General features: G+C 63.1%; 46 protein-coding genes (1 of these 46 cut by a window edge). 25 read left to right on the top strand and 21 right to left on the bottom strand.

The genetic code is table 11. The features are described from left to right. A partial coding sequence (locus G3N59_RS12640; RefSeq protein ID WP_205982943.1) for a sulfatase-like hydrolase/transferase occupies positions 1 to 1707 on the top strand: 1707 nt, incomplete at its 5' end. Between the two features lie 3 nt (positions 1708 to 1710). Here G3N59_RS12640 and G3N59_RS12635 read toward each other — a convergent pair. Then, positions 1711 to 2274: a GNAT family N-acetyltransferase gene (locus G3N59_RS12635; protein WP_205982942.1), complete on the bottom strand. Its 564-nt coding sequence runs from the start codon at positions 2272 to 2274 to the stop codon at positions 1711 to 1713. A gap of 191 nt (positions 2275 to 2465) precedes the next feature. On the opposite strand from G3N59_RS12635, the gene G3N59_RS12630 reads away from it, so the two are divergent. Continuing rightward, positions 2466 to 3116, top strand: coding sequence for a LysE family transporter (locus G3N59_RS12630; protein WP_205982941.1), 651 nt, complete (start codon positions 2466 to 2468; stop codon positions 3114 to 3116). Here the strand turns inward: G3N59_RS12630 and G3N59_RS12625 are convergent. The 5 genes from G3N59_RS12625 to G3N59_RS12605 all read right to left on the bottom strand — a co-directional run bounded on the left by G3N59_RS12625 (position 3106) and on the right by G3N59_RS12605 (position 5933). Next, positions 3106 to 3939 carry an AraC family transcriptional regulator gene (locus G3N59_RS12625; RefSeq protein WP_205982940.1) on the bottom strand — a complete coding sequence of 278 codons (834 nt, stop codon included), beginning with the start codon at positions 3937 to 3939 and terminating at the stop codon, positions 3106 to 3108. The two genes, G3N59_RS12630 and G3N59_RS12625, sit on opposite strands and share 11 nt — an antisense overlap. Before the next feature lie 54 nt (positions 3940 to 3993). Next, the gene (locus tag G3N59_RS12620; RefSeq protein WP_205982939.1) at positions 3994 to 4326 is read right to left on the bottom strand and encodes a DUF2322 family protein; all 333 of its coding nucleotides are present in this window, start codon (positions 4324 to 4326) and stop codon (positions 3994 to 3996) included. Between the two features lie 219 nt (positions 4327 to 4545). Further along, positions 4546 to 4746: a DUF1289 domain-containing protein gene (locus tag G3N59_RS12615; RefSeq protein WP_205982938.1), complete on the bottom strand. Its 201-nt coding sequence runs from the start codon at positions 4744 to 4746 to the stop codon at positions 4546 to 4548. Between the two features lie 9 nt (positions 4747 to 4755). Then, the gene (locus G3N59_RS12610; protein WP_205982937.1) at positions 4756 to 5028 is read right to left on the bottom strand and encodes a metal/formaldehyde-sensitive transcriptional repressor; all 273 of its coding nucleotides are present in this window, start codon (positions 5026 to 5028) and stop codon (positions 4756 to 4758) included. A 65-nt stretch (positions 5029 to 5093) separates the two neighbouring features. Beyond that, positions 5094 to 5933 (bottom strand): nickel/cobalt efflux transporter, encoded by an 840-nt coding sequence (locus G3N59_RS12605; RefSeq protein ID WP_205982936.1) that lies wholly within the window; start codon positions 5931 to 5933, stop codon positions 5094 to 5096. Positions 5934 to 6257: 324 nt separating this feature from the next. Here G3N59_RS12605 and G3N59_RS12600 point away from each other — a divergent pair, with 324 nt between their 5' ends. Then, positions 6258 to 6611, top strand: a complete 354-nt coding sequence (locus G3N59_RS12600; RefSeq protein ID WP_205982935.1) for a hypothetical protein — start codon at positions 6258 to 6260, stop codon at positions 6609 to 6611. A gap of 8 nt (positions 6612 to 6619) precedes the next feature. On the opposite strand, the gene G3N59_RS12595 is transcribed toward G3N59_RS12600, so the two are convergent. Together G3N59_RS12595 and G3N59_RS12590 are read right to left on the bottom strand one after the other, a co-directional pair. Next, a complete protein-coding gene (locus G3N59_RS12595) occupies positions 6620 to 7147 on the bottom strand; it encodes a hypothetical protein (protein ID WP_205982934.1) in 528 nt (175 codons plus the stop codon). A gap of 172 nt (positions 7148 to 7319) precedes the next feature. Further along, positions 7320 to 8552: an NADH:flavin oxidoreductase/NADH oxidase family protein gene (locus G3N59_RS12590; RefSeq protein WP_205982933.1), complete on the bottom strand. Its 1233-nt coding sequence runs from the start codon at positions 8550 to 8552 to the stop codon at positions 7320 to 7322. Positions 8553 to 8700: 148 nt separating this feature from the next. Here G3N59_RS12590 and G3N59_RS12585 point away from each other — a divergent pair, with 148 nt between their 5' ends. Together G3N59_RS12585 and G3N59_RS12580 are read left to right on the top strand one after the other, a co-directional pair. After that, complete coding sequence (locus G3N59_RS12585) at positions 8701 to 9603, top strand: acetoacetate decarboxylase (RefSeq protein WP_205982970.1); 903 nt, start codon at positions 8701 to 8703, stop codon at positions 9601 to 9603. Between the two features lie 18 nt (positions 9604 to 9621). Beyond that, positions 9622 to 10095: a MerR family transcriptional regulator gene (locus G3N59_RS12580; RefSeq protein ID WP_205982932.1), complete on the top strand. Its 474-nt coding sequence runs from the start codon at positions 9622 to 9624 to the stop codon at positions 10093 to 10095. Here G3N59_RS12580 and G3N59_RS12575 read toward each other — a convergent pair. Continuing rightward, positions 10092 to 10778, bottom strand: a complete 687-nt coding sequence (locus G3N59_RS12575; protein WP_205982931.1) for a type 1 glutamine amidotransferase domain-containing protein — start codon at positions 10776 to 10778, stop codon at positions 10092 to 10094. The genes G3N59_RS12580 and G3N59_RS12575 overlap by 4 nt on opposite strands. A gap of 361 nt (positions 10779 to 11139) precedes the next feature. Between G3N59_RS12575 and G3N59_RS12570 the strand changes: the two genes are divergently transcribed. Beyond that, positions 11140 to 11439, top strand: a complete 300-nt coding sequence (locus G3N59_RS12570; RefSeq protein ID WP_205982930.1) for a hypothetical protein — start codon at positions 11140 to 11142, stop codon at positions 11437 to 11439. 19 nt (positions 11440 to 11458) lie between these two features. On the opposite strand, the gene ampC is transcribed toward G3N59_RS12570, so the two are convergent. Then, positions 11459 to 12592, bottom strand: coding sequence for a class C beta-lactamase (ampC, locus tag G3N59_RS12565; protein ID WP_241023395.1), 1134 nt, complete (start codon positions 12590 to 12592; stop codon positions 11459 to 11461). A 155-nt stretch (positions 12593 to 12747) separates the two neighbouring features. Between ampC and G3N59_RS12560 the strand changes: the two genes are divergently transcribed. Beyond that, positions 12748 to 13614: a LysR family transcriptional regulator gene (locus tag G3N59_RS12560; RefSeq protein ID WP_205982928.1), complete on the top strand. Its 867-nt coding sequence runs from the start codon at positions 12748 to 12750 to the stop codon at positions 13612 to 13614. 21 nt (positions 13615 to 13635) lie between these two features. On the opposite strand, the gene G3N59_RS12555 is transcribed toward G3N59_RS12560, so the two are convergent. Together G3N59_RS12555 and shiA are read right to left on the bottom strand one after the other, a co-directional pair. Continuing rightward, entirely contained in the window at positions 13636 to 14406 is a 771-nt protein-coding gene (locus G3N59_RS12555) for an IclR family transcriptional regulator C-terminal domain-containing protein (RefSeq protein ID WP_205982927.1), read from the bottom strand. Between the two features lie 88 nt (positions 14407 to 14494). After that, the gene (gene shiA, locus G3N59_RS12550; RefSeq protein ID WP_205982926.1) at positions 14495 to 15814 is read right to left on the bottom strand and encodes a shikimate transporter; all 1320 of its coding nucleotides are present in this window, start codon (positions 15812 to 15814) and stop codon (positions 14495 to 14497) included. Between the two features lie 435 nt (positions 15815 to 16249). On the opposite strand from shiA, the gene G3N59_RS12545 reads away from it, so the two are divergent. Further along, positions 16250 to 17380 carry a VOC family protein gene (locus G3N59_RS12545; protein ID WP_205982925.1) on the top strand — a complete coding sequence of 377 codons (1131 nt, stop codon included), beginning with the start codon at positions 16250 to 16252 and terminating at the stop codon, positions 17378 to 17380. A gap of 20 nt (positions 17381 to 17400) precedes the next feature. Here G3N59_RS12545 and G3N59_RS12540 read toward each other — a convergent pair whose 3' ends face one another. Next, positions 17401 to 18390 (bottom strand): zinc-dependent alcohol dehydrogenase family protein, encoded by a 990-nt coding sequence (locus tag G3N59_RS12540; protein WP_205982924.1) that lies wholly within the window; start codon positions 18388 to 18390, stop codon positions 17401 to 17403. A gap of 154 nt (positions 18391 to 18544) precedes the next feature. Continuing rightward, a complete protein-coding gene (locus G3N59_RS12535) occupies positions 18545 to 19468 on the bottom strand; it encodes a LysR family transcriptional regulator (protein ID WP_205982923.1) in 924 nt (307 codons plus the stop codon). A 127-nt stretch (positions 19469 to 19595) separates the two neighbouring features. Here G3N59_RS12535 and G3N59_RS12530 point away from each other — a divergent pair, with 127 nt between their 5' ends. Next, positions 19596 to 20639, top strand: coding sequence for a TraB/GumN family protein (locus G3N59_RS12530; protein ID WP_205982922.1), 1044 nt, complete (start codon positions 19596 to 19598; stop codon positions 20637 to 20639). 86 nt (positions 20640 to 20725) lie between these two features. Then, positions 20726 to 20944, top strand: a complete 219-nt coding sequence (locus G3N59_RS12525; protein WP_205982921.1) for a hypothetical protein — start codon at positions 20726 to 20728, stop codon at positions 20942 to 20944. 114 nt (positions 20945 to 21058) lie between these two features. Here the strand turns inward: G3N59_RS12525 and G3N59_RS12520 are convergent, their stop codons facing one another. The 4 genes from G3N59_RS12520 to G3N59_RS12505 all read right to left on the bottom strand — a co-directional run bounded on the left by G3N59_RS12520 (position 21059) and on the right by G3N59_RS12505 (position 26386). Continuing rightward, positions 21059 to 22252, bottom strand: a complete 1194-nt coding sequence (locus tag G3N59_RS12520) for a porin (RefSeq protein ID WP_205982969.1) — start codon at positions 22250 to 22252, stop codon at positions 21059 to 21061. A gap of 233 nt (positions 22253 to 22485) precedes the next feature. Beyond that, positions 22486 to 23865 (bottom strand): cytochrome c, encoded by a 1380-nt coding sequence (locus tag G3N59_RS12515; protein ID WP_205982920.1) that lies wholly within the window; start codon positions 23863 to 23865, stop codon positions 22486 to 22488. 8 nt (positions 23866 to 23873) lie between these two features. Then, positions 23874 to 25649, bottom strand: coding sequence for a GMC family oxidoreductase (locus G3N59_RS12510; protein WP_205982919.1), 1776 nt, complete (start codon positions 25647 to 25649; stop codon positions 23874 to 23876). Continuing rightward, the gene (locus G3N59_RS12505) at positions 25649 to 26386 is read right to left on the bottom strand and encodes a gluconate 2-dehydrogenase subunit 3 family protein (protein ID WP_205982918.1); all 738 of its coding nucleotides are present in this window, start codon (positions 26384 to 26386) and stop codon (positions 25649 to 25651) included. Before G3N59_RS12505 ends, G3N59_RS12510 begins: the two co-directional genes overlap by 1 nt. A gap of 567 nt (positions 26387 to 26953) precedes the next feature. Between G3N59_RS12505 and G3N59_RS12500 the strand changes: the two genes are divergently transcribed. From G3N59_RS12500 to G3N59_RS12455, 10 genes are all read left to right on the top strand, one after another. Further along, positions 26954 to 27889: a dihydrodipicolinate synthase family protein gene (locus tag G3N59_RS12500; protein WP_205982917.1), complete on the top strand. Its 936-nt coding sequence runs from the start codon at positions 26954 to 26956 to the stop codon at positions 27887 to 27889. A gap of 35 nt (positions 27890 to 27924) precedes the next feature. Then, on the top strand, positions 27925 to 29508 hold the full coding sequence (locus G3N59_RS12495; protein WP_205982916.1) for an aldehyde dehydrogenase (NADP(+)): 1584 nt from the start codon (positions 27925 to 27927) through the stop codon (positions 29506 to 29508). A 319-nt stretch (positions 29509 to 29827) separates the two neighbouring features. Beyond that, positions 29828 to 30928, top strand: coding sequence for an extracellular solute-binding protein (locus G3N59_RS12490; protein WP_241023412.1), 1101 nt, complete (start codon positions 29828 to 29830; stop codon positions 30926 to 30928). An 85-nt stretch (positions 30929 to 31013) separates the two neighbouring features. Further along, complete coding sequence (locus G3N59_RS12485; protein WP_205982914.1) at positions 31014 to 32093, top strand: ABC transporter ATP-binding protein; 1080 nt, start codon at positions 31014 to 31016, stop codon at positions 32091 to 32093. Continuing rightward, a complete protein-coding gene (locus G3N59_RS12480) occupies positions 32090 to 32971 on the top strand; it encodes a sugar ABC transporter permease (protein WP_205982913.1) in 882 nt (293 codons plus the stop codon). Before G3N59_RS12485 ends, G3N59_RS12480 begins: the two co-directional genes overlap by 4 nt. Before the next feature lie 41 nt (positions 32972 to 33012). After that, positions 33013 to 33900, top strand: a complete 888-nt coding sequence (locus tag G3N59_RS12475) for an ABC transporter permease (RefSeq protein ID WP_205982968.1) — start codon at positions 33013 to 33015, stop codon at positions 33898 to 33900. Positions 33901 to 33964: 64 nt separating this feature from the next. After that, entirely contained in the window at positions 33965 to 35722 is a 1758-nt protein-coding gene (gene araD / locus G3N59_RS12470; protein WP_205982912.1) for an L-arabinonate dehydratase, read from the top strand. Positions 35723 to 35860: 138 nt separating this feature from the next. Then, positions 35861 to 37060: a porin gene (locus G3N59_RS12465; RefSeq protein WP_205982911.1), complete on the top strand. Its 1200-nt coding sequence runs from the start codon at positions 35861 to 35863 to the stop codon at positions 37058 to 37060. 237 nt (positions 37061 to 37297) lie between these two features. After that, positions 37298 to 37639 (top strand): zinc ribbon domain-containing protein YjdM, encoded by a 342-nt coding sequence (locus tag G3N59_RS12460; protein WP_205982910.1) that lies wholly within the window; start codon positions 37298 to 37300, stop codon positions 37637 to 37639. A gap of 129 nt (positions 37640 to 37768) precedes the next feature. After that, positions 37769 to 38563: a TSUP family transporter gene (locus G3N59_RS12455; RefSeq protein ID WP_205982909.1), complete on the top strand. Its 795-nt coding sequence runs from the start codon at positions 37769 to 37771 to the stop codon at positions 38561 to 38563. A gap of 71 nt (positions 38564 to 38634) precedes the next feature. Here G3N59_RS12455 and G3N59_RS12450 read toward each other — a convergent pair whose 3' ends face one another. Both G3N59_RS12450 and G3N59_RS12445 read right to left on the bottom strand, forming a co-directional pair. Continuing rightward, positions 38635 to 39459: an NAD(P)-dependent oxidoreductase gene (locus tag G3N59_RS12450; protein ID WP_205982908.1), complete on the bottom strand. Its 825-nt coding sequence runs from the start codon at positions 39457 to 39459 to the stop codon at positions 38635 to 38637. A 69-nt stretch (positions 39460 to 39528) separates the two neighbouring features. Continuing rightward, a complete protein-coding gene (locus G3N59_RS12445; RefSeq protein ID WP_321813494.1) occupies positions 39529 to 40833 on the bottom strand; it encodes an MFS transporter in 1305 nt (434 codons plus the stop codon). A 566-nt stretch (positions 40834 to 41399) separates the two neighbouring features. Between G3N59_RS12445 and G3N59_RS12440 the strand changes: the two genes are divergently transcribed. The 4 genes from G3N59_RS12440 to G3N59_RS12425 all read left to right on the top strand — a co-directional run bounded on the left by G3N59_RS12440 (position 41400) and on the right by G3N59_RS12425 (position 45239). Continuing rightward, positions 41400 to 42134, top strand: coding sequence for a ribonuclease activity regulator RraA (locus G3N59_RS12440; RefSeq protein WP_205982907.1), 735 nt, complete (start codon positions 41400 to 41402; stop codon positions 42132 to 42134). Positions 42135 to 42314: 180 nt separating this feature from the next. Next, on the top strand, positions 42315 to 43250 hold the full coding sequence (locus G3N59_RS12435; RefSeq protein WP_205982906.1) for an aldose epimerase: 936 nt from the start codon (positions 42315 to 42317) through the stop codon (positions 43248 to 43250). Positions 43251 to 43373: 123 nt separating this feature from the next. Continuing rightward, a complete protein-coding gene (locus G3N59_RS12430; RefSeq protein ID WP_205982905.1) occupies positions 43374 to 44063 on the top strand; it encodes a FadR/GntR family transcriptional regulator in 690 nt (229 codons plus the stop codon). Positions 44064 to 44186: 123 nt separating this feature from the next. Beyond that, entirely contained in the window at positions 44187 to 45239 is a 1053-nt protein-coding gene (locus G3N59_RS12425) for an alpha/beta hydrolase (protein ID WP_241023393.1), read from the top strand. Between the two features lie 128 nt (positions 45240 to 45367). On the opposite strand, the gene phaP is transcribed toward G3N59_RS12425, so the two are convergent. After that, positions 45368 to 45928 (bottom strand): TIGR01841 family phasin, encoded by a 561-nt coding sequence (phaP, locus tag G3N59_RS12420; RefSeq protein ID WP_205982904.1) that lies wholly within the window; start codon positions 45926 to 45928, stop codon positions 45368 to 45370. 531 nt (positions 45929 to 46459) lie between these two features. Between phaP and G3N59_RS12415 the strand changes: the two genes are divergently transcribed. Further along, positions 46460 to 47874, top strand: partial view of a catalase gene (locus tag G3N59_RS12415; protein ID WP_205982903.1) — the 5' portion only. The gene runs 49 nt beyond the window's last position; only the first 1415 of its 1464 coding nucleotides appear in the window; it begins with the start codon at positions 46460 to 46462; its stop codon lies off the right edge, out of view.

Genomic DNA, 47874 nt, shown 5'->3' with positions numbered 1-47874 from the left:
GGCACGCCCTCGGACGGCGTGCCGGCGTTCCGCCAGGCCGCCGCCGCGCCGGGCGAGGCGCCCGCGGGCTACAACATCCTCTTCATCCTCACCGATCAGGAGCGCCACTTCGACGCCTGGCCGTTCCCGGTGCCGGGCCGCTCGGCGCTGCGCCGCGACGGCATCACCTTCGGCAATCACCAGATCGCCTCGTGCGTGTGCTCGCCTTCGCGCTCGACCATTTACACGGGGCAGCACACGCAGCACACCGGCGTGCTCGATAACGCGGGCGTGCCCTGGCAGCCCGATATGTCGCCGGACATTCGCACGGTCGGCGACATGATGCGCGACGCCGGTTACTACGCGGCCTATCTGGGCAAATGGCATCTGAGTTCGAAACTGCACGAAACGGCCAGCCCTTACACCGCGCCCGTGGCTGACTACAACCACACGATCAAGGAATACGGCTTCGACGATTATTTCGGCGTGGGCGATCTGATCGGCATGGTGCGCGGCGGCTATAACTACGACGGCATCACGACCGAATCGGCCGTGAGCTGGATGCGCAATCACGCGCCGCGCCTCGCGAAAGAAAACAAGCCGTGGTTTCTCGCGGTCAACCTCGTGAACCCGCATGACGTGATGTTCGTGAATACCGATCCTGCGGGCTCGAACCTGCAGGACGCGAACAAGCCGATGCTCGGCAACGCGCATCCGCCCGAAGATGCGCTCTATCAGCAGAAGTGGGATCGCGTGCCGCTCGCGGCGTCGCGTCATCAGCCTTACGACGAGCCGGGCCGCCCGCCTGCGCACGGCATGTTCAATGCGGCGCACGCGAATCTGGTCGGCCGTTATCCGTTCACCGACGAACGGATTCGTGTCTATCAGGACAACTACTTTAACTGCCTGCGCGACTGCGATACGCATGTCGTGCGTCTGCTGCAATCGCTGCAGTCGCTCGGGTTGGACGAGCGCACGATCGTCGTGATGACCGCCGATCACGGCGATCACGTGGGCGCGCATCAACTCGTGGGCAAGGGCGCGACGGCGTATCAGCCGCAGAATCATGTGCCGTTCGTGATTCGCCATCCCGCTTATCCGGGCGGCAAGCAATGCAATGCGCTGACTTCGCATATCGACGTCGCGCCGACCTTGCTTGGCCTCACGGGTCTCGACGACGCGCGCCGCGCGAGCATCGGCGGGCCTGCGCTCAAGGGTAAAAACCTCGTGCCCTGGCTGGCCGCGCCCGAGAAAGCGCAGACCAATAGCGTGCGCGATACGGCGCTCTTCAACTACGCGATGCTGCTCTATTACGACAGCGAATGGATGCTCAAGGAACTGGGCACGCTGCGCGAAAAAGGCGTACCCGAAGACGAATTGCGCCGCCGCGCGCTGGCGCAGCAGCCGGATTTCCGTTTGCGCGGCACCATACGCAGCGTATTCGACGGGCGTTATCGATTCACGCGTTACTTCTCGCCGCTGCAATTCAATACGCCGACGTCGATGGAAACGCTGTTCGCGCAGAACGACGTCGAGCTATACGACGTGGCGAGCGATCCTGGCGAGATGCGCAATCTGGCCGTGGACCGCAAGCGCAACGGCGAATTGTTGCTGGCGATGAACGACAAGCTGAACAACGCCATCGCCAATGAAGTCGGCGACGATAACCCCGACGTCATGCCGATTCGCGACGGCAAAGTGCAGGTGCAGGTGCGCGGCTTCCACTAAGGTTCACACTGTCAAAGCTTGAGGCGGGCGGCGCGCGGGATCGAGTTGCTTGTAATAGAACGTGGTTGCGCAGAACTGGCCGTCGGGCATGAGTGCGTAGTCCGGCACCGTGCCCGCGCGCTGCCATCCCGCGCGCGCGTAAAGCCGCTCGGCGTCGCCGCCCGTGACCGTGTCGAGCACCAGCACGGTTTTGCCCGCCTGTTGCGCGTGGGTATCGACGGCATGCATCAGACGCGCGCCGATGCCTTTTTTACGGACTTCCTGCAGGACCAGCATCTTCGCGACATCGGCGCGATGCGGCTGATTTTCGGGCTGCGCCGTGACGATCTGCACCGTGCCGACGATGCGGCGTTGCGCGTCTTCTGCGACGAGCAGGATGCGTTCGTTCGCGGCCACGCCATCGGCGACGTGCTGCCAGAACGCGAGCGCGGTCTCGCGCGCGAGCGGCGCCATGAAGCTCACCGAAGCGCCGCCTTCGACGCAATCGATCAGCACATCGGCGAGCGCGGGGATGCTGGCGGCCGCTTCGTTTGCATCGAGCCGGCGCACTTCGATATCGCTAGGCATGCTGTACTCCGTTATGGGTGTTGGGGCGCGCAGCGTTTCGCGTCGCGCAGGCGTTGAGCGGGTGCGGCGTGGATATCCACGGCCAAGTGTAGCCCTGGTTGATTGCAGACAAATTTCCCCAGCAATTTCTTCCAATACTTCGCAGACGGCCTGCTGCATGATCGGGACTTTGCTCGCGCCTTTCTTACGCAATGAACCCCGCAACCAACGGCTTTCTGCTTTCGCTTTCGCTGTGCCTCGATATCGGCATCGCCAACATCGCCATGATGAATCTCGCCATGCAGCGCGGTTACTGGAATGGCTTCTGGCTGGGGCTGGGATCGTGTATCGGCGATCTGATCTACGCGGTGCTCGCGCTCGCCGGCATGACCGCCTTGCTGCAATTTCCCGGCGTGCGATGGTGCATGTGGCTGGGCGGAACGGTCGTGCTGGCGGTGCTGGCGTTCAAGATGATCCGCTCGGCATTGGCTTCGGTGCGTTCGAATAGCGTAGAACAACCATCCGAATCGCATGGCACGCCGCTTCAGCAGTTCGCCAAAGGCGTGCTGCTCGCGCTTTCATCGCCTTCCGCGATCGTCTGGTTCGCGGCGGTGGGCGGTTCGCTGATCGCGCAATCGGGCGTGCACGGCTGGCAGGCGACCAGCAGCTTTCTGGGCGGCTTTTTCGCGGCGGGCGTGGCGTGGACTGTCGCGGTGTGCTTCGCGGCACGTCAGGGCGGCAAGCGCTTTGGCGCGCGCGGGTTGTCGTTCTGCTATTTCGCGTCGGCGGCGCTGTTTGCGTTCTTCGCGTTTCAGGTGGTGACGTCGGGTTACCGCACGCTGATTCTGGGCGTCATGCCTTAGCAAATCGCAACGGGCTCACGCCCAGGGCCTTGCGGAACGCGTTGATAAAGTGGCTTTGATCGTAGAAGCCCAGCGCGAATGCCACATCGGCAATCGTTGCGCCCGCACGCAATCGATGTCGCGCTTCGATCAGGCGCAACTGCATATGATATTTGCCCGGCGACATGCCGAAGGCATCCTTGAACGCGCGTATGAGATGAAACTTGCTGACGTCGGCGACGCTGGCGAGTTCGTCGAGTTTGACCGGCGCGTCGAGCCGTTCGCGCATGAACGCCTGCACATTGTCGAGGCGCGTTGCGCTTAGCCGCGCGTCGCCCGCATGCGGCGTATGCGTGTGGCCGTTGGCGAGCAAAGCCGCAACCAGTTCGGTCAGCGCGGTGTCGTATTCGAGCGTATCGGGCCTGGTGTTGCCGTCGTCGTGCAGCGAACGCGCGGCGAGATAGACATCGACGATATGCCGATGCAGCGCTTCATCGTCGAAAACGCCCTGAGTGACTTCCTGCGCAGACTCACGCGATACCCAGCCATTCGCATGGGCGATATCGGCCAGAAGCCGCGGTTCCAGGTACAACGAAATAAATTCGGTCGTGCCCGCGGTGCGATCGTATTCCGATGCCTGAATCGCAAACGGGTTGTAAACGGTTGACGTGCCTGCAGGCGAGCAGAACGTTTTGCCGTCGAGCCAGACATCCTCGCTGCCGGACAGCGTGGCGCTGATCACATATTCGGCGTGCGTGTGACGCGGGAAGGCCGCCGCGCCCGAGGCGCGGATACGCGCGACTTCCAGCGCGCCGCTACGGTAGAACTCCGTCGTGTCCAGCATGATGGCGATGTAAAAACGGCCGCAGAATGTGCGGCCGCTTTGCAGCGCGAATCGTCAGGCGGCGGCGATCACGTCGATACGCAGCGCCTCGCCGCCGGCTGCGATTTCCAGCAGGCGATCGACGTTCGGGTGTGCGCCCGGACGGTTGCGCGCGTCGGCGGTGTGCTCCGCGAACACGGCCAGACCGTGTTCGGCGGCCTTCGCGTCGAGCGAGCCGAAAGCCTGCTTCAGGTAGTGATAAACAGCCAGCGAGCCTTGCTTGCCCGGCTTGTTTTCGATCGTCGACACCACGGTGCCCTGGCCGTCGACCAGATCGATACGCTCGATGCCGTCGATTGCGGGGAGTTGCGCGAGGTTGTCCTTGAATACGGTGCCCGGTTGAATCATTGCAGTGAATAAGTCGAAGAGAGAACGAATGCAAAAGTATAGTCGATTGCTTCGAACCCACTCATACTTGGGGTTTTCTTTCGCGCGGGATGTCGAATCTGGGGTGGGGCACGCAAGTGCGCGGGTGTGCTCGCGAGCATCTTCTTCGACAAGATGCTGGGGCTGACCGATCACTGAGCGGCGCAAACGCTACCGCTGCACGGCGTCGTTCAGATAGCGCTATTCATCCGACGACGCCTGTTGTATTTCGCGTCCCAGTTTGGCCTGGCGGCGGCTTCTTTCGTTGATGATCTGATGGCGGCGGTGGTCCGTCATTTTCTTCCAGCTACGCGCTTCTTCACGCGTGCGCAGGCAGCCGGTGCAAAAGCCGGTCTTGCCGTCGAAGGCACAGAGTTCGATACAGGGCGATTTAACAGCCATAGTGCAGGTTCACTTGAAGTAGCTGTGAACCACTTCGATCAATTGTTCCTTGCCGCTGCCGTGCTCGTCCTCGGGTTCCGCATCGACCAGATGTGTGCGGATGTGATCTTCGAGCACCACGGCCAGCAGCCCGTTCATCGCGCCGCGGCTGCTGGTGATCAGCTGAAGCACGTCCATGCAGCCGCGTTCGTCTTCGAGTGCGCGCTCGATAGCCTCGACCTGCCCCTTGATGCGGCGCACCCGGTTGAGCAGCTTCTGTTTATCGCGAATCGTGTGGCTCATGCGTTACCTCGACAGAATGGATGCGCGAGTATAGCGTGGGGGCCGCCCGCGATTGCGGGCCAGCATCACACTACGGCCAGCGCGCTCAGCCCTTGATAGCCGACGAATAGACCCACGAGCATGATCAACGCGCCGGAAAAATACGGTGCCTTGCGCGCGACACTGCCGAAGCCGCTCCATCGGCGCGAGACGTGTTTGACGCTCAGCGCGGCGAGGGTGCCGGACGCGACCATCGTGAGCGCGAGGCCGATGCTGAAGCACAGCACCAGCGATGCGCCCAGCGCAAAACGCTTCAATTGCAGGCACAACAGCAGCACGGTGATGGACGCGGGGCAGGGCACGAGGCCGCCAGTCAGCCCGAACATGACGATCTGGCCAGTCGTGACATCGCGATTGGCGAAGCGGCGGCGAATATCGTCCGCGTGCGCGCGTTCGTGGGCGTCCTGATACTCCTGCGAACCGATATCGAGGCCATCGTGATCGTGATGATGCTCGTGATGATGGTGATGGTCGTGGTCATGATCGTGACCATGATGGTGGTGATGCGCGTGGGCATGCCGATGTTCGCGCCAGGCGCGCCAGATCATCCACGCGGCGACGCCCACGATCAGCACCGCCGAGGCGATCTGGAAGTACGGCTCGCTCGTCTGCGCGTTCCAGTTGCGCCCGAAATACATGCCTGCAAGTGCGATCGCCCAGACCACGACGGTGTGGGACAAGGTCGCGGAAAGACCCAGCAGCACAGCCTGGCCGACCGTGCCCCGAATCGCCACGATGAAGGCGGCCATCATGGTTTTCGAATGCCCGGGCTCCAGGCCGTGGAGCGCGCCCAGCAGAATCGCGCTGGGAATGAACAGCCATGCGCTCGACGCGCCTTGCGAAAGAAGAGTGGAGAAGTCCGTCACGCCGCCTTTTTCCTTACCTGAAATGCCCGCGCACGCTTGTCGAAAGTGGCTGCGCGATGGTCTATATACCGTAGGGGGGTATATTACACAGATAGGGTACAGGGGTATACTAAATTCGCGATGTGGCGTACGGCCCTGTTTGTGCTCGCGGGCGCCGCGTTTTCGCAAGGCGCTTATAATCGCGCCACGATTCGGGGGATCGCCGTTGCGAATGTCGTGTTCGCAGGCGCATGTCAACCGGCTTGTTCGCACTTGCGCGACAAGTTCCAACCGCTCTCTGTTCTGGCTGCGCGTACTTGCGCGCGCCACAAAGATTTGAATTCGATGAAGAAAAAACGCTGGATTGCGCTGCTGCTCCTGATTCTTTCGGCCGCAGCGGTGGCTCACTTTTTACGCCCGGGCATTAGCGCGGCTGATCGCGATTACTATTCGGCGCTGCTTTGCCACGTGACGACCAACGACGTCATCAACGACGGCGGCCGCGATCCGCGCAAGAGCATGCGATATGTGATCGAGAACGGGAATTCGGACTACGGCCTGCACAAGCTCGAATACAACGCAGCAGCGGCGGACGACGCGCTGGCCCGCTTCGCGAAGCTCGACGCCGATCAACAGCGCGCCGCGCGCGCGAGCGGCACGGATTGCCAGCGTCTTATGGGTTTGAGCGCCGCGCAGTAAGCGGCGCGTTACGAGACCTCGTGAGCGGCCGGCAAACGCGGCATTGGCCCGAAGAAGAACGCGAACAGCCTGCGCCTGCCGATAACGCGGGCGAGTTCGGCCATGACGCAATAGTTGATGATCAGCACGACCAGCAGCAGTTGAATGGCGAAGAAGTGCGCCCAGTCGAGTTCGACGAGTAACTGATGGTTCGCGGCGGCCAGATTGTGCGCGCTCTTCCAGTAATCGAAGAGACGTTCGAGGTAATGGAGTAGCGAGGCGACAGCGGTATAAATCACCGTTTTCCAGCCTACATTCCAGATCAGCGGTTTCTCGGGAAAGCGGTTCACGAACGGCAGCATGTTGGCCAGCAGAACCGATTTGCCGAGCACCAGCGCGGCGATCGTCACGGCACCGGAAGTCGGTAACGATATGCCTGTGTCGTGTGTCATCAGCGAACGGATCAGCGCGACAATATGCAGGATAACGAAGAAAAAGATAGTGGGCGGCAACATCTCCTTGAATTCGTGCCAGACCTTGGTAGTCACGCTATTCATGATGGCTTTTCCTCGCTCATGCGCGCTGGCGTCCGGGTTCGATCATCTTGCGATCATGTCCGAAAACGTCCCGGTCCGGCCGAAACCTGATATGTCGATATTAGGCTACCGGGAAAAAAATCGCGGTTAAAAAGCGCGCCAGCTTTTACGGAAAAAGCGCTTATCCCGCCGATTATTTCGCTTGCTGCATCATCCAGCGTTTGTATTTTCGCGTGCGCGAAACATCGGCCAGTTGCTGCAGAATCAATGCGCGTAATGGCGATACGGTGGGATCGGTTTGCTTTCCTGTGCTCAGCCGGTGCAACTGGAATTTGACGGTTGCCATATTCGCCAGCGACGCCATCGGCTTGTTCTTCCAGGTGATAGGCGCAAGCGCCGGAGCGTTATCTTTACCGGCGCGCCATGCGCGCGGCAGATCCGGATCGATGGCCAGCGCCGTGCCGATACCCACCATATCCACGCCGCTCGTCACGACTTGTTCCGCAATCGCGCGTCGGCGGATACCGCCCGTGACCATCACCGGCATACGCGCAATCGTGCGGATATCGCGGGCGAATTCCACGAAATAGGCTTCGCGCGCCAGGGTGCGGCCGTCACGCGCATCGCCTTGCATGGCCGGCGCTTCATAACTGCCACCCGACAGTTCGACCAGATCGACGGCCTGTTCGTTGAGAAGCTTGACGACCTGACGCGCGTCGTCGGCGCTAAAGCCGCCGCGCTGAAAATCGGCGGAATTGAGTTTGACGGCCACGGCAAAGCGCGGCGATACGACGGCGCGCACGGCTTTAACGATCTCTAGCAGCAGGCGCGCGCGATTCTCCAGCGAGCCGCCCCATTGATCGCTGCGCTGATTGCTCAAAGGCGAAAGAAACTGACTCAGCAGATAGCCGTGCGCCGCGTGAATCTCGACGCCCGTAAATCCGGCGAGTTCGCCCAGCCGCGCCGTGCGCGCAAAACGCTGAATCACGTCTTCGATCACTTCATGGGTCATGGCCTGAGGAACGGCGAAATGCTTCGACATCTTGCCGAGCGCGAGCGGCACAGCGGAAGGCGCCCAGGTGGGCTGGCCGAGATTGGCGCGCATCTGGCGGCCCGGATGATTGATCTGCAGCCAGAATTGCGCTCCCTTCGAACGCCCGACGCTCGCCCATTGCCTGAACGCATCCAGTTGCCGGTCGTCTTCGAGCACCACGCCGCCCGGGCCGGTCATCGCGCGGCTGTCGACCATGACGTTGCCGGTAATTAGCAGGCCCGCGCCGCCGTCCGCCCACACCTGATAAAGACGCGTCAATTGCGCCGATGGCGCATGACGGGCATCGGCCATGTTCTCTTCCATCGCGGCTTTGGCGATGCGGTTCGGGATCGTCGAACCGTTGGGTAAAGCTAGTTTGTCGAACACGTTCATGGTTGACCTCGTTTCATCGTGGTCCGACTTTAAGATTAAAGTCAACTTGAAGGTCAAGCACTATCTGTGCGGTCACGCACAGCTTGACCTTCAGGCTGACTTGAACCTTAAAGTGCCGAAAGATCAACTATCGGAAAGGTCGGCGAATATGGACAGGCTGCGAACGGAAGTCGAATTTGGACCGCATAGGGTGGAAGTGCCGGCGGGTGGCTATTACGACCGCTTCAGGATGAATCCCGATCTGGATGAAGTGGCGCGTGATCCCGCTGCAGGGAATATCGATTTTTTCAGAAGGATTCCCAAGCAACTGGTCGAGTCGCGAGTCGGCCCGACGTGGGCGCCTAACTTTTACTATCGCACCAGCCATATTCAGGCTTTATTGCTTGCTCCGTTAGCGCAATTGCGGACGATGTTGCCGACGCCGCTCGAACCGCTGCGCGCGTTTCCCGGCTATGGGCTGGTTGCGCTGACGTTCTTCTCGTATTCGGTTTGCGATAACGATCCTTATGACGAGGTCTCCATCGCGATCGTGATTCGCCGTCCTGGCGCGCGCGGTTCGCACGCGCTGGAACTGCTGGATTCCATGCGTCGGCGCAGTTTTCATGCGCATGTACTGGCGCTGCCCGTGACGACGGAAATCGCACGCGTGCGCGGCGTCTATGGTTATCAGTTGCCGAAATGGCGCGCCGATATTGCTCTGAATATAGGCGCCAATGTAAGCGCGCAGATTGCCGGACCCGATGGCACGCAGGACCTGGTATTGAATGCGCCGCTGCCGGCGTTGCGAAATGTGGCGCCGCAATCGCATATGGCGACCAACACCTTGATCAATAAAGTCGATGGAGTCTGGCATCAGGCGACGGTGCAGACCAATACGCTATCCTTTGCGCAAAGGCTGTTGCCGCGCGACGTAAAACTGTTGCGTGGCGGCGGCCCCTTGAGCCAGTTGCTGGACGGACTGGGCGCATCGAAGATCGTTCGACTCGATGTCGTCAAGGATGCGCAAATCGTGCTGAATTTGCCCACGCCGCTCGCGCCGGGTTGGGTCTGATCGGAGAGTACGGACATCATGAAGATTGGGGAACTGGCCGAACGCACGGGCCTGGCGGCTTCGCGTATTCGTTTCTACGAAGATATCGGCTTGCTGAAAGTCGAGCGCGAACCGAACGGCTATCGCACCTATGCGCCGCAAGCCGTGCTGGTGCTCGATCTGATTTCGGCAGCGCAGCAAGCCGGTTTCAGTCTCGACGAAATCCGCATGTTGCTGCCGCCCGATATGGAGCAGTGGCAACATGGCACGCTGATCGAAACGCTGCGCGCGAAGGTGCTGGATATCGAGGCGCTGGAAAAGCGTCTCGCGCAGAGCAAGGCGCATATCGTTGCGCTGCTCAAGGAGATCGAGGCGAAGCCCGACGATATGGACTGCAGCGCCAATGCAAAGCGCGTGCTGTCGCGTATTCGCGCGGGCGAAGTGAAAGTGCCCGCGCCCGCGCTGGCCGCCGCGGACGTCAAGACCTTGCGCAAGACCCGGCGGCGCAGTTAACCGAGCAGCGCAGCAACCTGTTTCGCCGTGGCTTTCGCGGACTGCGGGTTTTGCCCGGTCACCAGGCGGCCGTCGGTGATCACGTGGGAAACGAAGGGCAGCAGGGCTTTTTCATAGCGCGCGCCGCGCTGCTTCATCGCTTCTTCCGCGTTGTACGGCACTTTCTTTGCCACGCCCGCGAGCACTTCTTCGACCCACGAATAGCCGGTGACGCGGCGTTTCTCCACCAGACGGGTGCCGTCGGAAAGCGTGGTGTTCAACAATCCGCAGTAGCCGTGGCAAACCGACGAAACGATGCCGCCGCGCTCGTAGATGTCACGCGTGATGCTTTGCAGGCCCGCATCGTCGGGGAAATCCCACATCACCGCGTGGCCGCCCGTGAAATAGACGGCATTGAAATCGGCTGGGTCGATCTGATCGGGGCGCGCGGTCCTCGCCAGCAGTGCCTGGCAATCCTTATCGTCTAGCCAGGCTTTCACGGAGGCATCGGCGAGCGGCCATTTGAGTGCGCGCGGTTCCAGCGGCGACTCGCCGCCTTTCGGGCTGACGATCTGCTGGTCGTAGCCGTGTGCGGCGAACACATGCCAGGCGTGCGTCAGTTCGGAGAGCCACAGGCCGGTTGGGTCGGCCACGTCCGCATAGTGGGCGACATTGGTGACGACGTGCAGTACGCGCTGGGTCATGGCCTCGGTTCTCCGTTGATCGGTTTGCGGCACGCGCAGTGCGCTCTGGCAGCCGTTAGCCGTAACCATAACGTTCAAGTCAACCTGAAGGTCAAGCGTTGTCGATTGCACCGCATCACACGCTGCAACAGTCAGGATGCGCGCAAGATGTCAAAATACGTGTTCGTGCCCCGCATCGAGGCGGCTCCCAGGCCGTCTGTGACGCGGTTATGCTTGAGATCAGGTCGCTGAATCCCATTTATCCTCCGTGAACCAGCGTATTCGTCCCCCCTTGCCGCCAGAATGGCCTTTCCCGCCGAGCCGCGATGTCGCTGGCCGCGCGTTTGGCGATCTTGTCGCGCTTCAATATCGCGGTGCCGGTGTGTGGCTCTGGAAATGCCGCTGCGGCAACCACGTCACGGCCAGCCTCGGCGAGGTGGAGAGCGGCCAGACGCGCGATTGCGGCTGCGGCGAGCAGCGCCGCGTCTGGCGCTCGCGGCCGGGTTCGCCGTCGCTCAAGGGCGGCGAAGTGTTCGGCCAGTTGACCACGGACCGCTATGCCGGCAATGGCATGTGGGTCTGCCGGTGCGAGTGCGGCAACGAGGTGACGATCAGCGCCGGGCGCTTGCGGCTGGGGCAGGCGCGGTCGTGCGGGCGTTGTGCGGGGCCTGCGGGTGGTTGAGTGGCGCGCAACGCGTCCATCACTTCCGCGTCTTTGATTCCGCCTGATCCAGCGCTTCCAGAATCGCATAAGCCGCGCTCACCCGTGCCTCGGCCGGATACGCCTTGTTCGCCAGAATCACCACGCCGATACGCCGCGCGGGCACGTAGGCCACATAGGTTGCAAAACCGTTGGTCGAGCCGGTTTTGTTGATGAGCGCATCCGCTTGCGGCGCGAGTGGCGGCGTGAGTGCGTGCGCGGCCATCGGCTTGAGGATGGCGTCCGGGTTGTTGCCGCGTTGCAGCGTGTCGAGCGCCACCGGCCACGGGTACTGCTCCCAGACGACATCCTGCGTGAACGGGCCGCTCGTGTAATAGCCCGTGTGCGTGCAGTCGATCGCGCGCTGCCACGTCGCGTCGAGCTTGCCGATACCCATATTGGCGTCCAGATAACGCGCAAGATCGCCGCTGGTCGTGCGTACGCCATAGGCTTCATCGGCGAACACACCGGGGTTCAGGCGCCTGGGCACATCGTTCTTGTCATAACCCTGCGCGTAACGCGCCTGGCTCGCCCTCGGCACGTCGATAAACGTATGCGTCATGCCGAACGCGGGAAAAAGCTGCTGCTCGAACGCCTCGCGGATCGGCATCCCCAAACTCTTCGCCGCCGCCCGTCCCAGCAGACCGATACCCAGATTCGAATACACGCGCTGCGTGCCCGGCGCGCTCGCCGGTTGCCAGTTGCGCAGCCAGGCGTTCATTTGCGCATCGGTGTCGATGCCGTCGGGCACGAAGAGCGGCAGGCCGGACGTGTGCGTGCCCAGATTCAGCACGCTCACGTGATCGAAGACGCTGCCGCGCAGCGCCGGCACGTACTCGCTCGCGGGCGCGGAAAACGAGAGCTTGCCGTTCGTCTGCGCATAGCAGGCCAGCGTGGCCGTGACGGTTTTGGTCACCGAGCCGATTTCGAACAGCGTCTCCTGATCGACACGCGCACCGGTGGTCTTCGACGCCACGCCGTAGTTGTAGAACGCATGCCGCCCGTTCACGGTGACGGCGACCGCCACACCCGGAATGCCGTACTTAGCCTGCAACGGTTGAATGGCCGCATCGACGACGGCTTTTTCGGCGGGCTCGGCAGCCTGTGCGGTCATGGCGACAGACATCGCAGCCATCAGCATAACTTTCATCTTAAAAAGAAAGGGGTTCGGCATCGTTTGGCTTCCGTTGTGGTGAAACGCGAATGTGAAGGCGAATTCTGTGGCGTTGCCGCCCCATTCACAAGCGACGATAATTTGCCTCACCCAAAAGCAAAACTTATGGATAGCCCATGCGTCCCAACGTCCCGCTCCACGCGCTGCGCGCTTTCGAAGCCTCGGCGCGCCATCTGAGCTTCACGCGCGCCGGGCTCGAACTCAAGGTCACGCAGGCCGCCGTCAGCCAGCAGGTGCGCATGCTCGAAGACTGGCTTGGCGTGCCCTTGTTCCGGCGACTGCCGCGCGGCCTCGGCATGACCGATGAAGCGCGCGCCTTGCTGCCGGTGTTGAGCGACGCGTTCGGCCGCATCGAGACCGTGCTCAAGCAGTTCGAAGGCGGGCGCCTGCGCGAGGTGCTGACGGTGGGCGTGGTGGGGACGTTCGCGATCGGCTGGCTGATGCCGCGCCTCAAGGCGTTTCGCGAGGCGCATCCGTTCGTGGAACTGCGCCTGTTGACCAACAATAATCTCGTCGATCTGGCGGGCGAGGGGCTGGATTTCGCGATCCGTTTCGGCGACGGCAAATGGCCCGCGACGCAGAACACGCATCTGCTGGACGCGCCGCTGGCGGTGCTGTGCGCGCCGGAGATCGCGCGGCGTCTGCGCACTGCCGGGGATCTCGCGAGGGAAACGCTGCTGCGCTCCTATCGCACCGACGAATGGTTGCGCTGGTTCGATGCGGCAGGCGTCGAGCCGTGGACCGTGAGCGGGCCGATTTTCGATTCGTCGCGCCTGATGGCCGAAGCGGCGATGCAGGCCGCGGGCGTAGCGCTCGCGCCCGCGCGCATGTTCGAGCGCGAGTTGCAGATGGGGCTGCTGGTGCGGCCCTTCGATGTCGAGGTGCCGACCGGCAGTTATTGGCTCACGAGCCTGGCGTCGCGGGCAATGGCACCGGCGATGCGCCTGTTCGAAGCGTGGATCGTCGCCGAAGCCGCGCGCTAATTTGCGCTGCGCGGGTGTGCGTTACAGCACGTTCAGCATCGACAGCGCGGTTTCCTGCAGATGCGGCAGCACGCGCGTCACGGCTGCTTCCGCGCTTTCGTTGCCGATCGACATATTCGTGCTCAAGGCGGCGATCACGTCGCCGGCGCGGTTGCGCAGCGGCACGGCCACGCCGCGCACGCCCACCTGCAACTGCTGTTCGATGAGCGCGTAACCGTCGGCGCGGGCACGGACGATTTTCTCGCGCAGACGCGTTGCGCTGGTCAGCGTGTGCGGCGTGAAGGGCGCGAGTTCCACGGCGTCGAGCCACGCCGACACCGCCTGCTGATCCTCCTTGTACGCGAGCAGCACGACGCCCGGCGAGATCAGCGGCGCGGGCACGCGCGCGCCCAGCACGAAGCCCGTGGTCATCACGCGCGAGACGCCGTTGCGCGCGATCACGACCAGATCCCAGCCGTCGAGCACGCTCACATACGCCGATTCGTTGAGCGTCGCGCTCAGTTGCTGAAGATAGGGCTGCACGGTGCGCGGCAGGCGCGCCGAATCGAAATACGACCAGCCCACGCGCAGCACGCGCGGCGTGAGGCCGAACAGGCGCCCATCGGTATAGACATAGCCGAGCGATTCGAGCGTGAGCAGATAGCGCCGCGCAGCGGTGCGCGACAGACCCGTGCGCTCGGCGGCCTGGGTTGCGGTCATGCGGGCGTGCTCGCTGTCGAAGGCTTCGAGAATCGCCAGGCCTTTTTCCAGACCGGCGATCCAGTCGCGCTTGTCGAGATTCGTCGTTTTCATGTGGGGTTCATCGGCGCGCAGGCTTTGAAGCACAAAAGGCCGGGCATGCGCCCGGCCTCGTGATGGCTTGCTGGATGGTGCGTTGCGTTCAGGCTTGCGCGGGTTTCATGCGCGCGGCGACAATCAGCGAAATCAGGCAGCCCACGGCCAGGTAGGCCGCCACCAGATGCCACGAGCCGTTGCCCGCGCCCACCAGCGCCACGGCGATGAAAGGCGTGAAACCGCCGCCCACCACGCTGGCGAACTGATAGCCCACGCCTGCGCCGCTGTAGCGGTATTCGGCGCCGAACAGTTCGGTGAAGAGCGGCTGCTGCACGCTGACCACCATGTCGTGCGCGAGGTTGGCGAGCGCCACCGAGCAGAGCACGATCCACAGCGTCGAGCGGGCTTCCAGTGCGAGGAAGAACGGCACTGCGCTGACCAGACCGATCACCGCGCCAACCAGATAGATGCGGCGCATGCCCAGACGGTCGGCCAGCCAGGCGAAGCAGGGAATCGTCACGCACGAAATCGCGCCGACAAACAGACCGATGCCCAGGAACAGATCGCGCGAGAGGCCGAGATTCGCCGTCGAATAGCTCAGGGCGAAGGCGGTCACGATATACATCGTGAAGAGTTCGGCCAGACGCAGCGCGACGATGTAGAGGAAAGCCTTCGGGTGACGCGTGAGCGCTTCGAGCACCGGCATCTTGAGCTTGCGATCGGCGTGTTCGACCTTTTCGACGAATTCCTTCGACTCGTCCATGCTCGAACGCACCCACAGGCCGATCAGCACCAGCACGACGCTGAACAGGAACGGCAGACGCCAGCCCCACGAGCGGAACGCCGTCTCGCCCAGCAGATGGCTCAGCAGCGCGACAATGCCGGTCGCGAGCACGAGGCCCACGCCGTAACCCACCTGCACGCCGCTGCTGTAGAACGCCTTCTTGCCCTTGGGCGCGCTTTCGACGGCCATGAGCGCTGCGCCGCCCCATTCGCCGCCCACGGCGAAGCCCTGGATCGCGCGCATCAGCACGAGCAGCACGGGCGCCCACCAGCCGATCGTGGCGAAGGTGGGCAGCAGGCCGATGGCGACCGTGGACAGGCCCATCAGCATGACGGTCAGCACGAGCATGCGCTTGCGGCCGAGGCGGTCGCCGTAGTGGCCGAACACCACGCCGCCGAGCGGACGGAACAGGAAGCCGACGCCAAAGGTCGCGAAGGCCGCGAGCGTGCCCATGTTCTTGCCGATGGCCGGGAAGAATTCGGCGTTGAAGACCAGCGCCGCGACGATGCCGTAGAGCAGGAAGTCGTACCAGTCGACAACCGCGCCGACAAAGCTGCCAAGGGCCGCTTTCTTCGCCTGGCTGCGCGAATGGCTTTGCTTGGCCGGCTCGGCGGCGCCCGTGGATTCGAGGGTGGGGGTCATGAGATGTCTCCAGTCCCGGCAGCGTTTTTGTCTGCCTGCGTAGTTACTCGCGGTGTGGCTTGCGGTGTTGCGTCTTTCGCTGCGCGCATGTGGTTGGCAGCGGTGAAACGGAGCATAGGGCGGCGCGTGCCCCGGATCAATGCGTACAACGCGCGAAATGCGCGATTATCGCCCATAAGTGTGCGATTATCGAACGCTTTCAGGGTTAGCACGGAGACTGACGCCCTCCCGGCATCAGGGCCGTCTTTGGCGCAGTGTACGAATTGGTTAAAATTGCCGCGCGGCGGCATGGGGCCTGGCGAGCAGTCCAGCGCACCCTGAGATTGTGCCGGGGCTTGCGCCGCGCGCGTTCTGCCCGCACTCTCTAGCTGTGCCGCCGCCTGGTTTCATCGTTTTCTTTTGACGCTTCAACGTCTGGTATCAGGAGCTTCCCGCATGTCGTCCAACCCCATTTCCGGTACGCCGGAGCAGGCCAATCCGCTCGGCATGGCCGGGCTCGAGTTCGTCGAATTCGCGGCGCCCGAGCCCGTGGCGCTGGCGGCGCAGCTCACGCAGCTGGGGTTCAAGGCCATCGCGCGTCATATCAGCAAGGACGTGACGCTGTGGCGCCAGGGCCAGATGAATTTCCTCGTCAACGCCGAACCCGATTCCTTCGCCGCGCGCTATGCCGAGGAATACGGCATGGGCATCTGCGCGATCGGCGTGCGCGTGGAGAACGCCCGGCGCGCCTTCGAGCATGCGCTGCGCGTGGGCGCGTGGGCCTATGAAGGCGAGCGCGTCGGCGCGGGCGAATTGCGCATTCCGGCCATTCAGGGCATTGGCGACTCGCATATCTATTTCGTCGATCGCTGGCGCGGCCGTGGCGGTCAGCGCGGCGGCGTGGGCGATATTTCGATCTTCGACATCGACTTTCGTCCGATCGATATGGCCACGGCGCAGGCCGATCTCGAACACAGCGGCACCGGCCTGCAACGCGTCGATCACCTCACGCAGACGGTGGGCGCGGGGCGTATCGGCGAATGGCTCGATTTTTATCGCGATCTGCTGCATTTCCGCGAGATCCACGAAATCAACGCGAACTGGCACGTGGCGCAGGAGTCGCGCGTGATGGTGTCGCCGGACGGCGAGATCCGCATTCCGGTCTACGAGGAAGGCACGCACCGCACCGAACTCATGCACGACTATCTGCCCGATCATCCGGGCGAGGGCGTGCAGCATATCGCCCTGGCAACCGACGATATCGTGCCCTGCATCGACGCGCTGATGGCCAACGGCGTGGAGTTCGTCGAGCCGCCGGCCGCCTATTACGATTCCGTCGATGCGCGCCTGCCGGGCCATGGCGTCGATCTGGAAGCGCTGCGCAAGCGCCACATCCTGATCGACGGAGAAATGGGCGCGGACGGCGTGCCGCGCCTCTTTTTCCAGACCTTCGTGAAGCGCCGCGCGGGCGAGATCTTTTTCGAAGTGGTGCAGCGCAGCGGCCATCAAGGCTTCGGCGAGGGCAATCTCGACGTGCTGGCGAAAGCGCGCGCGGCGCAGGGCGACCAGGCCGCCGATCGTCCCTGATCGCCGCGGATAAGCGCCGCTTAAACCGTCACGACGATCTTGCCGACCTGCTCGCCGGCTTCCATGTAGCGGTGGGCGTCGGCGATCTGCTCGAACGGGAACGTGCGGTCGATCGCCGGTTTGAGCGCGCCCGAGGCCAGCCCTTCGGTGATAAAGCGTTTGGCGCGCGCGAGCCGCGCGGCGTCGGTCGTGACTTCGAACAGCTCGTAGCCGCGCACGCTCAGATGACGGCCGAGCAGGTCCATCACGGGCACGCTCAGATCGCGCGTGTCGAGCGCGCCATACTGGAAGAACATGCCCTCGCGCGCGAGCGCACGCAGTTGATGCGCCGCTTCCGGGCCGCCCACGGGATCGAACGCGATCTGCGCGCCGCGCCCTTGCGTGATGTCGAGCACCTGCTGCGTGAGCGCCGCGCCGCCGCCCGCGATCACGTGTTTCGCGCCGGCTTGCAGCAGCGCTGCGCGTTTCTTCTCGCTGCGCGTGAGCGCGATGGGCGTGGCGCCCACCATGTTCGCGATCTGGATCGCAGCCAGTCCCACGCTGCTCGACGCCGCGCCCACCAGCACCGCTTCACCCTGCTTGAGGCCGCCGAACTCGATCAGCGCGCCCCAGGCGGTGGCGTACATCATCCACGTTGCGGCGGCTTCCTCGAACGACAGCCCGGCCGGGTTCTTCACCACCGCATGCACGGGCGCGTTGACGAGTTCGCCATACATGCCGTATTCGATAAACGAAAACGCGGGCACCACGCTCACCGCGTCGCCTACCGCGAAGTCCTGCACGCCGCTGCCCACGGCTTCGATCACGCCCGAGCCTTCGTAACCGAGCTGCGCGGGGAATGGCGGCGCGTAGGTGTACTGGCCGCTGCGATACATCACTTCGGCGCGATTCAGGCCGATGGCCTTGACGCGGATCTGCACTTCGCCAGCCTTGGGCGCGGCCACATCGACATCGTCGATCTGCAGCACTTCGGCACCACCGACGCGGTTGAAACGGACGACTCGTGACATCTCAGACTCCTTCGATCAAACGGTTTCGAACGGATACTGTAGGCCGCGTCGCGGCGCGGATAAACGCGCAGTCCGATGACTCATTGTTATTCGATCAATAACAATCGAAGCGTTTTTGTTTCGACCGTTTCGACCGTCCAGGTACGAGGCGCTTTCAGCCCGGCAGCCGCCGCGCCGCGAGTTCCGAAATCCAGTCGATAAACACGCGTACCTTGCCCGGCAGATGATCGCGATTCGGATAGAGCACGGAAACCGGTTTGGGCACCGGCGCGATATTGGGCAGCACTTCCACCAGATGGCCGGTATCGATAGACGGTTGCAGCGCGGGCCGCAGCGCCTGCACGATGCCGCAGCCCGCGAGGCCGCAGGCGAGCAGGGCGTCGAAGTTGTCGGTGAGCATGCCGCTCGCGAGCTTGAGCGTGACGGTCTTGCCGCCTTGCCGGAAAGTCCAGTCCATGACCCGGCGGTTGCGGCCGCTGAAGAAGTTCACAGCCTTGTGCGGCTGGCTTGCTGACTGTAGATCGTCGAGCGTGCGCGGCACGCCGTAGCGCGCCAGATACGCAGGCGACGCGCAGGTCGCCAGTTGCACCATGCCGATCTGCCGGCCAATCAGACCCGAATCCTTGAGTGCGCCCACGCGCAGCACGCAGTCGATCCCTTCACTGATCAGATCGGCGGGTTGATCGCTCACGCCCAGCACGATCTCCACTTGCGGATAACGCTGCTGGAAGTCGGGCAGCGCGGGCACGACCACGGCCTTCGCGAGCGCCACCGGCAGATCGAGCCGCAAACGCCCTTTAGGCTGCGGGCGATTCTGCGCGAATTGCGCGAACGAGGCGAAGGTGTCGTTGACGTTGGCGAGCAGTTGCACGCAGCGCTGATAGAACGCTTCGCCTTCGGCCGTTGTGCTCACGCGCCGCGTGCTGCGATTGAGCAGGCGGATGCCCAGTTCCGCTTCCAGTTGCTGCACCGCCTTCGTGACGGCCGGGCGATGCTGCTGCAGCGCCTCGGCGGCCTGCGTGAAGCTGCCGCGTTCGACGATATTCACGTAGATCTGCATCGCTTGCAGACGGTCCATGGGCGCTCCTCGGGCCAGTGATTCAGACCCGCATCTTCGCACGCGCGACGTGTGGGCTGACGCACGCAGAGGCCGTTTTGCAAAGCGTATGCTGTGAGCGGGCCTTCCCCTCAGGCGGGGTCGAACAATGATCAGCGTTGCGCGTATCTCCGGGACATGCCGCCGCGTGGCGCTCGCCTGCGCGGCGCTATGGCTGGCCGCCGCGTATCCGGCGCTGTCGCAGGCGCAGGCCGTCAGGTCCGCGGAAGACCATCCGCCCGTCTGGGTCGCGCGCTCGCCCGACCATCCCACGCTGATCCTGTTACCGACGATCCACGCGCTGGCCATCGACGATCCGCGCGTGAACGCCGCGCTCGCTTCGCTCGCCAGCGGCGTGCAGGCAATCGTGCTGGAAACGCACACGCAGCCCACGCCCGAGGACACGCAGACGATCAAACGCATCGGCCTCTATCCGGCGAGCGACAGCCTGGCGAATCACGTGAGTTCGATGACGGCCGAATCGCTGGCGCGTTGCGCGCGCGAAAGCGGCGCCGATATCCGCACCTTTTTCCAGACCAAGCCGTGGCTGGCGGGCTTTGCCGTGGAGGCCGTGCGCCTGCATCAATGGCAGTGGGTATCGAACGGCGGCAAGCGCGCGCATTTTGTGAAAGCGGCTGCGCCGCTGGTATTTCCCGGCATCGACGAGCGGCTGGAAACGCTGGCGCGCCATCGGCAGATTCCGTTGATCTACCTGGAAACGATGGAGCAGGGCATGCAGCTTTTCGACGATATGCCCGCCGCCGACCAGGAAGCCTTTTTGCAGGGCGTCTGCACGGGCCTGCACGGTGGCCGATCGCCCGGCGAAGTGTCATACGAATCGTTCCAGAGCGCGTGGGCCGTGGGCGATGCAGCGGCGCTCGAGCGTCTGGCGAATGCGCGTTATCCCGGCGAAAGCGACGCGCATTACGATTTCAGCCAGTATCTGTTCGCGCGCGGCACCGATATCTTCGCGGCAACGCTCGCGCAGGACGGTTACTTCTACGGTAAAGGGCCAATACTGGTGGCCGTGGGCGCGGGCCACTTCTTTGGCGAGCGATCGCTGCTTCAGCATCTGCGCGACGCGGGCTATACGATCACGCCGCCCGCCATGGCGCCACAACCCGCGCCGCCGCACGAAGTCGCAGCGCGTTGAATCTTTCGTTTTGCTTGCGCCGATAGCGGCAAAGACTTACCGCGCCTTACCCTAAAGGTTCCATCCGCGCCGCCGTTAGCCAGGATATGAAGACGCCATTTTCCAAATCGGAAGCGCAACTGATTCTCTCGATCGCCCACGAGCGCGCGGAATATCGCGCCGCTGCGGCGGGTGTCGAACTCGAATCGGCCGCGGGTTCCGCGATCTACGATACCGTGATCTACTCGACGCTTTCCGAGCTTGCGCCGGCGCTGTCGATCGATGAATTCATCGGTCTGCTCGCGCGCCCGGAAGTGCTGCACTGAGCCGGCATATTAGTCGGGATTCCTGATCGATAGAGGCAAAGGTTCGCCCACTGGACGAACCGCACGCAGGGCACGCCGCGCAGTTGCGCCGCGTGCCCTTTTGCATGGTGATGCTTAGAACTTCTGGCGGAAGCCCACGCTCACGATCGCCTGCGACTGGGCCGCCGACGAGTGGCTGTTGCCCTTGTCCGACACCGATGCCGTGGCTGCCACCGGTTCGCCGAGCGCGTTGAGCGTCATGCCCGAAGCGTGCTGATAGCCCGCGAGCAGGTACACGGTCGAGCGCTTCGACAGATCGTAAAGCGCGCCGAGCGAGACGTTGTGGTACTGCGCTTCATCGTCCTGACCGTCGACGTGGCTGCCACGCGTGTAGCTGTAGCCCGCGAACAGGCGCGTGCGCGGTTGCACGTTCCACATGCCGAACACACCGGCGATGTTGAAGGTCGCCGTGCCCGAGTAGAGCGAGTTCGTGCCGGCCTTGTACTGCACGTTGCTGTAGTTCACGCCGACCAGCGCGGTGCCGAAGTCCCACGTCGCGCCCGTCGCGATCACCTGCTGCGATTGCGCGCTCGCGTAGCCTTCGTTGATCGACGAGTTGAAGGTGCCGTCGTAGGTGCCTTGCCATTTGCCGTAGGTGCTGTCCGCGGTGCTGGTCTTGCTGTTGTCCGAGCGCTCGTAGCCCACGCCCACGCGCAGCGGGCCGTTCGCGTACGCGCCGCCCACGCTCCACGTGTTCTTGCGCTTGAGGCTGCCGGCCTGGCCGCCGAAGCCGTACAACGCGCCGAACGTGAAGCCCGAGTAGTTCGCGCTGGTGTACTTGATCGAGTTGTCGACGCGGGTGGTCTGATCCAGATCGTCGATATCGCCCGGATGCGCGCCGAAGCCGCCCACCACGCTGACCGGTGCGACCGGCGCGACGAAGTCGTTGAGCGAGGTGTACTGGCGGCCCATCGTGAGCGAACCGTATTGCTTGTCGGTGAGGCCCATGAATGCCTGACGGCCGAACAGGCGGCCACCTTGACCCGAGGTGCCGTTGCTGATGTCGAAGCCGTCTTCCAGCAGGAAGATCGCCGCCAGACCGTTGCCCAGATCTTCCTTGCCCTTCAGGCCCCAGCGGCTGCCCGAAAGATTGCCGCTCGTCACGCCCACGTTCGAGTGGCCTTGATAGGCGCCTGCGCTGCCGGTGCGCTCATTGCTGCGGTACGTGATACCCGCATCGACAATCCCGTAGAGCGTAACGGAGCCCTGCGCCGCCGCGACGCCCGCGAGCGACATCAGAATCGGTGCAGAGATCAGGTGTTTTTTCATCATGTGTTGTCTCGATGAGAGGCGGACCGCCATGCTGCGGTCTCTTGTTATGCGCGCAGGAACAGACCGTCTCGCGTGCGGATGCGAGACGGCCCGCGGCCTGCGCGCGGAAAAAAGGCGTGGATTTTACGGAGTCGCGCAGAAAGCGCTAGTGATTTTTCCGCGCGCGGCGCGATGCCGCGCGCGAAAACCTCCGCGCTTTAAGGCCTGAATTCAAGGCCTGGATTGCATCCCTAGCGCTTGAACGACGCGCCCGCAGGCGTGTCGGTCGTGACGATGCTGACCGTCTTGCGCACCTTGGCAACGTCACCGGCGCTGACCGGCGCGCCGGTATTGCCCCAGCTCGTGCGCACGAAGGTGGCGACATCGGCGACTTCCTGATCCGAGAGTCGCCAGCCGAACGGCGGCATCGTGAAGGTCGAAGGCGCGGCTTTCGTGCCTTCCAGCGCGGCGCCCGTGAGCAGCACGTGGATCAGCGAAGTGGCGTCCGTGCCCTGCACGACGGGGTTGCCGCCGAGTTCCGGGAATACGCGGGTATAGCCGCGTCCGTTGCTGCGGTGGCAGGCCATGCAGTTGTCGCGATAGACCGCGGCGCCGCGCGCGCTGGCGTCGCCGCTTTGCAGCGCCTGACCGGCGGCGGCATCGTAGGCGTAGGGCGTTTCCTTCGCGTCGCTCGACGGCAGCGTCTTCAGATAGCGGGCCATCGCAAGCAGATCCGCATCGGTCATGTACTGCATGCTGTGCTGGACCACATCGGTCATGCCGCCGAACGCAGCGGTATGCAGATTCCGGCCGGTTTTCAGAAACTGGACGATATCGTCTTCGCTCCAGGTGCCGATGCCGGTACGCGGATTACCACGCAGATTCGACGGCACCCAGCCGTCGATCGGGCCGCCGCCCGCGAGGAAATCGTCGCCTTCGAGATCGGTGAGCGCGCGTTCCTGCATGGTCGCCGCGCGCGGCGTGTGGCACGCGCCGCAGTGGCCAAGACCCTGCACGAGATAGGCGCCGCGCGACACGATTGCATCGTTGTAATGCGAACCGTCGAAGGCCTGCACCTTCGGCGCGAACATCGTGCGCCAGATGCCTAGCGGCCAGCGCATCGACATCGGCCAGGGAATGTCCACCGCGCGGTTTTGCGCCGCGACCGGCGCGACACCCTGCGTGAAGTACGCGTAGAGCGCCTTCATGTCGTCATCGGACAGGCGCGCGTACGACGGGTAGGGCATCGCCGGATACAGCGTGTCGCCGGTCGGGCGCACGCCTTCGCGCACCGCCTTGGCGAAATCCGCGTAACTCCACTTGCCGATGCCGGTATTGGCGTCGGGCGTGATGTTGGTCGAATAGATCGCGCCGATCGGCGTGTCGAATTTCAGGCCGCCCGCGAAGGGCTTGCCGCCTTTCGCGGTGTGGCAGGCGATACAGTCGCCGGCGCGTGCGAGATATTCGCCGTGCGCGACGAGCGCGGCGTCGGCTTGGGTGCTGGCGGCGGGGGCATTGGCGGCGCTGGCCGAAAGCGGCGCAGCCAGCACAGCCGCCGAGATCGTTGCGGCCGCAACCGTCAGGCGTGCGGCACGACGCACGATGCGCGTGGGGGAAAAGATCGTCTTCATACGGCTCGTCACACGCTCACCAGAGGGCCGGGGTTCTTCAGATACTGATTGCGGATGGCCTTCGCCGACCAGTACGCGAGTGCGGCAACCAGACCCGTCGGGTTGTAGCCGATGCCCTGCGGAAAGGCCGATGCGCCCAGCACGAACACGTTATGCACGTCCCAGCTCTGCAGATAGCGATTGAGCACGCTGGTCTTCGGGTCCGTGCCCATCACCGCGCCGCCCACGAGGTGGGTGGTCTGGTAACGGCGCGAATCGAAGTGCGCGCCGAATTCGCGCGTATAGACGTTGATGGACTGCGGGCCCATCGCCTCGGCGATCTTCTTCATCTGGCCGGTCACGTACTGCGCCATCTTGATGTCGTTGTCCTTCCAGTCGAAGGTCATGCGCAAGAGCGGCTGGCCATACGAATCGCGATAGGTCGGATCGAGGTCGAGGAACACGTCGCGATACGACATGTTCGAACCGTGCGCGTCCATCGACACGGTATGCGCGTAGTGGTCCTTGACGGCCTTCTTCCACTGCGAGCCCCAGTTGGGCGTGCCCGCGGGCGTAGCGATGCCGCTGATCGGCTTCACGCCCGCCTGGTTCACCCACAGCGGCGAGCCGCCGACGAAACCGAGCGGACCGTGATCGAAGTTATCGGCGTTGAAGTCGTCCACGGCCACGCCGTTGCCGCCCGCGCCGATGAACGGATTCGTGTACGTGTCCTTGTCGAAGAACGCGGTGATGGTCGAGAGATTCTGGTACGCGAAATTGCGGCCCACGACGCCTTCGCCCGAGACCGGGTCATACGGCTTGCCGATGCCCGAAAGCAGCAGCAGGTGAACGTTGTGATACTGGAACGCCGAGACGATCACGAGATCGGCGGGCTGGAACACTTCCTGGCCCGACGGATCGACATAGGTGACGCCGGTGGCGCGCTTCTTCGTATCGTCGAGTTCGACGCGCAGCACGTGGCATTTCGCGCGCAATTCGAAGTGCTTTTCCTGCTTGAGCGCGGGCAGGATGTTCAGGTTCGGCGAGGCCTTCGAATACATGTAGCACGCGTAACCGCTGCAATAGCCGCAGAAGTTGCACGGGCCCATCTGCACGCCATACGGGTTCGTGTACGGACCCGAGGTATTGGCCGACGGCAGACGATACGGATGCAGGCCGAGCGACTTCGCCGCATCGGAGAAGCGCTGCGCCGAATACGTATTCAGTTGCGCGGGCAACGGAAAATTGTCGCTGCGGCGCGCTTCGAACACATTGCCGTCGCCCACGACCTTGTCGCCCACCTTGTACGCCTGACCCGAGGTGCCGAAGACCTTTTCCGCGAAGTCGAAATGCGGCTCCAGTTCGTCGTAGCTGACGCCGTAATCCTGGATCGTCATGCCTTCGGGAATGAACTTCTTGCCGTAGCGCTCTTCGTAATGACTCTTCAGGCGCAGCTCTTCCGGCGTGATGCGAAAGTGCACGCCCGACCAGTGCAGACCCGCGCCGCCCACGCCTTCGCCGGGCAGAAACGCGGCGAGCTGACGATAGGGCAGCGCCGTATCGGCCGCGCTGTGGCGGATCGAAACGGTGGTCTTCGAGAGGTCGAGGAAGAGCTTCTTGCGGATGTTGTAGGTGAGCTCGTCGATGGTGTTCGGGTACGCGCCATCCGGGTAGGTGTCGCGATACTCGCCGCGTTCGAGCGCGACCACGGACAGACCCGCTTCCGTGAGTTCCTTCGACATGATCGCGCCAGTCCAGCCGAAGCCGACGACGACCGCGTCCACATGAGGTTTCTTGATCGCCATTACGTGCGCTCCCCGTTGATCGAAACTGGACCGTACGGGTAAGCCTTACCGTTCTGGTTCACAAAATCCATGAAGTCGGCGCGCGCGCCGGGAAAACCGATCATCTGCCACGCGGCCATGTTCTTGTTGCCGCCGTGGATCGGATCGCTGAAATAGCCTTCGCGCGTGTTCTGCAGCAACTGGCCGAAGAACACCTTGGCCGGCACGCCGTCCAGTTCGACCTTGCCCGCTTCGAGCGCGCCGAGCACGGCGTCGCGCGTGCTGGCGTCGAGCGCGTCGAAGTCCTTGCCGTACGCCTTGCCGCAATACGCGTTCACCGCCGCGATGCCGAGGCGATACAGATCGCGCGGCACCAGCTTCATCTGATAGCCGAGTTCCGGCACGCCTTGCTGGAATGGCCCCTGCATGTACCAGAGCGCGCCGTGCGCGTAGGGCGTATCCATCTGACGGTCGATGAATTCGGGCACGCCGGCTTCGAGGGCGCCCGGGCCTTCGGCATCGGCGGGAATCAGACGGTCGACGGCCGCGCGCAGGAAGGTCCATTCGCGGGCATCGAAGAAGCGGGGTTTGTAGTCGGCTTGAGCGGACTGGCTCGCGCTCGCCTGGCTGCCGCCTTGCGCGGCGCCCGCAGACGGCTGCGAGCCGCCCTCGCAGGCCGCGAGCGCGCCGGTTGCCGGAACGAGCACCACCGCCGTGCGCAGGAAGCCCCGGCGTGACGAGAGAGGAGATTCGGACATGGTTGGATTCTGTATCAATTCGACGCGGCCTGATCTGGCCGTGCCGTTTGCGGGGGAGCGGCTTTTAGCCTGGGCCGCATTGCGGGGCAATGGTAATTGGAACCGGTTCCATTATTATCGAAGAATTTTACAACAATCAATTTCAGTCGCTGTAGGGGTGGGGGTGGACCGGGGGATGTGGTAGGGCTGCGGGGCGGTGGGATAGTGCTGCTTGCGCCACAGATTCTTTATGCGAATCAGATGCTTACTGGCGATGAGCTCGCTTCGGCTTGAGCGAACGGCGAAGCTCGAAGGACGTTTTCTGACAAGTGACGCGTTGCCGCTTTTGTTGCTTTTAGGGGAAGAATCGGCGCGGCCGGTTGTCAGAAGCCGGGAGGATTTGCTAAGGCATTGCGCTGCCGGTATTTGTCTGATGAGAAAGGGGAATCGCTCAGATCCCTTGTGGCGCAGGCCACCGAACCCGCCCTCCAAACAAACCCTAACAAATCGCCAAGTTGTTTGACAACTAAGCGAGGCCGGTGCTACTGTTCAGTTCATCGACAACCCTCCCATCCAGCACGAGGCCTCATGAACGTGTCCCCGATCGTCGAGAGCGAATTCGCTTCGACCGTGATGGCGGTGCCCCCCCTGGCACGCCGCCCCGATTTCTCGCTCGACGTTGAAGCTAACGGCAAGCTCATCCGTCACATGGAAGCGGGCGGTATCCGCACGCTGCTCTACGGCGGCAACGCAAACCTCTACCACGTCGCCGTCAGCGAATTCCGCGAACTGCTGGACATGCTCGCCGAGCAGACCGCACCGGAAACGCGCGTGATCCCGGCCATCGGCCCGGACTACGGCAAGATGCTCGACCAGGCGCACATCCTCGCGCAGACGAAATACCAGACCGCCATGGTGCTGCCGCTCGCCGGTTTCACCACGCCCGCAGGCGTCGAAGCCGGTCTCACGCGCATCGCCGACGCCGCCGGCATTCCGCTCACGCTCTATATCAAGAGCGAAGATTACGTCGATGTGGACACGCTCGTGCGCCTGATCGACCGCGGCACCCTGATCGCCGTGAAATACGCCATCGTGCGCGCCGATCCGGCCAACGATCCGTATCTGCGCCGCCTGCTGCAAAGCGTGCCGGCTTCGAAGGTGGTGTCGGGCATGGGCGAGCGTCCCGCACTGGTCCACGTGCGCGACTTCGGTCTGGCTGCATGGACCACGGGTTCGGGCTGTATCGCTTCGCACGCCGTCATGGCGCTGCTCAAGGCCGCGAAGGAAGGCCGCGCCGACGAAGCGCAACGCATTTATGACGCCTTCATGCCGCTCGAAACGCTGCGCGACGATATCTCGCTGATCCGCGTGCTGCACGACGCCGTCACGCTCTCCGGTATCGCCGACATGGGCCCGATCCTGCCGCTGCTGTCGCAGTCGCCGGCCGAAGCGCTGCCCGCCATCGGCGCGGCCGCGAAGGAACTGCTGGCGTTCGAGCAGTCGCTGGCGGCGGCGCACGCTTGAGCGCCTCGCAACCGATTGAACTGAACGGAGCAACCATGTCGTCTATCACCGGAAACATGCTGCTGGGCGCGCAGGCCGTGCGCGGCCAGGCGGGCGAGATGCGCGCTTTCGCGCCCGCGCTCGGCAAGGACATCGAGCCGTCGTTCGGGCTCGGCGGCAAGGCCGAAGTCACGCGCGCCTGCGAACTCGCGGCGCAGGCGTTCGACGCCTTCCGCGCCGCGCCGCATGAAACCCGCGCAAAGCTGCTCGAAACGATCGCCGAACGCATTCTCGGCATCGGCGACGAACTGATCGAGCGCGCGATGCTGGAATCGGCGCTGCCCAAGGCGCGCCTCGAAGGCGAGCGCGGCCGCACGGTCGGCCAGTTGCGCCTGTTCGCGTCGCTGGTGCGCGATGGCCGCTGGTGCGGCGCGGTGCTCGATTCGGCGCTGCCGGATCGCAAGCCGCTGCCGCGCTCGGACCTGCGTGCGCAACGCATCGGCCTCGGCCCCGTGGCCGTGTTCGGCGCGAGCAACTTCCCGCTGGCGTTCTCGGTGGCGGGCGGCGATACGGCTTCGGCGCTGGCTGCCGGTTGTCCGGTCGTCGTGAAGGCGCACCTTGCGCATCCGGGCACGTCGGAACTCGTCGGCCGCGCCATCCAGCAGGCCGTCGCCGATGTCGGTCTGCCCGAAGGCGTGTTCTCGCTGATCTTCGGCGGCGGCAACGAAACCGGCGAAGCGCTGGTCGCGCATCCGGCCATCAAGGCGGTGGGCTTCACGGGCTCGCGTCGCGGCGGTCTGGCGCTGGCGCAGATCGCGTCGCAACGCGCCGAACCGATCCCCGTCTACGCCGAAATGAGCAGCATCAACCCGATGTTCGTGCTGCCGGCCGCACTGGCTGCACGCGGCGAGGCGCTGGCGCAGGGTTTCGTCGATTCGCTCACGATGGGCGTCGGCCAGTTCTGTACCAATCCGGGCCTGGTGCTGGCGATCGATTCGCCGGAACTCGACCGCTTCGTGCAGACCGCGAGCGCGGCGCTCACGGGCAAGCCTTCGCAAACCATGCTGACGGCGGGCATCGCCTCGGCATATGGCGAAGCGGTGGCGGCGCGCAAGACCGCGCAAGGCGTCGAGCAACTGGCCGAAGGCACGCAGACGGACGCGCAGTGCGCCGCGCTGCCGCTGCTGTTCAAGACCAGCGCGGAATCGTTCCTCGCGCAGCACGCGTTGTCGGACGAGATTTTCGGGCCGACGTCGATCGTCGTGGCGTGCCGCGACGAAGCCGAACTCGTGCGCGTGGCCGAGCATCTCGAAGGCCAGCTCACGGCCACGCTGCAGATCGATCGCGACGACTACGCCATGGCCGCGCGTCTGCTGCCGGTGCTGGAGCGCAAGGCCGGCCGCATTCTGGCGAACGGTTTCCCGACCGGCGTCGAAGTGTCGTACGCGATGGTGCACGGCGGTCCGTTCCCGGCCACCTCCGATGCGCGCACGACCTCGGTGGGCGCGATGGCGATCGAGCGTTTCCTGCGTCCGGTCTGCTATCAGGATCTGCCGGCGGAACTGCTGCCGGTGGCATTGCAGGACGAGAACCCGCTCGCGCTGTGGCGTCTGCGCGACGGCGAGCTGGTGCGTAAATAAGCGCTAAAACCTCGCGCGAAGGCGCTTGCAGAACCGCTGCAAGCGCCTTCCTCGCAAGGCTGCCGATGAAGCTTTCAGATCAGGCTTAAAAAGTTCTTACATCGGCAGATACGTTGCTTGACAACTTGATGTGTGGTTCGGCATCCTTTGACCGCGGCGCTCAGACACGACCTCGGCTAAAAACGGCGAGGCAAGAACAAAGAAATAGCCCAGCCGCAAAGAAAAAATTCCATAAACAGAGTGAGGAGATGCGATGTTCGATGGACGCTTGAAGGCCAGGGTGCTGGCCGTTTGTGTGGCGGCCGTAGCGGCGTTCGGCATGAACGCGGCAAAGGCTGATCCTGTTTCGCTGAACATTGTCGACGTGGCCGGCAATCTGCAACTCACGCAGAAAGCTTTCGAGGCGTTCAAGGCGAAGTACCCGAATCTCGTTTCCAATATCACCTATACCAACGCGCCCGCGCCACAACTGCCTGGCAAGATCAAGGCGATGCAGGCCGCCGGCCGCGCCGATATCGATCTCGTCCTCACGGGCACCGACGCGCTTGCCGCGGGCATCGAACAAAACCTGTGGATGAAGCTGCTGCCGGATCAAACGGCGGCGCTGCCGGGCGTGCTCGACAAGTACGCGCCGGGTCCGCGCAAGATGCAGGAACTCGCGCAGGGCTACGGCCTGGAAGTGTCGTATATGCCTGCGGGTCCGCTGGTCGAATACAACCCTGCGAAAGTCGCGAAGCCGCCGCATACGCCCGCTGAACTGCTCGCGTACTGCAAGGCCAATCCGGGCAAGCTGATCTATGCGCGTCCGGCCAATTCGGGTCCGGGCCGCACCTTCCTGATGGGCCTGCCGTATCTGCTCGGCGACAAGAATCCGCAAGACCCGATCAACGGCTGGGACAAGACCTGGGCCTTCCTCAAAGAGCTGAATTCGTGCGTGCCGTATTACCCGGGCGGCACCTCGGCGGTGATGAAGGAACTGGGCGAGGGCACGCGCGACATGACGGTGACCGTGACGGGCTGGGACATCAACCCGCGCGCGCTCGGCATCGTGCCGGCCGAGTTCAAGGTGCAGGCCTTCGACAACATGACGTGGGTGAACGATGCGCACTTCATGGTGGTGCCCAAGGGCGTGTCGAAGGAAAAACTCGCCGTGCTGCTCAAGCTGATGAACTTCATGCTCGAACCGCAGCAACAGGCGATGACCTACGACGATGGCTACTTCTATCCGGGCCCGGCCGTGAACGGCGTGACGCTCGCGATGGCGCCGAAGCAAAGCCAGGACGTGATCGCCAAATATGGCCGTCCTGAATACGCGAAGTGGCTCACGCAGTATCCGCACGTCCAGCCGCTTTCGGCGCAGGCGATGGTCGCGGCATTCCAGAAATGGGATCGCGAAGTCGGCTCGCAGAAGTCGCAATAATCGGTGTAAAGGGCGCGAAGCCAGGTTTCGGGCAATGCCTGAAACCTGGCTCTGAAAAGTGGATCACGTGGGTCAGGAAGGTGTCATGAAGCATTCTTTCGATCGTCTGCGTCTGGACGCGGTATGTCGGAGTTTCGCCAACGCAGAGGGCGTGCAGCTCGCCGCGTTGCGCGGTCTCGATCTCGACATTCGCCGTGGCGAATTCATTGCGCTGCTCGGCCCTTCGGGTTGCGGCAAGTCGACGGCGCTCAACTGCATTGCGGGCCTGCAACCGCTCACGAGCGGCAGCATCTGGCTCGACGAACAACGTATCGACGTGCTGCCGCCCGAGAAGCGCGGCTTCGGCATGGTGTTCCAGAATTACGCGTTGTTCCCGCACATGACGGTGTTGGAGAACGTGGGTTTCGGCTTGAAAATGCAGGGCGTTTCGCGCGAGGAAACGAAGCGTCGCGCGCGCGAGGCGCTGCAACTCGTGCAACTGGTCGGCCACGAAAGCAAGCTGCCGGGCCAGCTCTCGGGCGGCCAGCAGCAACGCGTGGCGATTGCGCGCGCGATCGTGATCGAGCCGCCGCTCGTGCTGATGGACGAACCGCTTTCGAATCTCGATACGAAACTGCGCATTGAAATGCGCGCGGAAATCCGCCGCATTCACGGTCAGCTCGAACGCGCGACCATCTACGTGACGCACGATCAGGACGAGGCGCTCTCAATGGCCGATCGCATCGTCGTCATGAAAGAGGGCGTCGTGCAGCAGGTCGCCACGCCCAAGGAAGTCTATAGCCGCCCGTCGAATCTGCATGTGGCGCGCTTCATGGGTTATCGCAATGTCGTGCCGTTCGCGGTGAGCGGCGAGCGTGGCGAACATGTCGCGTTGTCGGCATCGGGTATCACGCTCACGGGCGTGCCGATGGGCGACGTGCGCGGCGGCGAGATTTCCGTGGCGATGCGCCCCGAAGATTTCGAGCGCGCCAATGCGGGCGATGCGAACGCCTTCGACGTCGAAGTCGAAATGGTCGAATACGGCGGCCGCGATTCGCTGCTGCTCGCCAATGCGCCGTTCGGCAAGCTGTGGGCGCGCGTGGAAGGCGAATTCGAAGCGGGCGAGCGCGCCACGCTGCGCGTCGCGCCGTCGCGCGTACTCGCCTATGCGGAGCGTGCCGCATGAGTACGCTCGTCACGTCGCTCACCAAGGCGCCGCGTGACGCGCGCGGCTGGCTGGTCGCGCCTGCGCTCGGCTTCATCATCGCGCTGTTTCTCTATCCGTTCGCCTACGGCCTCGTGCTCTCGTTCAAGCCGATGAACGGCGGCGGCATGCTCGCGAACTACGTGCAGTTCTTCCACGATCTCGCGTTGTGGCCCACCGTGTTCGTCACGCTCAAGCTGGCCATTCCCGCGACCATCATCAACGTGGGGCTGTCGCTGCCGGTGGCGTTCGCGCTGCGCCGCAAGTCGCCGTATCAGAAGCTGGTGACGACGCTGCTCGTGATTCCCGTGACGCTCGGCACTGTGCTGATCGCCGATGGCATGCTCAGCTACTTCGGCCCGAACGGCTGGTTTCCGCAGGCGCTGCACGCGGTTCATCTGTACACGAGCGAAGAGATTCGTCTCACGCACAACTACTGGGGCGTGCTGATTTCGCTGATCGTCTCGGGTTTTCCGTTTGCGTTTTTGCTGACACTGTCCTACGTGACGGGCATCGATCCGACGCTTGCGCGCGCGGCCGCCACGCTCGGCGCCGGTCCGTGGCAGCAGTTCCGTTTGATCTATCTGCCGCTGCTCGCGCCCGGTCTGACGATGGCCGCGTGTCTGTCGTTCGTGCAGGCGTATTCGGTGTTTCCTTCGGCGGTGCTGCTTGGCGCGCCGGCCGGTCCCACGCGCGTGATTTCGATCGCGGCTTCGGAAGCGGCGTTCGAAAGCTATGACTACTCGCTCGCCTCGACGATCGCGATTGCGATGGGCTTCGTGCAACTGTTGGTGGTGGCGGCGATGCTCGGCGCGAAACGCTTCTTCTATTCGGGCCCGGTGAGCGGAGGGAAAGGCTGATGACCGCACATCAACGCAACGCAGCCGGCCTGCACGCGAATATGCCGGATGAGCAGCGCGGCAGCGCCGCTGGCGGCGCCAGTGCGCCGCAAACGAAGCCGCGCGCCAGCGTGCCGGACATCCTCTGGAAAGTGCTCGTCTGGGGCGGCGTGGTGTTCTTCCTGCTCAACGTGGTGCTGCTGATCGCCACGGTGGGCGTGAATTCCATCGCCACGCGCTGGTTCGGCACGCCGCTGCCGCAGGGTTTTACGCTGCACTGGTACGCACAGGCATGGCGCGATTTCCAGCTGGGCAGCGTGCTGTGGGTCACGTTCGAAGTGGTGGGCGCGGTCGTGCTGCTGTCCATCGCGCTCGGCGTGCCGGCCGCCTATGCGCTCGCACGCGCGCAGTTTCCGGGCAAGCGCATCTGCATGCTGGTGTTCCTGCTGCCGCTGATGGTGCCGCCTGTGACCTACGGGATTCCGATGGCCACGGCGATGTACCAGACCGGTCTCGCGGGAACCTTGACCGGCGTGATCCTCGCGAACCTCGTGCCCGCGCTGCCTTTCGTGATTCTCGTGATGACGCCGTTCATCGAGCAGATCGATCCGAATCTGGAATCGGCGGCGCGTATTTTCGGCGCGAACACGCTGCGCTATTTCCGTTATGTACTGCTGCCGCTCCTCGTGCCGGGGATGCTGGCGGCCGGGCTGCTCGTGCTGGTGCGCACGATTGGCATGTTCGAACTGACTTTCTTTACCGCCGGACCCGACACGCAAACCCTCGTCGTCGCGCTGTATTACGCAGTGTTCTCGACGGGCGTACGCGCGCCGCAGTCCATCGACGCCATGGCGATGATCTACATGGCTATCACGCTTGCATGGGTGCTGGTCGCGCTGCAATTCGTCAGCCCGACCCAACTCGTGTCGCGTGTGAAGGAATCGCGCTAGCGCGATGTCGGCCCGCGCCGGCGGTTTTATTGACACATCCGCGGAAACACTGGAGCAAGGCAAGATGAGCAACAAGCGAAAGACCCCCGAAGAACTGCGCAGCCACCGCTGGTATGGCGTGAACGACCTGCGATCGTTCGGCCATCGCTCGCGCACGGCGCAGATGGGCTACAGCCGCGAGGAGTACGCGGGCAAGCCGGTGATCGCGATCCTCAATACGTGGAGCGAGATCAACCCCTGCCATACGCACTTCAAGCAGCGCGTGGAAGAGGTCAAGCGCGGCATCTGGCAGGCCGGTGGTTTCCCGGTCGAACTGCCGGTGCAAACGCTCTCCGAGCCGTTCCAGAAGCCCACCACGATGCTCTATCGCAACTTCCTCGCGATGGAAGCGGAAGAAACGCTGCGCTCGTATCCCGCCGATGGCGTCGTGCTGATGGGCGGCTGCGACAAGACCACGCCCGCGCTGCTGATGGGCGCGATCTCGATGGATCTGCCGACCATCTTCCTGCCCGCCGGTCCGATGCTCAACGGCAACTGGAACGGCGTGACGCTGGGTTCGGGCTCGGATACCTGGAAGTACTGGGCCGACCTGCGCGCAGGCAAGATCACCGAAGAAGACTGGAAGGGCGTGGAAGGCGGCATCGCCCGCTCGCCGGGCCACTGCATGACGATGGGCACGGCATCGACGATGACGAGCGCCGCGGAAGCGCTCGGCTTCACGCTGCCGGGTTTCGCCTCGATTCCCGCGCCGGATTCGCGTCACGCGCAGATGTCGGCGAAAACCGGCATGCGTATCGTCGAAATGGTCTGGGAAGACCTCAAGCCTTCGGACATCATCACGCGCAAGGCCGTCGATAACGCGGTCACGACCTGCCTCGCGCTCTCCGGCTCGACCAATGCGATCGTGCACATGATCGCCGTGGCGCGCCGCGCCGGTGTCGATCTGACGCTCGCGCACTACGACGATGTCGCGCGCCGCACGCCGGTGCTCGCCAATATCCGCCCGACCGGCAAGTACCTCATGGAGGACTTCTATTATTCGGGCGGTCTGCGCGCGATGCTCAAGGAACTGGGCGATCTGATCGACGGTTCGCAGATGACGGTCAACGGCAAGACGCTGGGCGAAAACATCGCCGATGCCGAGATCTACAACGAAGAAGTGATCTATCGTCGCGCCAAGCCGCTGATGCCGGACACGGGGCTGGCCGTGCTGCGCGGCAATCTCGCGCCGGACGGCGCGGTCATCAAGCCGGGCGCGGCCGAAAAGCGTCTGCACGTGCACACGGGCAAGGCGGTGGTCTTCAAGGACTACAACGACATGGCCGCGCGCATCGACAGCGAAGACCTGGATTGCGACGAGAACAGCGTGATCGTGCTGCAGCACGCGGGTCCGGTCGGCGCGCCGGGCATGCCCGAGTGGGGCCAGTTGCCGATTCCGCAAAAGATCCTGCAAAAGGGCGTGCGCGACATGCTGCGCATTTCCGATGCGCGTATGAGCGGCACGAGCTACGGCGCGTGCGTGCTGCACGTGGCGCCCGAATCGTTTATCGGCGGTCCGCTCGCGCTGGTGCAGGACGGCGACCTGATCGAGTTGAATGTGCCGGAGCGCCGCCTGAACGTGCTGATCTCCGATGAAGAAATGGCGCGCCGCAAGGCCGCGTGGGTCGAGCCGGAGCCGCGCTTCAAGCGCGGTTATGGCGCGATGTATCAGATGCACGTGATGCAGGCGAACAACGGCTGCGAATTCGACTTCATGCAACGTGAAGGCGCGGGCGGCTGTGGCGGTAGCAGCGAAGCGGGCGGCGAACCCGAGATCCACTAAGCGGATCGGGTTGGCACCTGAAGGCACGGGGCGTTGCGTAAAGCGGCGCCCCGTGCCGCCAAGGAGGAGCACTCTCGCAATGAGATTCAAACGTAGTTAAAAAAGCAATACATCACAACGATTACATCAGGAGTACAGATGAAGAAGACCCTTATCGCATCCGCGCTTGGATTCGCGGCGTTGGGCGCACACGCCCAGAGCAGCGTCACGCTGTACGGTATCGTCGATACCGGTATTGGTTATCAAAGCAGCTCGGCATCGCTGGGCAGCAATTCGGGCGGTCATTCCGCCGTCAAGATGGTGCAGGGCGTGTGGGCCGGTTCGCGTTTCGGCTTGAAGGGCGGCGAAGATCTGGGCGGCGGCACGCGCGCGATCTTCCAGCTTGAAGAGGGCTATAACTCGGCGAACGGCGCGCAATCCACTTCGAATCTGATGTTCAGCCGCGCGGCGTTTGTTGGCGTTGCGAACAAGGACTACGGCACGCTGACCGCCGGCCGCCAGTACGCGCCGTACTACACGCTGCTCTCGCCGTATAGCCCGACCACGTGGCTCACGGGCGCATACGGCGCGCACCCGGGCGATCTGGATTCGATGGATACGATTTACCGGATCAACAATTCGCTCGTCTATACCTCGCCGAATATCGCCGGCTTCACGGTCAGCGGCATGTACGCGCTAGGCGGCGTGGCGGGCAGCACGGGCGCAGGCCAGTCGTGGAGCGTGGCGGCCAACTATATCCACGGTCCGGTTGGGCTGGCGGTAGGCTTCGAGCGTCTGAGCAACTCGACGAGCGGCGGCGGCACCTGGGGGACGAGCTCGACGGCATACAGCAACGGCGAGCCGGGCGTTTCGGGCGTGACCAATGGCTACCAAACCGCGAAGACGCAACAGCGCCTTGCGGTGACCGGCGGCTACGCATTCAACTCGCAATGGGATATTTCGGCATCCTATTCGAACGTGCAATACGTGGCGGGTTCGGGTTCGAAGTTCTTCGACACGCAGATCTGGAACACCGGCGGCGTAGTGCTGCACTACAAGCCGTTCGTGACGCTCGATCTCGCAGCCGGCTATAGCTACACGCGCGCAACCAAGGCCAACGGCATCAGCAGCGCGGCTTCGTACCAGCAGTTCAACCTCTCGCAGTACTACAGCCTGTCCAAGCGCACGGGGCTGTACTTCGTCGAGGCTTATCAGCGCGCGGGCGGCCAGACGCTCGGCACGAACGGTGCGGGCAACATCATCAACGCGACCGCCGATATCGGCGACGGCCAGAACAGTGCGCCGTCCTCGTCGCGCAGCCAGGTGGCGGGCGCGATCGGCATCGTGCACCGGTTCTAAGCGTTACACCGGATTTTCACGCTCCGAGGCAGGTTTGACGGCGGCGCCATTGCGGCGCCGCCGTTTTTTTATCGGCTGATGCGAAAGGGAGCGTGTGGTGAATCGGGGATTTGACTTGTAAGCGGCGGCTGCAACGGCATGTGAATCGCACACGAAGCGCGCGCCGGAAATTAAGCGATGAACCGGGCACGGTATACTTTCGCGCTTTCGTAGAACTTGCCAGACCAAGGATTCAACATGAGCGCACTGCCTCCCTGCCCGAAATGCCATTCCGAATTCACGTATGAAGATGGCAGCACCTTCGTCTGCCCGGAATGCGCGCATGAATGGTCGGCACAAGCCGCCGAAGCGGGCGATGCCGCCGCACGGGTGTATCGCGATTCCGCCGGCAATATCCTTCAGGACGGCGATACCGTCACCGTCATCAAGGACCTGAAACTCAAGGGTTCGAGCGGCGTGGTCAAGATGGGCACCAAGGTCAAGAATATTCGCCTGGTGGACAGCGACCACGATATCGATTGCAAGATCGACGGCTTCGGCGCAATGAGCCTGAAAACGGAATTCGTGAAGAAGGCTTGACGCGGTCCGGGCGATCCGGGCGATAAAGTCGAGGACGATGGACCGGTCGCGGCCTGAGCTATCATGCAGGCCCGGCATCGCAAAAATCCCGATGCGAGTTGCCGTTCATCCACGCACTCATCGTCCACGATGTTCGATTTCCACTTTTCCGGGGGCGTTCTGCTCCCGCATATGCAGTCGCTCGACGCGCTGCAGCTTTGCGGTATCGCCATTGCGCTCGTGCTCGGCGGCATGGTGAAAGGCGTGACGGGCATCGGCGTGCCGCTCGTGGCGATGCCGATCCTCACGCACTTCCTGCCGGTCAAACAGGCGGTGCTGCTGCTATCGATGCCGATCATTCTCGGCAATATTCCGCAGGCGCTCGAAGGCGGGGAATTCTGGAAGACGGTCAGGCAGATTGCCGCGCCCTTGATCGGCACGGTAGTTGGCAATGTGGTGGGTGTTTCGCTGCTGATCCACCTGGAGCCGCATCATGCGCAGGCGGCTTCGGGGCTCGCGTTGATCGTGGCGGCTGCGTTGCTGCTGGCTTCGCCTAAACTCGCGCTCTCGCCTGCGTATGTGAAGCCGGTGGGCTTTCTGCTGGGTTTTGGCGCGGCGTTGATGGAGAGCATCGCTTCGGTGCCGGGGCCGTTGCTGGCGATGTATCTGATCGCTTCGGGTGCTTCGGGGCGAGTGTTCACCAAGCAGATCGCGATCATTCTGGTGGTGTCGGTACTCACGCTCATCACCACGTTCAGCGGCGGCGCGCATGCGAACGGCACCGATCTGGGTATCTCCGCGCTGGCGAGTGTGCCGGCGATCATCGGCATGTTTTTGATCCGGCCGCTGCGCGATAAATTGCATCCGCTGGCGTTTCGCGTGGTGGTGCTGGTGTGCGTGCTCGCGGCCGCGGTGCAGATGATTATTAAGTCGGGTGTGGTGTGATGGGTTGGGGCGTGCTGTAAAAAAGCGCCCATGTGGGCGCTTTTTCGTTTCGAGCAAGCAATCTCAGGCGATCAACCCTTCTTCCCACGCTGCTCAACCGGCGTGAAATCAAAGCTCGCGAAACTGCCGCCCTGATAACGCTGCGCCGTCGCATCGAGCGGATTTTCCTTCGCGAGAATCTCTTGCGCCCAGTCTTCCGCGTCCTGCTTCGGCTCGTAGCCCAGACGCTTCGCATCGTCGCTGGCGCCTTCCTGCGTCCAGTAGCTGCGCGTGTTGTTCGACACGCCCCACACCACCGCAAAGCCAATCGATTCCACATTGATCACGCGATCGATCATATGGAACAGGTCCTCGTGACCGAACCACGTGCTCAGATGGCGAAACTCCGTCGGCTTCGGCAAACAGCTACCGATGCGCACATTCACCGTTTCGATGCCGTGCTTGTCCCAGTACAGCCGCGCCAGCGATTCGCCCCACGCTTTCGACAGCCCGTAGAAACCATCGGGACGAAACGCGCAGTCGAGATCGAGCTTGTCTTCGACCGGATACATCCCGATCGCGTGATTCGAGCTCGCGAACAGAATGCGCTTCGTGCCATGCCGGCGCGCGCCTTCATACACTTCCACCAGCCCGCGCAGATTGTTCTCGATGATCTCGGGCAGGGGACGCTCGACGCTCGTGCCCGCCATGTGGATCAGCACATCTACGCCGTCGAGCAGACGATCGACCACTGCGGGATCGCGCAGGTCGCCGTGCATGACGTCTTCGCCGTCGAATAGCGGTTCGAGCGGCTTCGTGCCGGCCGCGGAGCGCAGGTTCACGCCGCGCTCGTGCAGACCCTTGCGCAGGACGGTGCCAAGCTGGCCGGCCGCGCCGGACAATGCAACTTTCTTCACAGTGGTTTTACCTCACATAAAAACGCCAAAAGCCGGCACCCTCGCGGGTGCCGGCCGATGATCGATCGATCAGGCCTTCACGTTCTGCGCGTGCAGCGTGGTCGTGGCGACATTGTCGCGCTGCTGGTTCGAGATCAGACGCCAGGCGACGCAGGCGCCGATGATGTCGAACAGCATCAGACACACGAACAGAGGGTTATAGCCGATCGTGGTGGCCAGTGCGCCGACGATGAGCGAAAACACCGTCGCGCCAAGATAACCGAACATGCCCGACAGGCCCGTGGCCGTCGCCACTTCATGCTGGCCGAATACGTCCGAAGCGAGCGTGAACAGGGCGCCGGAGATCGTCTGGTGCGCGAAGGTGCCGACGCAGAAGAGGGCGATGGCGGCATACGGGCTGGCAACGAGGCCCACGCAGGCCGGGCCGACCATCAGCAGCGCGCCGGTCGTGATGACGAGCTTGCGCGAGGTGATCAGCGAGCAGCCGAACCAGCGGATGAACAGCGGCGCCAGGTAGCCGCCGATCAGGCAGCCGAGGTCGGCGGCCAGGAAGGGCATCCACGCGAACAGCGCGATTTCCTTCAGGTTCATGTGACGCACGGTGACCATGTAGAGCGGAATCCACGCGCCGAAGGTCTGCCATGCCGGTTCCGCGAGCATGCGCGGGATGCCGATGCCCCAGAAGCGGCGCGTCTTCAGCACTTCCTTGAACGAGGCGCGCTTGCCGATGCCGGCCTTCTGCGCGTCGGTCTGACCGGCGCTGATGTACTCGGCTTCTTCCTTCGAGAGCTTCGGGTGCTCGGCGGGCGTCTTGAAGAACACGAGCCAGAGCGCGACCCAGATCAGCGCCACGCCGCCCGTCAGGACGAAGGCGAATTGCCAGTTGTACTTGAGAATGCACCAGACCACGAGCGGCGGAGCGATCATCGCGCCGATCGACGTACCGGTGTTGAGCCAGCCCGTGGCCACCGAGCGCTCCTTGGCCGGGAACCACATGCTGATGGACTTCATGCCGGCCGGGAAGATCGCCGCTTCGCTCATGCCGAGCAGGCCGCGGAAGAACGCCAGCGCGGGCCAGCTGCTGGCCAGGCCGTGCAGCATGTTGGCGATGGCCCAGCCGAACGCGAAGATCGCGAAACCAATCTTCACGCCCACCGAATCGAGCACGAAGCCGGCGATCGGCTGCGAGAGCGCATAGCAGGCCTGGAAGGCCGTGACCACGTACGAATACTGCTGCGTGGTCATGTGCATCGTCTGCGTGAGCGTGGGCGCGGCCACGGAAAGCGAACTACGCGCGAGATAGTTGAAGACCGTACCGATCATGATGAGGCCGATGATCCACCACCGCACCCCTTTGATAGTCTTGCGTTGCACTGCTCGTCTCCTGTCGAACCGTCGGCGGATGCTCTGGAAGTATCCGTTCCGGTCCCGTGTTGTGGCCGCCTGCGTTCGTGCGTCCCGATGAATGTTGTCAGCGTGTGTCTGCTGGTGGCGTAGCCGCCGTGTTGTCATGCAACCCTGCGGTCCCGCACCGTTGTTCAGCCTTTTTTCGGTTCTCTCTGGTGGGCCGTGACGGGCCCGGATAGGGCTCGTCATGTAAGACATCATTCTATTTGCCGCAAAGTTGTAAAGCAAATTATGTTTGGATGGGGATTTCCCTGGGACGTGGCGCAAATCTGCGGGTGATCAAAGGCCGTGCGGATCGTCGAAGGCGGTGCTGGACAAGTGCATTCAAGCCGACGAATCAAGGCTCGAGCGGGTTGTCCGATGACCTGTGCCGAAGCAAGACCCATCGGGCTGGTTGACAATTTTCGTGTTGTATTACAACAATGCGAGCATTGCGCCCGGCGATGGTTTTCTCGAACTGCCTACGAGGTTCCATCAATGCCTGGCGGCCAGCCTGCGCGACCCTCGCGCGCCACAAAAACGGACGAGACACGATGAATTCACCCGCCATCCCCGTGAGCGAACAAGCGCTCGAACAACTGCGCCACGTCTCCACGGCCACGCTCACCACCCAGCTTTTCAAGCACGGTCTGCGCAACGTCTTTATCCAGGGCGTGAAGCCGCTGGCGTCGCCCGCGCCCGGCACGCCCAATCTGGTCGGCCCGGCCTTCACGATGCGCAACATCCCGGCGCGCGAGGATCTCGACCAGTTGAGCGCGTTCCAGAATCCCGAGCATCCTCAGCGCAAGGGCGTGGAAACCGTGCCCGCCGGTGCGGTGCTGGTGCAGGACTGCCGCGGCGTGACCGATGCGGCGTCGATGGGCTCGATCCTCGCCACGCGTCTGAAGATGCGCGGCGTCGCGGGCATGGTTTCGGACGGCCCGGTGCGCGACAGCGCGACCATCGCCGCGCTCGGCATTCCGGTCTATTGCGCGGGCGCTTCCGCACCGCTCAATCTCTGCAAGCATCACACCGTCGATCTGAACGTGCCGATCGGCTGCGGCGGCGTGGCGGTGTTTCCGGGCGATATTCTCGTGGGCGACGCCGATGGCGTGGTCGTGATTCCGCGCCATCTCGTCGAGGAAGTCGCGCAGGCGGCGGTGGAGCAGGAATCGCTCGAATGCTTTATCACCGAGCGCATCGAGGCCGGTGCGGCATTGCCGGGCACGTATCCGCCCAACGAAGCCACGCTGGCCGCTTACGCCGAGTGGAAAAAGGCGCGCGGTTAAAGACAAAGACAAAGACAAAGACAAAGACAAAGACAAAGACAAAGACAAAGACAAAGACAAAGACAAAGACAAAGACAAAGACAAAGACAAAGACAAAGACAAAGACAAAGACAAAGACAAAGCCAGGTTGGCGCGAGCAGCCTGGCGCACGACAAAAGTTTTCTCTATTTCCGATACGACATGCCGAAGTTTCAGGACCAGGAAGTCATCGAAATCGTGCGCGGCGGTTCGCGTCTGCTGCTCGCGCCGCAAGCGGGCGGGCGTCTGCTGTCGTGGCATCTGCACGGCGCGTCCATCATCCATTGGCCCGATGCCGCCGACTGGACGCAGCCCGCGCTGGTGCGTGGCGGCAATCCGCTGCTGTTTCCGTTTATCGCGCGGCATCGTGTGGATGGGCGCATCGGCTTCTGGCGCGATGCGCAGGGCGTCGTGCGCGAAGTGCCTTTGCACGGCTTCGCGCGCGATCTGCCGTTCGCTGCGCAAGTCGATGAAGACGGCGCGAGCGTGCGCATGACGCTCAAAGATAGCGCGGCGACGCAGGCGGGCTATCCGTTTCGTTTCCGCTTCGAGGCGGTGTATCGGCTGGTGGATGAAGCGACGCTCGAAGTCAGCCTGATCACGACGAATACGGCAGAAGTTTCCGATGCGAAAGATTCGTCCGACGCGCGCATGCCGTACTACGCGGGCCATCATTTCTACTTCGCGTTGCCGCACACGCAGCGCGGCGAAGCGACGCTCACGCTGCCGCGCAACGTCTACCGGCATCAACTCGCCGACGGCACGACGACCGAGCCGCAAGCTGGCGCCACGCGCTATGCCTTCGACGACCCGCAGATCGTCGATCGCTTTCACTGCATCGAAGGCGAGCCGGAAACACCTGTACGTATCGATATCCCCACGCTGAACCGCAGCATCGAAATCGACTTGAAGCGCCCGGATTCATTGCCCTGGTACGCGGTCACCTCGTGGACGCTCGCGCCCGACGCCGATTTTTATTGCGTCGAGCCGTGGCTCGGTTTGCCTGACGCGATCCACAACGGTCTGGGCTTGCGCTGGCTGGCGCCGGGACAAAGCGAAACGGCCACGCTGCGCATCGCCGTGAGCGCCTTGCGATGAGCGGCGAAGACATTGTTGTAAATATCGCAGAAGCCTTGCCGGATGGGGCGTTTCGCTCTGTGACTGCGTCATATGACTTACAATCCACGACATACCTGACAACTCACCGCGTAGCACCTGACCATGGCTGAGCAGAAAGCGCCGAATATGCCGGCGCGGATTTACAGCGACATCCTGAACCGCATCATCGAAGGCGAATACAAGGAAGGCGAACGCCTGCCGACCGAGCATATGCTCGCGGAACGCTTCGCGACCTCGCGGCCGACCGTGCGCGAAGCGCTCGCGCAACTGCGCGCCGACGGCATCATCGCCACGCGCCACGGTTCGGGCACAACGGTCATGCGCCGTCCCGACCCGGACGTGCGCCGCTTCGCGCCGCTCGAAACCTTGTCGGACATTCGCCGTTGCTACGAATATCGCGTGGTGGTGGAGGCGGGCGCCGCGGCGCTCGCCGCGCAGAAGGCCGATGACGCCGATCTCTCGGCCATCCGCCGCGAGTGGGACAATCTCCAGACGATTATCGAAACCTCGGGCATTGGCGCGAAAGACGACTTCGCCTTTCACATGGCGATCGCCCGCGCGTCGAAGAACCAGTTCTTTATCACCGCACTTTCCGGTATTCAGGAGCAGATGGTTTTCAGCATGAATCTGTCGCGCAACCTGTCGCTCGTGAAGTCGATCGAGCGTCAGCGCATCGTGCAGCAGGAGCATCTGGAAGTGCTCGAAGCGATTCAGGCACGCGATGTCGCGCGCGCTTCGCAGGCCATGCGCGATCACCTCGAACATGCCGTGAACCGAATGTTCGGTTCCTGATTCGCCAGGCGATATCACGTTCTCAATGAGCGGCCCGCGCGATGCTGGCCGCTTTTCTACTGCCGCAGTCGGCGAGTTTCCTTTTCGAACGTTTTATCCTGTGTTTTTCCAACAGGAAACACGATGGGTACGACTGTTCTGCGCGCCGCCGCTGCAATAGCGCTGGCCTGCGCGCTTGCTGTTTCGATTAGCGATTCTGTTTATGCTGCCCGCGCGCATGCATCGGATTCACGTCCGGTCGATGCGCTTGCCGGTGCGCGCATGCCGATCGATACGCCGCAAGGTCAGGCCGAATTCGCGCTCGATTCAAGCGCCGACTGGAACGTGCCGCAGCCCGACGTCGTGCGCGCTGTGATCGTGCTGCATGGACGGTTGCGCAACGCCAACGATTATTTCCGCACGGCGCAGCAGGCGCGCGACAAAGCGGGCGTCGATGCCGGCAGTACGATCCTGATCGCGCCGCAATTCCTTTCGACTGACGATACGCGCGCCTTTCACGCGCCGGGCGATCTTTTAAGCTGGCACGCCAACGCGTGGATGGGCGGCGCCGACGCGAAAACCGGCGCGCCCGTGGGCGCGTACGCGGTACTCGACGCCATCGCGCGCCGCCTCGCGGACAAACAGCATTTCCCCCATCTCAAGACGATTGTGTTCGCCGGGCATTCGGGCGGCGCGCAAGTGCTGCAGCGCTATGCGATTGCCTCCGATGTGCCGGACGATCTCGCGCAGGCCGGCATCGACGTGCGCTTTGTGGTGGCGAGTCCTTCGTCGTACGCGTATTTCAACGCGCAGCGCCCGGTCGCTGTCGATGCTTCGCGCTGCCCGGGTTTCGATGACTGGAAATACGGCATGAATGCGCGTCCGGCGTTCATGCGCTCAAAGACGCCGGAGCAACTGGAAACGCGCTACGCGCAGCGGCACATTCTCTATCTGGTGGGCGGGGCGGATCGCGATTCTTTATCGGCTTCGCTCGACAAAAGCTGCGCCGCGCAGGCGCAAGGGCCGCAACGCCTCGCGCGCGCAGAAAGCTTCTTCCGCTATATGCAGTCGCGGCATCCGAACGGTCTGAATCAGCATTTCCACGTCGTCCCGGGCGTCGGTCATGACGGTGCACGCATGCTGACTTCCCATTGCGCGCTGAAAGCGATGTTCGACGTGGGGAACTGCGACGATTGACGGCGATTCGCCAGAACGACGCCGATCGGAAACTTCGTCGCCGAAAAGAAAAAACGGGCTTCGCTTTCGCGAAACCCGTTCTCGGCAACGCTCTGTCGCCACGAAGGCGCCAGAAGCCGCCCTAAAACTTAAGCCGTTTGCTTTGCAGCGCGCGTAGCTTGTGCGGCCGCCTTCGACGCTGCCTTGGTCACGGCGTCGATGTTGCTTTCGGCGATTTCCGTAGCCTGCTTCGCAGCCTTGTTCACCGAGTCGAATGCGCCTTGTGCTGCCGTGATGGCCGTCTTGAATGCCGCGATGGCGCTTTCCGAACCGGCGGGCGCGTTCTTGGCCGCCGTGTCGACGAACGACTGGACAGCGCGCTGTTGCTGTTCGAACTGGCTTTGCGCGGCTTCCGAGAATTCCGAGTGCGTAGCCGAAACGATGGCGTACACGTTGCGGCCATAAGCCAGCGCCTTTTCGGCGGCGGGCTGTGCGAAGCCGGCTTGCAGGGCGAAGAAGCCTTGCGGGTCCTTGGCCGTCAGCGTGCGCTGGGCGTGTTCCTGACCTTCGGCGATCGCCGAGCGGGCTGCTTCGATATTCAGTTCGGCGAGCTTGACTGCGCCTTCGAACGCCTTGGTCGTCAGGCCGAAGAGGGTTTCGAGGCCAGCTTTCTGGGTGGCGGCGAATTGTTCGGGAGTAGGCAGAGTCATGTCGTCGTTCCTGATGGGGGACCGCTACGCGTCGGTTCCGTTACGAAAAGAAGAATACGTTCTATCGATCACCGGTTCGCGTATTGGTGCGATGCAGCAATCGACTTCATAATATCTCAAAAGAAAACCAAGTCAAGCGTTATCTTGTGCGTCGCAACATTTCAGTAAACGCTTGATTCGTATTAAGAAAATGCTGACATCGGCAGGCATCGCAGCAAGCCAGAAATTTCCGATTCGAAACGCATGAACCTGGCGCGTGGCGACAAATTTTCCGATGCGAAACGACGCTGTCCTGGCGGTCTTTTCTGCTGCGCCAACGCTTGCGATGCGCGAGCGACCGCTTAAGCGCAATGCTTGGCGAGGACGTGCAGAATGGCCATTCCCTGGCGTGCAGGCAGGCGCCGGGTCGTCCCCCAATCAGAGTCGCGACAGGCGCCGTGCGATGCCACGCGCGTCACGCTGCAGAGACCGTTCGCGTCCGCGGCGTCCAGTACGGCGTTGCGCGGCCGGCGACTCCACAGGAGAGTTCAGATGGCTGATTCGAGCGGTAAGTCACTCGGTAAATCCACGACGAGCGCGGGTGCGCCGGCCGTCAGCGACCGCAATTCGCTGACGATCGGACCGGATGGTCCGATCCTGCTGCATGACGTGCATTTCCTCGAGCAGATGGCGCACTTCAACCGCGAGAAAGTGCCGGAGCGTCAACCGCACGCCAAGGGTTCGGGTGCGTTCGGCGAGTTCAAGACCACCGAGGACGTCTCGAAGTACACCAAGGCGGCCTTGTTCCAGAAGGGCGCGAGCACGGAAATGCTGGCGCGTTTTTCCACCGTGGCGGGCGAGATGGGCAGCCCCGATACGTGGCGCGACGTGCGCGGTTTTTCGCTGAAGTTCTACACCACGGAAGGCAATTACGATCTGGTCGGCAATAACACGCCGGTGTTTTTCGTGCGCGATCCGATGAAGTTTCCGCACTTCATCCGCAGCCAGAAACGTCTGCCCGATTCCGGTCTGCGCGACGGCGAAATGCAATGGGATTTCTGGACGAACAATCCGGAATCCGCGCATCAGGTCACGTATCTGATGGGCGAGCGCGGTCTGCCGAAAACCTGGCGTCATATGAATGGTTACGGCTCGCATACCTATATGTGGATCAACGCGCAGGGCGAGAAGTTCTGGGTGAAGTATCACTTCCACACCAATCAGGGCATGCAGTTTTTCACCAATGCCGAAGCCGAAGCCACTGCCGGGCGCGATGCCGATTTCCATCGGCGTGATCTGTTCGAATCGATCAAGCGCGGCGAATGTCCGACGTGGACGCTCTCGGTGCAGGTGATGCCTTACGCGCAGGCAAAGCACTATCGCTTCAACCCTTTCGATCTGACCAAGACGTGGTCGCACAAGGACTATCCGCTCATCAAGGTCGGCACGATGACGCTCAATCGCAACCCGGAGAATTTTTTCGCGCAGATCGAGCAGGCAGCGTTTTCGCCGGGCAATACGGTGCCGGGCATTGGCCTGTCGCCGGACAGGATGCTGCTGGGCCGCGCATTCGCCTATAACGACGCGCACCGTGCGCGTATCGGCACGAACTTCAATCAGTTGCCGGTGAACCAGCCGAAAGTGCCGGTGCAGACCTATCAGTTCGACGGTCATATGGCGTTCGAACACACCGGCAACGCGCCCACTTATGTGCCGAACAGCTTCGGGCGTCCGTGGGCCGATCAGACCGGTCCCGCCGACGATGGCTGGGAAGCCGATGGCGAAATGGTCCGCAGCGCTTATGCGCTGCACGCGGAAGACGACGATTTCGGCCAGCCAGGCAATCTTGTGCGTAACGTCTTTAACGACAAGCAGCGCGCCTTGCTCGTCGAGCAGGTGGTGGCGAGCCTGAATGGCGTGCGCAGTCCCGTGCGCGAACGCGTGTTCGAATACTGGAAGAATATCGA

Source organism: Paraburkholderia sp. Ac-20340 (genome assembly GCF_017104965.1).
Classification (GTDB): domain Bacteria; phylum Pseudomonadota; class Gammaproteobacteria; order Burkholderiales; family Burkholderiaceae; genus Paraburkholderia.
The sequence above is the reverse complement of the archived record's forward strand: the minus strand, read 5'-3'. Positions and strand labels throughout refer to the sequence as shown.

Bases quoted from the DNA above. Each gene is read 5' to 3' on its own strand.
- G3N59_RS12635 (WP_205982942.1), bottom strand. From the start codon at position 2,274: ATGCCTAGCGATATCGAAGTGCGCCGGCTCGATGCAAACGAAGCGGCC.
- G3N59_RS12630 (WP_205982941.1), top strand. From the start codon at position 2,466: ATGAACCCCGCAACCAACGGCTTTCTGCTTTCGCTTTCGCTGTGCCTC.
- G3N59_RS12625 (WP_205982940.1), bottom strand. From the start codon at position 3,939: ATGCTGGACACGACGGAGTTCTACCGTAGCGGCGCGCTGGAAGTCGCG.
- G3N59_RS12620 (WP_205982939.1), bottom strand. From the start codon at position 4,326: ATGATTCAACCGGGCACCGTATTCAAGGACAACCTCGCGCAACTCCCC.
- G3N59_RS12615 (WP_205982938.1), bottom strand. From the start codon at position 4,746: ATGGCTGTTAAATCGCCCTGTATCGAACTCTGTGCCTTCGACGGCAAG.
- G3N59_RS12610 (WP_205982937.1), bottom strand. From the start codon at position 5,028: ATGAGCCACACGATTCGCGATAAACAGAAGCTGCTCAACCGGGTGCGC.
- G3N59_RS12600 (WP_205982935.1), top strand. From the start codon at position 6,258: ATGAAGAAAAAACGCTGGATTGCGCTGCTGCTCCTGATTCTTTCGGCC.
- G3N59_RS12595 (WP_205982934.1), bottom strand. From the start codon at position 7,147: ATGAATAGCGTGACTACCAAGGTCTGGCACGAATTCAAGGAGATGTTG.
- G3N59_RS12590 (WP_205982933.1), bottom strand. From the start codon at position 8,552: ATGAACGTGTTCGACAAACTAGCTTTACCCAACGGTTCGACGATCCCG.
- G3N59_RS12585 (WP_205982970.1), top strand. From the start codon at position 8,701: ATGGACAGGCTGCGAACGGAAGTCGAATTTGGACCGCATAGGGTGGAA.
- G3N59_RS12580 (WP_205982932.1), top strand. From the start codon at position 9,622: ATGAAGATTGGGGAACTGGCCGAACGCACGGGCCTGGCGGCTTCGCGT.
- G3N59_RS12575 (WP_205982931.1), bottom strand. From the start codon at position 10,778: ATGACCCAGCGCGTACTGCACGTCGTCACCAATGTCGCCCACTATGCG.
- ampC (WP_241023395.1), bottom strand. From the start codon at position 12,592: ATGGCTGCGATGTCTGTCGCCATGACCGCACAGGCTGCCGAGCCCGCC.
- G3N59_RS12560 (WP_205982928.1), top strand. From the start codon at position 12,748: ATGCGTCCCAACGTCCCGCTCCACGCGCTGCGCGCTTTCGAAGCCTCG.
- G3N59_RS12555 (WP_205982927.1), bottom strand. From the start codon at position 14,406: ATGAAAACGACGAATCTCGACAAGCGCGACTGGATCGCCGGTCTGGAA.
- shiA (WP_205982926.1), bottom strand. From the start codon at position 15,814: ATGACCCCCACCCTCGAATCCACGGGCGCCGCCGAGCCGGCCAAGCAA.
- G3N59_RS12545 (WP_205982925.1), top strand. From the start codon at position 16,250: ATGTCGTCCAACCCCATTTCCGGTACGCCGGAGCAGGCCAATCCGCTC.
- G3N59_RS12540 (WP_205982924.1), bottom strand. From the start codon at position 18,390: ATGTCACGAGTCGTCCGTTTCAACCGCGTCGGTGGTGCCGAAGTGCTG.
- G3N59_RS12535 (WP_205982923.1), bottom strand. From the start codon at position 19,468: ATGGACCGTCTGCAAGCGATGCAGATCTACGTGAATATCGTCGAACGC.
- G3N59_RS12530 (WP_205982922.1), top strand. From the start codon at position 19,596: ATGATCAGCGTTGCGCGTATCTCCGGGACATGCCGCCGCGTGGCGCTC.
- G3N59_RS12525 (WP_205982921.1), top strand. From the start codon at position 20,726: ATGAAGACGCCATTTTCCAAATCGGAAGCGCAACTGATTCTCTCGATC.
- G3N59_RS12520 (WP_205982969.1), bottom strand. From the start codon at position 22,252: ATGAAAAAACACCTGATCTCTGCACCGATTCTGATGTCGCTCGCGGGC.
- G3N59_RS12515 (WP_205982920.1), bottom strand. From the start codon at position 23,865: ATGAAGACGATCTTTTCCCCCACGCGCATCGTGCGTCGTGCCGCACGC.
- G3N59_RS12510 (WP_205982919.1), bottom strand. From the start codon at position 25,649: ATGGCGATCAAGAAACCTCATGTGGACGCGGTCGTCGTCGGCTTCGGC.
- G3N59_RS12505 (WP_205982918.1), bottom strand. From the start codon at position 26,386: ATGTCCGAATCTCCTCTCTCGTCACGCCGGGGCTTCCTGCGCACGGCG.
- G3N59_RS12500 (WP_205982917.1), top strand. From the start codon at position 26,954: ATGAACGTGTCCCCGATCGTCGAGAGCGAATTCGCTTCGACCGTGATG.
- G3N59_RS12495 (WP_205982916.1), top strand. From the start codon at position 27,925: ATGTCGTCTATCACCGGAAACATGCTGCTGGGCGCGCAGGCCGTGCGC.
- G3N59_RS12490 (WP_241023412.1), top strand. From the start codon at position 29,828: ATGAACGCGGCAAAGGCTGATCCTGTTTCGCTGAACATTGTCGACGTG.
- G3N59_RS12485 (WP_205982914.1), top strand. From the start codon at position 31,014: ATGAAGCATTCTTTCGATCGTCTGCGTCTGGACGCGGTATGTCGGAGT.
- G3N59_RS12480 (WP_205982913.1), top strand. From the start codon at position 32,090: ATGAGTACGCTCGTCACGTCGCTCACCAAGGCGCCGCGTGACGCGCGC.
- G3N59_RS12475 (WP_205982968.1), top strand. From the start codon at position 33,013: ATGCCGGATGAGCAGCGCGGCAGCGCCGCTGGCGGCGCCAGTGCGCCG.
- araD (WP_205982912.1), top strand. From the start codon at position 33,965: ATGAGCAACAAGCGAAAGACCCCCGAAGAACTGCGCAGCCACCGCTGG.
- G3N59_RS12465 (WP_205982911.1), top strand. From the start codon at position 35,861: ATGAAGAAGACCCTTATCGCATCCGCGCTTGGATTCGCGGCGTTGGGC.
- G3N59_RS12460 (WP_205982910.1), top strand. From the start codon at position 37,298: ATGAGCGCACTGCCTCCCTGCCCGAAATGCCATTCCGAATTCACGTAT.
- G3N59_RS12455 (WP_205982909.1), top strand. From the start codon at position 37,769: ATGTTCGATTTCCACTTTTCCGGGGGCGTTCTGCTCCCGCATATGCAG.
- G3N59_RS12440 (WP_205982907.1), top strand. From the start codon at position 41,400: ATGAATTCACCCGCCATCCCCGTGAGCGAACAAGCGCTCGAACAACTG.
- G3N59_RS12435 (WP_205982906.1), top strand. From the start codon at position 42,315: ATGCCGAAGTTTCAGGACCAGGAAGTCATCGAAATCGTGCGCGGCGGT.
- G3N59_RS12430 (WP_205982905.1), top strand. From the start codon at position 43,374: ATGGCTGAGCAGAAAGCGCCGAATATGCCGGCGCGGATTTACAGCGAC.
- G3N59_RS12425 (WP_241023393.1), top strand. From the start codon at position 44,187: ATGGGTACGACTGTTCTGCGCGCCGCCGCTGCAATAGCGCTGGCCTGC.
- phaP (WP_205982904.1), bottom strand. From the start codon at position 45,928: ATGACTCTGCCTACTCCCGAACAATTCGCCGCCACCCAGAAAGCTGGC.